Source organism: Collimonas sp. NPDC087041, from assembly GCF_044745265.1.
Taxonomy (GTDB): domain Bacteria; phylum Pseudomonadota; class Gammaproteobacteria; order Burkholderiales; family Burkholderiaceae_D; genus Collimonas.
On the sequence record NZ_JBIUZX010000001.1, the window covers coordinates 115,343 to 171,313 of the forward strand.

Below are 55,971 nucleotides of genomic sequence, written 5' to 3' on the forward strand. Positions count from 1 at the left end.
CCAGCACCATTGCCAGCTTCAACGGCACCACCAATGCATCCGCCAGCAGCCAGAACGATCCGGTGCAGGCAGAGAGTTCGGATTATTTCGACCTTGGCGTCAATCACCAGCTGACCCAGCATTTGACGCTGGGCCTCGATGGCTACTACAAGAAGGTCAAGAACATGCTGGACGAAGGCCAGTTCGGTTCCGCCTTGTTGTATACGCCGTTCAACTACGCGCAGGGCAAGGTCTACGGCCTGGAGCTGACGCTGAACTATCGCAATGGCAACCTGGCTTCCTACCTGAACGTGGCGCGTTCGACTGCACTTGGCAAGAACATCGTCTCGAGCCAGTACAACTTCAGCCAGGATGAACTGAACTACATCGCCAACAACTGGGTGCACCTGGACCACGACCAGAGCATTACAGCTTCAACCGGCGTCTCCTATCTGTGGCAGGGCACGACCTGGACCGCCGATGCACTGTTCGGTAGCGGCTTGCGCAGCGGCTTCGCCAATACCGATCACCTGCCGGCGTACACCGAAGTCAACCTTGGGGCCAGCCATGTGTTCAGCGACAGCCCGATCGGCAAGTTCACCACGCGCTTGAGTGTGATCAACGTGTTGGACAAGGTCTACGAGATCCGCGACGGTTCCGGCATCGGCGTCGGTGCGCCGCAGTACGGGCAGCGCCGCGGCTTCTATCTGTCCATGAGCAAGTCGTTCTAAACGCAGCTTACTATTAACGAGCACTAAAACGGGAAGCATGCTTCCCGTTTTTTTTTTGACTCGGATTTTGCGTATCTCTCACATCGTTTTTCTGGATATTTCGTTTCGTCGAACGCTATCCCCACGATATTTCAACATGCGGAAAGAGCGTTTCACAATGTGGAATATACAAATGCGGGGCAGCATTTCCATATTTCATTCTCAGAAATTTTATTCCGTATCGCGAAAAATGAAAGTTAAGTCGTTGAGTTTAAACGAATTAAAAATACTTATATGTCTTATATAAGACATTGTTGCCCCGCACAGATAGGTCTACTATTTAGTCATCGGATTTGATTTTACTTTTGTCTTTTAACAGGAGAACGACGATGACTACACGTGAACAGCAAGTAGCAGCATTGGCCAAGGACTGGGCTGAGAATCCACGCTGGAAAGGCGTTAACCGCAATTACTCCGCGGAAGACGTGGTCCGTTTGCGCGGTTCGGTCCAGATCGAACACTCGCTGGCAAAGCGCGGCGCCAACAAGTTGTGGACGCTACTGCACGAAGAACCATTCGTCAATGCCCTCGGCGCGTTGACCGGCAATCAGGCCATGCAGCAAGTCAAGGCTGGCTTGAAAGCGATCTACCTGTCCGGCTGGCAAGTTGCCGGCGACGCCAACCTGGCCGGTGAAATGTATCCAGACCAATCGCTGTATCCAGCCAACTCGGTGCCGCTGGTGGTCAAGCGCATCAACAACACGTTCCAGCGCGCCGACCAGATCCAATGGTCGGAAGGCAAAAACGATATCGACTTTTTCGCGCCTATCGTAGCCGATGCGGAAGCCGGTTTCGGCGGCGTGTTGAATGCCTATGAATTGATGAAGTCGATGATCGATGCAGGCGCTGCCGGTGTTCACTTCGAAGATCAACTGGCGTCGGTCAAGAAATGCGGCCACATGGGCGGTAAAGTGCTGGTGCCAAGCCGTGAAGCAGTCGAGAAGCTGAACGCAGCGCGTCTGGCTGCCGATGTCTCCGGTACTTCTACTTTGGTGATCGCTCGTACCGACGCTGAAGCGGCTGACCTGCTGACTTCCGACGTCGACGAAAACGACAAGCCGTTCCTGACTGGCGAGCGTACCGTCGAAGGTTTCTACAAGACCCGTCCAGGTATCGATCAGGCTATCTCGCGCGCGCTGGCTTACTCGCCATACGCCGATCTGGTGTGGTGCGAAACCGGCAAGCCGGACCTGGCTTTCGCCAAGAAATTCGCAGAAGCGGTGCATGCCAAGTTCCCAGGCAAGATGCTGGCGTATAACTGCTCGCCATCGTTCAACTGGAAGAAGAACCTGGACGACGCCACCATTGCCAAGTTCCAGAAGGAGCTGGGTGCGATGGGCTACAAGTTCCAGTTCATCACGCTGGCCGGTTTCCATGCATTGAACTACTCGATGTTCAACCTGGCGCATGGCTATGCACGCAACCAGATGTCGGCTTTCGTCGAACTGCAGGAAGCCGAATTCGCCGCCGCCGACAAGGGCTTTACCGCAGTCAAGCATCAGCGCGAAGTCGGCACCGGTTATTTCGATGCAGTCACCCAGGCAATTCAGCAAGGCCAGTCGTCGACCACCGCGTTGCACGGCTCGACAGAAGACGAGCAATTCTTCGAAGCCAAGGTTGCGTGATTATTGTATAAAAAATAAAACAATTCCGTTGTACGGCAATGAGATCGCCGTACACAAACGGGAAGTGGTTGGTGTTATCGCAACGGCCGCCCAGGAAGCCGCATCCCACAAGGATGCGGTTTTTTTTTGCTTCTCTTTTTACCAGGCACGGGATAAGCAGAGGAGATCGAGATTAGTCAAGTCCCCGATCGGCGCTAAAAACAACATATGAATATACTGCTTTTGATGATTTCGTTGTTTTAAGAAAAGTTGTTCTGATATTATTTCCTGCCGACTGAGCTCCCGCCCGTGCCGAATCGAGTGCGCAAGGAGCCATCAACTAGTCGTAAGGCGACAGTGGCGGTATTGCATTCAATGTTGCCGTCACGCTGTCGCACAAAATCTAAAAAGCTTTATTCCTTGGAGGAGTGCATGAAAAAATATTCTTTATTACTCGTAGCGGCGGGCTTGGCCAGCAGCGGTGCAATGGCGCAGACCAATGTCACGATCTACGGTATTGTCGATACCAGCATCCGCTACCTCAGCAGCGACAACGCAGCGGGACAAAAGAATTTCATCGTTACGAATGGCGCAATCTCCAACAGCCGTATCGGTTTCAAGGGTACTGAAGACCTGGGCGGTGGCCTGAAAGCGATTTTCCGCCTGGAGAATGGCTTCAATTCTGATACTGGCGGCATGTCCAGCCCCGGCACCTTGTTCAGCCGTCAATCGTATGTCGGTCTGACCGGTTCTTTCGGTCAAATCACATTGGGTCGCCAACAGACTCCGCTGTTTGACCTGATGGCTGACCACTTCGATCCGCTCACCGTTGGCAATTACGACCAGAATGCATGGATGCCAGCCGGCGCCACGCTGGTCCGCAATTCCAACATGATCAAGTACTACGGCACATTCGGCGGCCTCTCCGCTGGTGTCAGCTATGCAGCGGGCGAGCAGGCTGGTTCGGTTCGCCGCGGTAGCCAGTTTGGCGGCACCTTGCAGTACACCACCGGCCCATTGTCGTTCGGCGGCGGCTATCAGCAAACTGTCAGCGCCGTCAATTCGGACTGGAAAGACACTACCTATAACCTGAGCGCTTCATACTCGTTCGGCGCGGCCAAGCTGTTCGGTGGCTACTATCAGATCAAGGACAGCACCGGCACCACGCCAGCGTATTTCGGCGTCTCTAATAGTGTCGCAGCCATCAATGGCGGCATCGGCGGTGTTGAACGCAAGGACAATGCCTACTTCCTGGGCGCGACTTTCCAAGCCACTCCGGCATGGAGCCTGACTGCAGCCGGTTACTATGACAAGAGCAAGAATGTCACCGTGGCTACGATCGGCAACCTGGGCGATGGCAGCCGATATGCGCTGGTTGGCGTAGCGGAATATGCGTTGTCCAAACGTACCCAAGTCTACGGTACCGTGGATTACAACAAGGCCAAGGACGCAGCCGTGTCGGAACTGGTGGGCAAGGATAGCGTGACTGGTGTTGCCGTGGGTATCCGCCACATTTTCTAAGCAGCGTGATGCTGTAATTGAAAAGCGCAGAACCGCAAGGTCTGCGCTTTTTTTATATCCGGCTTTATATCCGGCTGTGTATTTGGTCGGGCGTCGCGATCATGCCATCGCGGATTTCAAAGATGGCGTCGCCCAACAGCGCCAGGTCTGCCGGATCGTGGGTGATCACCATCATCGGCACATCGAGGCGCTGCTGCAACTCGGAGAGTTCGCGCCGCATGCGTTCCCGCAAGCCGAGGTCGAGCGCCGAAAACGGTTCGTCGAGCAGCAGGATGTCCGGCTCCAACACCAATGCCCGCGCCAATGCCACGCGTTGCCGCTGGCCGCCGGACAGTTGATGCGGGTAGCTGTTGGCGGTGACGGTCAGTTCGAACAACGCCAGCCATTTCTGTACCGCTGGATGCTGTTGCGGGCGGCGCATGTTGAAGCAGCCGGTACGCAGGCCGAAGGCAACGTTCTGCGCCACGGTCAGGTGCGGAAACAATGCGTAATCCTGGAACAGGTATGCCACCTTGCGCCGTTGCGGCGGCAGGCAAATGCCGGCGGTGCTGTCGAACAGCGTGTTTTGCTTGAGCCGTATCAGGCCCTCGTCAGGAGTCAGCAAACCGGCAAGCGCTTGCAGCGTCAGGCTTTTGCCGGCGCCGGATGGGCCATACAGTACGACGCGATTGCTGTCGGTGCGCAAGGCGATGTCCAGGTTGAAGCCACGTTCTTCAGCTTGCAGATGCTTGCGGATATTGATTTCGATGGTCATCGGTCAGCTTTCACGATGGCCGGCGCTGCTGGTTTTTAGGCATCAGCCAGCCAGCAATGAGCAGCACCACGATACAGGTCACCGAGGTGATCAATACCAGCACATTGGCGGTATTGTCGTCGCCGGCCTGGACCGCTTCATAGATGGCGATCGACAAGGTCTGGGTGCGCCCCGGCAGATTGCCGGCGATCATCAGCGTTGCGCCGAATTCGCCGAGTGCGCGCGCAAATGCCAGCAACACGCCGGCGGTGATGCCTTTGGAGGCCAATGGCAGCGTTACGCGGAAGAACACGCCGGCTTCAGATACGCCCATGACGCGCGCGGCGTTTTCCAATTGCGGGTTGACGTTGTCGAATGCGGCGCGCGCCGATTTAAGGACCAGTGGAAAGGCGACGATGGTGGCGGCAATCACCGCTCCCTGCCAGGTGAATACCAGCTCGATGCCCCATTTTTCCAGCCAGGCGCCGAACACGCCGCGGCGCCCCAGCAGCACCAGCAGGTAATAGCCGAGCACGGTCGGCGGCAGTACCAGCGGCAGGGTCAGGATGGCGTCGACCAGGTCGCGCGCAGAAGAGCGCCAGCGCGATAGCCCATAGGCAGCAGCAACGCCGAGCAGCAGGTTGAGCACGGTGGCCCAGCCTGCGACTTTCAGCGAAAGCCAGAGTGCGACCCAAACGCCGCTCTCGATGTTCATTGATTCTGCTTTCTACTCACCTTGGACGCTGCTCCCGAATGTCCGAATACACCCGAATGACTTGACGATCATACCGCCCAATCAGGGTTTCAGGAAACCGTAGCGCGCCAGCGTGGCTTGGCCAGTCGGCGACAGCACATAGTCGACGAATTTGGCGGCGATATCTGCCTGTTTGCTATTGGAGGTGACGGCGATCGGGTAGGTGACTGCTGTCTGCGACGGTACGCGCAAGGCGACCTTGACCTTGTCCGGCATGATCGCGGCATCGGTTGAAAAGACAAAGCCGGCCTCGACTTCGCCACGCGCGACATAGTCCAGGCTCTGGCGCACGTTCTGCGCCGGTACGCCCTTGGCGGATACCGCATCCCACAATTTTGCGTTCTCCAACGCCGCCTTGGTGTAGCGGCCGACCGGCACCGAGGCCGGATTGCCGTAGGCGATGCGTTTGATCGCCGGCTGGGTCAGGTCTTGCAGCTGTGTGATATGCAATTGGCTGTCGGTTGGCACGATCAGTACGATCTGGTTATTGGCGAAGTTCTTGCGAGTCGCCGGCAACACCGCCTTTTCCGTTTCTGCCTTGTTCATGGCGTCCTGGTCGGCTGAGGCAAATACATCTGCCGGCGCGCCCTTGACGATTTGCTGCAACAGCACATCGGAAGCGGCGAAGTTGAGAATGACCTTGGTGTCCGGATGCTGCGCCTCGAAAGACTGGCCGAGTTCCTTGAAGGCGTTGGTCAGGCTGGCTGCCGCGGAAACGATCAGGTCGGCGGCATGGACTGCCGGGGTCGACAGCAGCAGTGGAATGGCGCAGGCAAGGACTAGGCGTTTAAAACGAGGCGGCATCAAATTATCTCCTGGGCAGCAACGGACAAAAGCGAAATATATGGCAGGATACAGCGAGAGTCAACTCGAAACTGTCCGCTATTCTTATTGCGGCAACCTGTAGGGTGGGCACAAGTGCCCACGCGGAACGTCGCTCAATCGATGAGTGAATTCAACATGGACAGAAAATCTACCCACGCTTCGGACTGTCGGCAGCGAAGCAGCAAACCTGAGAAAGCCCTCCGGTTCTCAATAAAATAGCTGAGTTGCAGCGGCCTCCTTGCTACAATCCCGCTCATGGTAAATTCCAAATCAGTTCGACTCAGGGTGATGCAGGGCGACGCGATTGCGTTCGGTCCGGGCAAGGCGGCATTGTTGCAGGCGATTGCGCAGAACGGTTCGATTTCCGCTGCAGCCCGGGCGCTCGGCATGTCGTATCGCCGCGCCTGGTTGTTGGTGGAAGAGATGAACCACTGCTTTACGCTACCGTTGGTGGCGACCGCGACCGGCGGCGCCAAGGGCGGCGGTGCGCACGTCACCGAGCAAGGACACGACATCGTCAAGCGCTATCTGGCGATGGAGCGCCGCGCGCAAACTGCCGTGGCGGCGGACATGGCCTATTTCGATTCGCTGATGACGGCGCCGGAGGAATCGGCAAGCAACTAACTCTGCCACCGAAAGCGCACTACACACCATACAAACCACGTTTCACTGGCCATCACACACCCATGCTTTTACGTAGCACGCTCCTCCGCTATCGCATCCGCCTACAGCGCATGTTCGGTTTTTCCGAAAGTAACTCGATGCTGCTGTGGGCTGCAGTCGTCGGTTTTCTGGGAGCGTTGGCGACCATTTTTTTCCGCGAATGCATCTACGGCCTGCAAATGCTGCTGACTGGCCATAGCGGCAGCTTTGTCGCGATGGCCAAAAGTTTGCCGTGGTGGTGGCGGCTGTTGCTGCCTGCCGCCGGCGGGCTGGTTGCTGGGGCGATCCTGCTGCTGGCCAAGCGGGTGCCGGCTGCCGCCACTTCCGATTACATGGAAGCGGTGGCGATCGGCGATGGCAACATTCCGGTGCGGCACAGCTTGCTGCGCAGCCTGTCGTCGCTGGCAACCATTGTCTCTGGCGGTTCGATCGGGCGCGAAGGGTCGATGGTGCAGTTGTCGGCGCTGGCGGCTTCGCTGGTCGGCCGCATCACCCATTTCAATCCGGCTCGCTTGCGCCTGCTGGTAGCTTGCGGCGCGGCGGCGGGGATTACCTCGGCCTACAACGCGCCGATTGCCGGCGCCTTCTTTGTCACTGAAATCGTGCTGGGCGCGATCGTGATGGAAAGCTTCGGGCCGGTGGTGGTGGCTTCAGTGGTCGCCAACATCACGATGCGCGAGTTGCCAGGTTACCGGCCGGCCTACGAGATGCCGCCATTCCCGCCGATTGCCGGCATCGAGATCTTGTGGTTCGTACTGCTCGGCATCATGGCCGGCGCGGCGGCGCCGCAGTTCCTGCGTCTGCTCGGTTTTTCCAAAGATCTGTTCAAAAAAACCGGTTTGCCGCTGCCGCTGCGGCTGGGCCTGGGCGGTTTACTCGTCGGCCTGATTTCAATCTGGATGCCGGAAGTGTGGGGCAATGGTTACAGCGTGGTCAATTCGCTGCTGCACACGCCCTGGCTCTGGTGGAGCGTGCTGGTGGTGTTGGTCCTGAAAGTCGTGGCGACTGCGATTACGACCGGTTCCGGCGCCATCGGCGGTATTTTCACGCCGACGCTGTTTGTCGGCGCCGCCATCGGTTACCTGTTCGGCCAGGCGTTGCATGTGCTGCTGCCGGGGACGACTTCGGCGCCGTTTGCTTTCGCCATGGTCGGCATGGGAGCCTTCCTGGCGGCGGCCACCAGTGCGCCGCTGATGGCGATCCTGATGATTTTCGAGATGACGCTGAGTTACCAGGTGGTGCTGCCGCTGATGTTGTCCTGTGTGGTGGCTTACTTTATCTCGCGCAGCATCAATGGCGCTTCGATGTACGACATCACCATCAAGCGCAATCGCGATGCGCAGGAGCGCGTCAAGCTGCGCGGCATTCACATGAGCGAGTTGATCCGGCCGGCGCAGACGGTGCTGCCGATGGATGCATCGTTCGCCGAGATCAGCGGCATGTTCCTGAAGTATCCGGTCAAGTACATTTATATCGTCGACCAGAAAAATCGCTATTGCGGCGTGGTTGCTTTGCAGGACATCACCTCCTGCCTGCTGGACAAGAGTGATACCGAGCAGCGCCGGGCGGCGGATTTCCTGCGGCGCGAATTCCTGCACGTGGTGACGCCAGAAATGTCGCTGGGGGAAGCGTTGCAATCCTTCCTCGATCATCAGGGCGAACGCCTGCCGGTGGTGCGCAGCAAGAACGACCCGGAATTGCTCGGCGCCGTCTACAAAACCTCGCTGCTGGATGCTTACTTCCGCCTGGATCGCTCGCAGGAATTGCACGCCTAGCGGCAAGTGCACGGAGTTATTGTTCTTTCGTCATTTCATTTGACGATTCCACGAGAATAATTTACAAAAAATTACTTATCGAGTGCGCCGTATCTGCGAGGATTGCACTATATTGGTCGGCGGGCCTTCCTGTTTTCAAGCGGCAAATGATTGGCCTATTGATAATAGTCAAAATCAACTCAGAGGAGCGGCAATGGATATTCTGTGGACAATCATCGTGGGTTTTATTGTCGGTGTGATCGCTAAATTCCTGCATCCGGGGCGCGAGAACATGGGCTTTATCGTGACGACTTTGCTGGGTATTGCGGGTTCTTTCCTGGCTGGCTATGTCGGCCAGGCTCTCGGTTGGTATCACGCAGGGCAGGGCGCAGGCTTCATCGGTTCCATCGTTGGTGCTTTCGTGCTGCTGCTGATTTACGGGTTTGTCAAAGGCAAGGCGGCTAGCTGATGTTGGAGCGCATGCGCGGGAAGAAAAATCAACGCAGCACCGAGGTGCTGCTGCCGGAGACTGAGCATGCGCTGCAGGCGGTGCGCCAGCGCTGTCGGCAGATGGTGGCGCGCAAGGCGCTGCTGTCGGCCGGCGCCTCGGCGTTGCCGATCATGGGAGTCGACATTGCGGTCGATATTCATTTGCTGTCGCGGCTGATCGAAGACATCAATGCCGAATTCGGCCTGACCCCAGAGCAAATCGAAAAACTCCATCCCAAACTCAAGGTGGCGACCTACAGCACCATCGTCGGCCTCGGCAGTACGCTGGTCGGGCGGGTAGTGACGCGCGAAGTCCTGCTGAAGCTGCTGACGCGCAGCGGCGTCAAGCTGGTTTCCAAGAACGCCACCCGGCTGGTGCCGATTGCCGGCCAGATGGTGTCGGCGGCGATCGGCTTCTCGGCCTTCCGGGCCGTCGGCAACCGGCATATCGACGCCTGCGTCAAGGTTGCGGAAGAGATGCTCAAAGTGCAAGCTGCGGCTGAATAGTCTTGCTCGCCAGTCATCAAAACTCTGCGGCGATGGCTGCAATGATAGAATGCGGGTCGTTTGCAGGTGCCAGCACCGCGCACGACCATCTCACCCCGTTCCTGCATCGACCACGCCAGCGCCCCTAATCTGCGCGCTTGCCGCTGCGGTCTTTGATGTAGAGTGGGGCAAAACCACTTCACCACGATAGAGTTTCTTATGTTGAGTTACCGCCATGCCTTCCATGCGGGCAATCATGCCGATGTGCTCAAGCACCTGGTTACCATCCAGCTATTGCGTTACCTGGGCCAGAAGGATACGTCCTACATGGTCATCGATACCCATGCCGGCGCTGGCGTCTACGCGCTGGATGGCGGCTATGCATCGAAAAACGCCGAGTACGAAACCGGCATCAGCCGTCTCTGGGACCGCAAGGACCTGCCGCCGGCAGTCGCCGAATACGTGGACGTGGTGCGCCAGCTCAATCCGGACGGCAAGCTGCGCTACTATCCCGGCTCGCCATATTGCGCCGATGCAGTGATGCGCGAGCAGGACCGTCTGCGCCTGTTTGAACTGCACCCGAGCGATGGCAAGATCCTGACCGACAATTTCCGCCGTCTCGAAGCCGAACGCGAGCGTGGCAGTGGTCGCGGCAAGCGCGTGATGATCACGCAAGGTGACGGCTTTCTCGGCCTGAAAGCCCTGTTGCCGCCGCCATCGCGCCGTGGCCTGGTATTGATCGATCCGCCTTATGAGGTGAAGGAAGACTACCGGCACGTCAAGAACACGATTGAAGATGCGCTGATCCGTTTCTCGACCGGTACCTACGCTGTCTGGTATCCGTTGCTGAACCGCATGGAATCGCGCCAGATGCCGGACAAGCTCAAACGCATGAAAGCCAATGGCTGGCTCAACGTGACGCTGACGGTACGCACACCGTCGCCGGACGGCTTCGGCTTGCACAGCAGCGGCATGTTCGTGATCAATCCGCCGTGGACGCTGGAGCCGATGCTCAAAGAGTTGATGCCGTACCTGGTGAAAACCCTGGGAACGGACTCCGGCGCCGGCTTTACGCTGGAGTCGGGACAAACCAGGGCGGTCGATACCGGCACCCGGCGCGTGTAGAAAGGCGAGTAACGGGCCCTAGACTTCGGGCCTGAATTTCAGCACCGCCCCATTCATGCAATAGCGCAAGCCGGTGGGTTTCGGACCATCGTCAAACACGTGGCCCAGATGGCCGCCGCAGCGGTGGCAATGCACTTCGGTGCGGGACATGCCGAATGTGCTGTCGCTCCTGGTGGCGATTGCATTGGGCAACGGCTGCCAGAAGCTGGGCCAGCCGGTGCCGCTGTCGTACTTGGTCTTGGACGAAAAATTCGTCAGATCGCAACCGGCGCAGGAGAATGTGCCTGGACGTTTTTCATGGTCAAGCGGACTGCTGAAAGGGCGCTCGGTGCCTTCCTGGCGCAGGATCGCATACTGGATTGCGGTCAGGCGTCGCTTCCATTCCGCGTCGGTGTACACGACTTCAAACACTTCGGCAGCAGCGCTGCGCCGGCCCAGGCCCTGCAACAACCCGCCCGTCAGCAGCGCCGCGCCAGCCCTCAAGATTGCATTGCGTCGGGTAACCATGGCAGCACTCCTTTCGTTTTAAACCGGCATTACTGAGTTATACGGCCAGGAATGTCGTCCGGATGCAAAAGGGCGGTATGGCCTGTGCTTTATTACAATCTAATCAAAAAGACGGATAATGCGAATCCTTGTTGCGAATCCTTGTTGAATTACATCCGCATTTTCAGGCTCATCAATGTGCATATTGATTGTTTGATATGCCATTAACCGCATCAAAATAATGATAAATACAAAAGATTTTTTCCCCGCAAGCAATGGCGGGTTGCCCGTGCATACCAAACGAAAATTGCTGATCACGCTGATAGCGGCGGCCACCGCCCACATGGCGCAGGCACAGAGCGTTGACGATCAAAAAGAGTCGAAAACAGCGGTCGATGCGACCATGCCGACCATTACCGTCACCGGTTCCGGCCCGGCTCCCGACAGTTATCGCAGGAACACGGCGTCGATTGCCACCTTCGGCGACGCATCCTTGCTTGATACGCCGTCATCGATTTCGGTCATTACCCGCGCTCAACTCGATGACCAGCAATCGCGGCTGCTGAGCGAAGTGGTGCGCAACGACGCCTCGGTCGGGGATAACTACGCGCCGGTCGGCTACTACGAAAATTTCATGATCCGCGGTTTTTCGCTGGACCTGGCTTCCAGTTACCAGATCAATGGCATGAGCATCGCGGGTGAGCAAAACGTGGCGCTGGAAAACAAGGAAAGCGTTGAAATCCTGAAGGGGTTGGCGGGCTTGCAGAGCGGCATGGCAGCGCCCGGCGGGCTGGTCAACTACGTAACCAAGCGGCCAGCCGATGTGCGCTCAGTGACGCTGGAAACCGATTCGCGCGGTTCGCGCTATCTGGCGGCCGATATCGGCACCTTGTTCGGTGAGCAGAAGCAGTTCGGCATCCGCATCAATGCCGCGCACGAAGACTTGCATTCCTATGTCAATAACGCCGATGGCGAGCGCAGCTTCGCTTCGCTGGCGGCCGACTGGAAAATCTCGTCGCAGGCGCGCCTGCAATTCGATGCCGAATACCAGCATCGCGAGCAGCGCTCGGCGCCTGGCTATCAACTGTTGGGCGGCACCGTTGTGCCGACCAATGTGTCGCCCAGCACGCTGCTCGGCGCGCAGCCTTGGGCCAAGCCGGTCACCATCAATTCCGTCAATATGAATCTGCGCCTCGATCTCGACCTGACACCGGACTGGCGGGCCTCTGTGGCTGCCAGCCGCAGCCGGGTTGTGATCGACGACAATTCGGCCTTTCCATACGGTTGCGGCTACGGCACGACCTGCGGCGAGGGTGGAACGCCGGCGCGCTATTTCAGCGCCAACGGCGATTTCGATATCTATGATTACCGCTTCCCCGACGATACGCGGCGCAATGACCAGTTGCAGGCAACCCTGCAAGGCAAAGTGGCTACTGGAAAAATCAGCCATGACCTGACTTTCGGCGCCAGCATGTTCCGCCGCACCGTGTCGCAAAGCGATGGCGTCAATGAATATGTCGGCAGCGACAATATCTACAACCCGAACCCGATCGTCTATGCACCGTCGCCGCTGACGCCTGACGCATCCTACCTGCGCCTGGACAGCCGGCAAAAGGCACTGTTTGCCGTCGATCGCATCAGTTTGACGCCGCAATGGCAATTGATCGCCGGCGCACGCCAGGTGTGGGTCAACGAGCGCGCACTTGATAACACCGGCGCGGCGACGCGCACTACCGACAAGACCTTGCTGCTGCCGCAAGTGGCGCTGGTCTACAAGCCGCAAGCGGATCTGTCGCTGTACACCAGCTACAGCAAGGGCCTGACGATGGGCGGGCAGGCGCCATGGTGGACCGAGAACGCCTATGCGTTCCTGCCGCCGACCGTTTCGCGTCAGATCGAAGCCGGTGTCAAATACGACTGGCGCGACCAGCTCAGTCTGAGCGCGGCGGTTTTCCAGATGACCAAGCCCTATGAATATCCGAAGCCGGACGAGAATGGTTTCACCTATACCCAGCAAGGCACGGAAACCCACAAGGGCATCGAATTGAGCGCCGCCGGCCAGGTCAGCAAGCAATTGCGGCTGACCGCCAGCCTGGCCTTCATCCAGGCGCAGGCAAACGATACTGGTACGCCAGCCTATGATGGCCACCAGGTAATCAATGTGCCGCGCTGGCGCGCCGCCGTGTACGCCGCCTATGCGTTGCCGAATGTCACCGGCCTGAGCCTGCTCGGCGGCTGGCAATACAGCGCCAGCAAGGCAGCGACCCGCGAAGGCGACGTCAGCGTGCCAGCGTATTCGCTGTTCAATGCCGGGTTGCGCTACAAGACCAGCTGGTCGGGACATCCAACCACTATCCGCCTGAGCGTGGATAATCTGTTCGACAAGCGTTACTGGAAGGATGTCGGCGAATACATCGGCGACGGTTACCTGCACCTTGGCGCGCCGCGCACTGCGCGATTGTCGCTCCAGTACGACTTCTAATCCGCATGGGGATGCAGGCATGAGCGAGGAAAACCGAGACCCCGGCGCGACGCCGCCTGTCCTGAGCCATGGGATGGGCCTGGAGGTGGTCGCGCCGAGCTGGCCGTCGCTGACCTTGGAAGAGGTGGCGCAGCTGTTGCGCCACTATCCGCAGGTTGGCGCGGTGACGCGGCTGACGTGGCATAGCCCGCGGCCGTTTTCCAGCGCCTGTGTCGTCGATACCGCATCCGGCCCGCTGTTCGTCAAGCGCCTGCTGCGCGAGATCCGGACTGCCGACGAGCTGGCGGAAGAGCATCGCTTCATGGCGCACCTGCGGCAGCGCGGGTTTGCTGCCAGCATCGTGTTGCATACCGCCGATGGCCGCAGTGCACATGCCGAAGGCGAATGGACCTATGAGGTGCATCGTCTCGGCCAGGGCATCGACCGCTATCGCGACGCCACCTCATGGACGCCGTTTGCCAATTGCGCCGATGCGGCCGCGGCAGGCGCCGCCTTGGCGCGCTTGCATCTCGCTGCACGCGGTTACGATGCGCCGGCGCGCGGCGTAAAACTGCTGGCATCCGGCTTTACCTTGTTCCATGCGGACGAACCGCAGGAAGTGCTGTCGCGCATGCAGCGCTACATCGAACAGCGCCCAGCGCTGACCGATTACCTGGCGACACGCGATTGGCGCCGTGACGTGACGCAGGCATTGCTGCCGTTCCATGCGCAGTTGCGTCCGCTGTTGCACGGCTTGCAACCACTCTGGACGCATAACGACTGGCACGCCTCCAACTTGCTGTGGCAAGGCACGGAAGCGGCGCCGGCGGTGGCGACGGTAGTCGATTTCGGGTTGTCCGACCGTACCTGCGCGGTCTATGACCTGGCCATTGCAATCGAACGCAACATCATCGAATGGCTGGCGCTGCCGCAGCAACCGGACAATCAAAGGCCGCTGGTGCATATCGACCAGCTGGATGCGATGCTGGACGCCTACCAGGCGCTGGCACCATTGTCGGCACTTGAGGCGCAAGCCTTGCCGGCCTTGCTGCCGCTGGTGCACGCCGAATTCGCGCTGTCCGAGCTGGCGTATTTCCACGGCGTGCAGCAATCCGCGGAGAATGCAGCGCTCGCCTACGATACGTATTTTCTCGGACACGCCGAGTGGTTCAACAGCGACGCCGGGCATTATCTACTGGCGCATTTGCGGCAATGGGCCGCCGGTCTTGCCAATCCCAAGGAATCTTGATGTCAGCTCTGGAAATCGTCGCCGTTATCGTCAGCGCACTGGCCGTCTGGCTGACTGCGCGCCGCCATTTGTGGTGCTGGCCGATCGGCCTGGTGTCGGTGCTGCTGTATGCGCGCATCTTTTTCGAAGCCAAGCTGTATTCGGACCTGCTGCTGCAGTTGATCTTTGCCGTCATGCAGTTGTACGGCTGGTGGCAATGGCACAAGGCGAACACTGAGCAGCATGAAATCCTGCCGCAACGGCTGCCGCTATCTGGCTGGATCAGCGGCATGCTGATCGGCGCCGCAGGCAGCGTCTTGCTCGGTTATGTGATGGCACGGTTTACCGATGCCCACATCCCGTGGCTCGACTCGGCACTGACGGGTTTCAGCCTGGTGGCGCAATTCTGGATGGCGCGCAAGTACGTCGCCAACTGGTGGTTGTGGATTGCCGTCGATATCATCTATGTCGGCGTGTATATCTACAAGGATCTGTACCTGACAGCGGGTTTGTACGCCGGATTCATTGTGCTGGCGATCATCGGCCTGCGCAACTGGCAGCGCCAGCTGGCGCTGTACGAGCGTGCCGCCGGCGAGCGGCACGCGTTGGATAGTCAACAGCCCGGCACCGTCTAGGGCGACGGCGAAAGCTTCTTTACATACCCAGGTTCTGGGCCCAGGCCAGCGCCGAAAGATGGGCGGCGTTGACTTCGGTCGGGCTGATCTTCAACGACGAAGACAACGGCCCGATCAACGGTGAATTCAGCTCGCAAGCCTCGGCCAGCGCCACATAAGGGCCGTACGGTCCGCTGCGCGTCAGCAAGGCTGCGGCCACATCATCCGACAGCTTGATGCTGGCCAGCACCTCATCCATGCTGACGCCAAGCAGGCGATCCAGCAATGAAAAAATCCCCGCCACGAACAGGTTCTCCGATTCGCCTTTGGGCAGGTGCTGCTGGCCGAGCAATTCGGAGAAGCGGCCACGGATGATCGCTGTTTCCATCAGCACCGGCGAGTAGCCACTGCTGCTGGCGGTAGCCAACAACAGCGACAGCCACTGGAACAAGGCCTCATACCCGAGCAGCGCCAGCGCCGAGCGCAACGACTGCACCTCGGTTTTTAATCCGAATGCGGCCGAATTGATGAAGCGCAGTAATTCATACGACAAACCGGGATCGCGCTTGAAGACTTCTTCGATTTTTTGAATGCTCTCGTTTTGGCCGACCATGTTCATGATCTGCACGATGATCTGTTGCGCCGGGTTCAATCCTTTGGGCCGATTTCCCGCGCGCGGCGTCAGGTGCAGCTTGCCGACAAACGCATCCAGGCCGAGCATGGCGCAGGCGTCGTAATCCTGCCAGGTGGTGACCGGCCGTCCCAGCATGCGTACCGACGATTTCTTGAAAGCCGCGTAGCGCCTGGCTTGTGCCGCAAAATCCCCGGCCGAAAAGCGCACTTCGACGTGCGATATCTCGGGCAGCAACTGTTCTTTCACCACATCGGCGCCGCGCAGCGAAACGCCATAGCCCTCAGCGCGCAATGCCTTGAGCGCACTTAACGTATCGGGATCAGCCAGGTCGGCGCTGTGAAGCGTCAGCACGGTGCTCGCGGCTGGAATCCGCTTGATCGCATCGCCCCGGAGCAGGGCTGGCGACGCTTCCAGAAACAAAATCTTGTCGCCCAACAGCCAGCCATCTCTTTTGCTGGTCAGTTGATCTGCGACGAAGGCCAGCAGAGCATTCAGCTCGGCCTCGCTGGCTTGCACGCCGTCGCTGCCGCCTTGTTGCCAGGCCAGGTCATAACCGACAACGCGCTGTTTCGGATCAAGCAGTGGTTCTCGAACAATGAAGTTTTCGTTACTCATCTTGGATTTTTTGTGGGTGATGGTTGGATAGGGCAGCTCAGGCTGTCTCAGGCAGGGGAGTTGAGCGCCGCGTTTGGGAAACCGGAAATGCAAAGCGATAACGCTTGCCGCGAGCATATTGAGGCGGCTGCTTCAATTGACATGGTCGTTTCCCTCCGCGTTGCAAGATCAAAATCCCCTGATCCGTGTTAACGGCGATTTGGCTGAAAAGTTAAGGGCAATTGATGTACTGATCTTGCGATGACGGTCTGGCGAACATTGGTTGTTGTTTGTTTGTTACAAAACGTAACCATATTTTTGTTTTTTGCGGGAAATATTCTTTGGGTCAATATTTCGTTGCAATGGTTGTTTTTTCTTTTCTTTTTTCTGGAGACTGGCCGGAAAGCCAAGCTGGCATTGGAGTTTTTGATTGTTATTAAACGTTTTTAAATGAGCGAAACGAGGTAAAAATGCCCGAATTCGCCCTCATATTTTTGTTAATGAGAAATTAATAACAATTGGCAATTGTCAAACATTGTTATAACTGTATTTTTGTAAATTTATACCCTTAGAATGTGTCTCGCCGTGTTGGCAATTCATTAACTTGAATAAAACCTTCAACTTTATAACTAAGGGTAAAAATGAAACAAATGACTATCGCTAAACTGGTTGCAGTTGCTGCTGCAGGTCTGTTGTCCCAAGCGGCTTTCGCTGACGGCGGCACGGTCAACTTCAACGGCCAGATCGTTGATTCCCCATGCTCGATCGATCCATCCAGCCAAAACATCACAGTGCCGATGGGTACTGTTTCGCGCGCAGTATTGAACGGCGCAGCAGGCAAGAAGGCAACGCCATCGAAGTTTCAGATCCTGTTGACCAACTGCGGCGCTACTGCCAAAGGCGCAACCGTGACTTTCACCGGCACAACCGATGCCAACGTGACTGACGACCTGGCTCTGGCAAACGCCGGCCAAGTTGGCGTGACTACAGCGACTGGCGTGGCCATCGAACTGGGTGACTCCGCCGGCACCAAGGTTCCTGTCGGTTCGGCATCGGGCACCTACGTTCTGGGCCTGGGCAACAACCCGCTGAATTTCCAAGCTACTTACGTGTCGACCGGTCCTGCAGTCACTGTCGGTCCAGCCAACTCCACAGCGCAGTTCGTTGTTACCTACCTGTAATCAACGCGCTTCCGCACACATCCTGAATCGGCATTAAGCGGTTTCGCCTTGTTTGGCGGGATGTGCACCTGGCGCGCGTTACTGCCAGGTTTTAAGGATGTGCCGGCATGCCGAAACGCAAGCGCATGCCGGCCGTCATTTTCCCCTTGCCAATGCATCAATTTGTGAGCACGCGCTGCTTGCTTAGAAATTTGTGCATAGGACATTTTGATAGACGAGGTTTTCCATGTTGAACAAACGACTCATTATTTCCGCCGTCTTCGGCTGCGTGTTGGCCGCATGCGCACTGGCGGCAAGCGCCAGCGTGATGCTGGGCGGCACCCGCGTGATCATTGGCGAGAAAGACCGGCAGGCGTCGATCCCACTCAAAAACACCGGCAGCTCGCCCTATGTGGTGCAGACCTGGATTGATGCTGGCGAAGGCAAAAACAAGGCGCCGCTGCTGGTGACGCCGCCTTTATCGCGGCTCGATCCGGGAGCGGAAAACATCCTGCGCATCGTGCGCATCTCCAACGATTTGCCGAGCGACCGTGAATCGGTGTTCTGGCTCAACGTCAAGGAAATCCCGGAAAAATCGGACCAGCCGAATGTGCTGCAAATCGCGGTGCGTACCCGTATCAAGGTGTTCTACCGGCCGGCGGGCCTGGCCGGCAAGCCGGATGAGGCGCGCAGCTTGATCACGCTGGCCGTGGTGCCGGGTGAGGACGGCAAAGGCGCTGCGCTGCGCGTCAACAATCCGAGCGCATACAACATCACCTTTACCGGCTTCAAGATCAACGGCGGCAAGGAACAGACCAAGGCCGGCATGGTGCCGGCATTCGGCGCAATGGATTTCCCGCTGACGGCGATCAGCAGCCTGCAGCCGGTCGATGTCAGCTACACCACCATCAATGACTACGGCGGAGAAACGCCGGAAGTTGTGACCAAGGCTGCGGTGGCAAGCGCCACGCCGGCAGTCGTCGGTAAATAAGCGCGCTGTTGCTACGGGCAGCAGCCGGCAACACCTACTCCTGTCATGGCAAAAGAATCTGTCGCGCAAGGCAGAAATAACGGAAGGAACGCAGTGATCAGATCGTCACATCAACGCAAGCCGGTACGACTGGCATTGTCCGCGATTACGCTGGCTGTGCTGGCGCAACTAGCTCAATCGGCGCATGCGCAGGGGCCGTCGGGTTCGGTATTCAACGAGGAGTTCTTGAATATCGGCGGCGAGCAAAGCCGTGCCGACTTGTCATTGTTCGCGTTCGGCAATCGTGTCCTGCCTGGCAATTATCTGGTTGACGTCAACCTGAATGAAAGCGGCATCGGCCAAAGCCAGGTCGATTTTGTCGACAAGGGCGACGGCAAGAATGCGCAGCCTTGCCTGACGCGCGCCATGCTGGACGGATGGGGCGTCAAGGTCGAAGTGTTTCCGGCGCTGATGGCGGCCGGCGATCAATGTGTCGACCTGGCGCAAGCGATTCCCGGTTCCAGCGTCTCTTTCGATGGCGAAAAACTACGCCTGTTCGTCAGCATTCCACAGGCCGCCATGAAGCGCCAGGCGCGCGGCGCCATCAGTCCTGACAAATGGGACAAGGGCATCAATGTCGCGATGCTGGATTATCAGATTTCGGCGGCGCGCTATGACGGCGGCAACAATGCCTCCAGCACGATGAACAACAGCATTACCGAATTCAACGCTAACCCTAGCGCTACCACGCCAGCGCGCAACACCTTGTATGCCGGCCTGCGCGGCGGCTTTAACCTGGGCGACTGGCGCTTCCGCAATTTTTCGACCTATAACCGCGGCGTCGACGGCGAAGGCCATTGGCAGTCGGTGACTTCCTATTTGCAGCGCGATATCGCTTCGCTCGGCGGCCAGTTGACCATCGGCGACAGCACCACGCCAGGCAATTTCTTTGATGCTTTCCAGTTCCGCGGCGTGCAACTGGCATCTGATGACGGCATGCTGCCCGATAGCCAGCAAGGCTATGCGCCGACCATCCGCGGCGTGGCGCAAACCAACGCGCGCGTCACCGTGCGCCAGAACGGTTTCGTGGTGTACAGCACTTATGTCGCACCTGGTCCGTTTGTACTGGATGACTTGTACCCGACCTCTACCAGCGGCGATCTGGAAGTTACGATTACTGAAGCCGACGGCCGTGAAACCAAGTTTCGGCAGGCATTCTCCGCTGTGCCGACCTTGTTGCGCGATGGCGCCTGGCGCTACAGCGTGACCGGCGGCCAGTATCGCAACGGTTATTCCACCGTAAGCACAGGTTCCGGCAACGCCAAGCCGAATTTCGTGCAGGGCACGCTAGCGCGCGGCCTCGGCCGGGAGTATTCGGTGTACGGCGGCATGATCGCTTCCGATGTCTATCAGTCCATATTGTTCGGTGCCGGCAAGAACTTGCGCGACTTCGGCGCGATTTCTGCGGACTTGTCGCAAGCGCACACCAAGGGGCAATTCAACCAGAGTTATGACGGTCAGTCATTGCGCTTCCTGTACGCCAAATCGTTTGAGAATTACGGCACCAGCGTGCGCATGGCTGGTTATCGCTATTCCACCGGAGGCTTCCGCACTTTCCAGGAAGCGGCGCAGATGCAGGACCTGCAGAATGGCCAGACGCTCAACAACCGGCGCAATCAGGTGCGCCTGGAGCTGGCGCAGCAATTGGGCAGCAGGGGCGGCACCGCCTATGCATCGATCCAGCAGCAAAGCTATTGGGGCACCGATCAGAAAGACCGCTTGATGCAGATCGGTTACTCCAATTTCTACAAGCAGTTCAGCTACAGCATCTTTTATAACTACAGCACCAACCTGAACGGTCCTTCGAACCGCCAGTTGATGGCGACGCTGTCGATTCCGCTGGGCGATACCCGCTCCTATGCGCGTTACACGGTGGCCAAGGGCAACAACGGCGAACTGACCCAGCAAGCCAGCGTCTATGGCTCGGCACTGGACGATGGCCGCCTGACCTACAACGTCACGGCCGCGCATTCGAATCAGAGCGACAACAGCGGCAGCGCCTCTGCCAGCTACCTGGCGCAATACGGTCGGGTCGATTTCGGCCGCGCGCAGGGCTCCGGCTATGGCCAGACTACGTTGGGTCTGGCAGGCGGATTGGTGGCGCATGGCGGTGGCGTGACCTTGTCGCAGCCTTTGGGAGAAACCATGGCGCTGGTGGAAGCGCCGGACGCCGCCAATGTTGGTTTCGAAGTCTATCCGGGTGTTCGCACCGATAGCCATGGCAACGCTGTCCTGGCCAATCTGAGCCCATATCGCGTCAACCGTCTGGCTGTGCGCACCGAGGATCTGGGCGACAGCATCGAGATCAAGAATGCCGCGCTGGACGTGGTGCCAACTCGCGGCGCAGTGGTGCTGGCGAAATTCGAAACCTCGATCGGCTTGCGCATCATGCTGAACCTGAGCGACAAGGGCGGCAGGCCGTTGCCGTTCGGCGCCAAGGTCGATAACGAGCAGGGACAGGAAATGGGCATCGTTGGCAGCGAGGGCCAGACCTTCATTACCGGCGCCAAGGAAAGCGGCGTATTGAACGTCAAGTGGGGGCAGGGCGCCGCAGAACAGTGCAGCGTCAAGTACCAACTGCCGCTCGAGAAGAGTCCGGCGCCGATTCGCGAACTTAACGCACAGTGTGAGTAAACATGGAAATGCTATTTAATAAAATCATCGGCATCAGAGGCTGTCTGACATGGATTGCATTGTCGGCAGCGGCGTTGCTGAGCGCATCCGCCGCGCAGGCGGCTTGTGTGCGGCCAGCCGGTGCAGTCGAGAAAATCATCCAGATGGATATGGGTACGGTGGTCATTCCGAACAATGCTGCCGTCGGCGCGGTATTTGCCAGCAAGAGTTTCACTATCCCAATCGCGGGCGCGTCGGAAACGGCATGGAACTGCAACGGTGGCGGTTATGTAACAGGCAGTATTCTGCAAGGTTCGCCGGTAGCCGGTATGCCGAATGTTTATACGACCGCCGTGACCGGTGTCGGCATCAGGCTGTCGCGCTTGATTACCGGTATTGGACCTACCTATTATCCGCACGTGCTGAGCTGGCCATCTAGCACCACCGTAAATTTTTTAAGCCCCTCCTATTTCACCGTCGAGCTGATCAAGACCGCCACCAAGACCGGCAACGGCCCACTGGCAGCCGGTACATATACTACCTATGTAGGCAATGGCGACAACAAGTCCGCCATCACTTCCATCCTGTCTGGCAACGGTATCACCATCATCACGCCGTCATGTACGGTCGACGCCGGCTCCCAAAATGTGGTGGTGAATTTCGGTTCGATTTCCCGGGGTAGTTTCAAAGGCATCGGTTCAACTGCCGGCGACCGTGCTTTCAACATCAAGTTGAATTGCCAACGTGGCGAAAACGCCCAGAACACCATTTTGCTGAACATGCAGGCTACGGCCGATCTGTCGAAGAGTCCCGGGGTTACGCAGTTGACGCAGAGCGTCGGTGTGGCAACCGGGGTTGGCATCCAGATCCTGGACAAGAACAGCCAACCGGTCGTATTCGGTACCGCAGCGCCGGTCGGCCCTTCGGCGGATATCCAGTATGTGGTGCCGTACACGGCGCGCTATTACCAGACTGGCGGTACGGTCACCACCGGCAGCGCCAACGGCACTGCCACCTTCACCGTCGAATATCAGTGAAGGCAAGCGCTATTGTTTAGGATTTGATGAGCGCCGCGCGTTGCTGCAGCAAGGTGAGCCAGCGTTCGCCGCATTGCGCGTCGCTGATGCACAGTGCGTAGTCGGTAACGGTACGGGCCGCGCGTTCCAGCAGCTGGATATCGGCTTCATGTTGACGTGCGACGTGCGGGTCTTCCAGGAACAATACGCGGCGGCATTGCTGGCGGTCGAGAATCAATTCGGCAATCTGCGCATCGCCGCCCAGCGGGCCGCTGAGGAAGGGGCGAACCCAGTTGCGGCCAGCTTCTTCCCCTTTGATTTTTTGCGCCAGCTTGTTGAGCAGGCTGCCGGTGGTGCCGGTAGCGCAGCGAAATGCGAACTGGTCCAGCAATGCAAAATGGCGTTCCGCAATATCCAGCATCCGTTCTTTCATCGCATCGTGGGCAATCAGCGCGATGCCTTCGTTGCCAAGGTCGAAGGTCGGATCGAGCGCCGGGTTTGGCGCGGCGCCTGTTGCCATCGCTTCCAGCTCCAGCCACTCGCGGGCGCCGGCCAGCGTCGACAGGAAGGGCTTGCCGTGGATGACGCATTGCCGCTTCAAGGCAACCGCTTCAGGAAAGGTCGACGACGGATCGACCGGATCCATGATGTAGATCACGGCATCCAGCGTGCGCGCCGGATCGGCGTCGACCACGCGCGACACCAGTTTCATCAGGCCACCCTGGCGGCCGTACGGAAAGCGTTCGATATGCGGGTACTGATCGAGCAAGCCCAACTGCTGCATCGCATCGAGCGTGCGGCCGACCACGATCAATTGCGGCTTCAAGTGCTGTTCGATGCTGTTGCGGCTGCCGTTGAGCAGCTGCGCCAGCGCCGAATCGGGACCGTGTTGATGACTGCGGCTGGTGGCCAAGCCGATCCGGAAGGCAGGCGATTTGAGGACGGCGGCTGGAGAAGAATTGGCAGTCATAGGATGGAATCAGGAGTCGACAAGGGCAACATTGCGCGATTCCGACTTTACCATATCGCCATGCGTTTTCGACCAGCGTTTGGGACATGATCGCAATCATCGCCGGTGGCGCAGATTGGCAACGCCAGGTCAAATGGCACTACAATGCCAGTATGAATAAGGCATTTGTTAAAGAATCTGAGGGCGATGACGACGATCTGGAATTCGGATTGCCGCCGATCCCGCCAGGCACCAAGAATTACATGACGCCGGCCGGTTACCAGCGCATGAAGGATGAGCTGTTGCACCTGATCGACGTCGACCGGCCCGAAGTGGTGAAGATTGTTTCCTGGGCGGCATCGAACGGCGACCGTTCCGAGAATGGCGATTACATTTATGGCAAGCGCCGCTTGCGTGAAATCGACCGCCGTATCCGTTTCCTGACCAAGCGTCTGGATTTGGCCGAGGTGGTCGACCCCAGCGTGCATCACGGCCGCGACCAGGTGTTTTTCGGAGCGACCGTGACTTACCAGAATTCCGCCGGCGAGGAACATACCGTGACGATCGTCGGTATCGACGAACTCGATCCTCTGCACGGAAAAATCAGCTGGATTTCACCTGTCGCTCGCGCGCTGACCAAGGCCCATGAGGGCGAAACAGTCACCTTCATGACGCCCGCCGGTCTGGATGAACTGGAAATACTGACGGTCAGTTACCCGCAACCCTAGGTGGTGAAGCGCTCGCTACACCTGTCAATATCATTCTCTGCGTCATTCCCGCGTTCGCGGGAATGACGACCTATCACCGGGTGCGAGTAGGCAGGGCGCGTCCAATTTACCGTTTCTGATACTGCTGATTACCGAACAAGATATCGCGTGCCTTGTCGTCGGTCAGCGGCTTGCGCGCCCCCGCCAGCACTTCAACGCCACGCTTGACCGCAGGCCGCTCGGCGATCCCATCAAACCAGGTTTTCAGGTTTGGGAAATCGCTCAATTCGATACCCTGGTTTTTCCACGAACGGATCCACGGGAAAGTGGCGATGTCGGCAATCGTGTATTCATTCCCCGCCAGGAAGCGATGCTGCGACAACTGCTTGTCGATCACGCCGTAGAGGCGCTTGGCTTCATTGGTATAGCGGTTGACCGCGTACTCGATCTTTTCCGGTGCATAGATGCGGAAATGGTGCGCCTGGCCCAGCATTGGGCCGACGCCGCCCATCTGGAACATCAACCATTGCAGCGTGTTGAATTTCTCGCGATCGGTATTGCCGAGGAACTTGCCGCTCTTGCCGGCCAGGTACACCAGGATCGCGCCCGATTCAAATAGTGAAATCGGCTTGCCGTCAGGGCCATGCGCATCGACGATGGCGGGAATCTTGTTGTTCGGCGAGATCGACAGAAAATCCGGATTGAACTGGTCGCCGGCGCCGATATCGACGCCATGCACGCGATACGGCAAGCCGCATTCTTCCAGCATGATATGAACCTTGTGACCGTTTGGCGTGGGCCAGCTGTAGACGTCGATCATGATGTTTCCTTTTTTTGTGCTTATTTAGCGATTAATTACGATTAATTAAGCCGGCCGCCGCAAGATGCGTGGCCGACGGTTCAGATTTTTGCCAGGCGCTGCAACGCTTGCTGCAAGGTCTGGTCTTGCTTGGCGAAGCAGAAGCGGACGATCCCGGATTCGCGCGGCGAGCCGTAAAACGCCGACACCGGAATCGCCGCAACGCCAATCTCCGAAGTCAGCCAGACTGCAAAATCAGCCTCGCTCATCGCTGAAATGGCAGAGTAGTCGACGCATAGGAAATAGGTGCCGTCGGCTGGCAGCAGCTTGAAACGGGTGTTTTTCAAACCGTCGCGGAACAGGTCACGCTTGCGCTGGTAGAACGCCGCCAGTTCCAGGTAGGGCGCCGGATTCTGCATGTAAGTTGCAATGCCGTGCTGCACCGGCGTATTGACGGTGAATATATTGTATTGGTGCACCTTGCGGAATTCCGCCGACAGCGCCGGCGGCGCCGCGACGTAGCCGATCTTCCAGCCGGTCACGTGATAGGTCTTGCCGAAGCTGGAGACGATGAAGGCGCGCGCCGCCAGTTCCGGATGGCGGCAGATGGATTCGTGGCGCAGGCCGTCATACACCATGTGTTCATATACCTCGTCCGACAAGATCAGGATGTCGGTGCCGCGCACGATCTCTTTCAACGCTTCGATATCGGTCAGGTTCAGTACGCTGCCGGTCGGGTTGTGCGGCGAGTTGATCATGATCATCCGGGTGCGCGGGCTGACTGCCGCCGCAATCTGGTCCCACGGAATCGCGTAGCCGTTAGCGCCGAGCGTCATCTGCACCAGGACCGGCTTGCCGCCGGCCAGTTCGATCGCCGGCACATAGCTGTCATAGGCTGGCTCGATCACGATCACTTCATCGCCGGGATGCACTGCGCACATGATGGCGGTCAGCAGGCCCTGGGTGGCGCCGGCGGTCACCGTGATATCGGTCGCCGGGTCGTAGCTGTGGCCGTAGAGTTTTTCAATCTTGGCGGCGATCGCCTGGCGCAAGGCCGGCACGCCGGTCATTGGCGGATATTGGTTGAAGCCGTTCTTCATGGCGTCGCTGACGGCATTGACCAGCGCTGGGTCGCAATCGAAATCGGGGAAGCCCTGGCCCAGGTTGACCGCCGATTTTTCGCTGGCAAGCGTCGACATCACGGTAAAAATGGTGGTGCCGACGCGCGGCAGTTTGGATTTGAGCGGGCTGGCGCCGCCGTCGCTGGTCGCTGCTGTGGAATCGCGTTTCATCTGCTATCAATCTCTGCTTATGTCTGGATTTCGCATTTTAGCGGTTTGTTGCAGACTGCACAGGACGGCGCAAATTAATCGCCTGCAGCTTGCGGCGGCAGCCACGCCTGCGGCGCGACGATCGTGAACAGGCCGGCCTTGGCGGTCTTGCGCGCCAGCTTCAGCAGTGCCTTGTCCTTGGTGATCAGGGTGGCGGCATGCGCGCCGAGCGCCAGCTCCAGGAATTTCTGGTCGTCGCGGTCGGTGCACAGCGGCAGGCGGATGTCGGTGCGCGGCGTCAGCGCTTCCGGCGCCAGGCAAGTGATCAGGGCGTCATATTCGGCGTTGAAGCCGGGCCGGGTGGCGTCGGTGATAGGCAAATGCGTGTAATGCAGCACCATCTGCCACTCCAGGCGGCAATCGCCGCGGGTCACCGCTTCCACCGTGCCATCTTGCAATGCTGTCATCAAGGCGGCCCAGCGCGGGTCGCGAAATACAAATAGATCGAGGCAGACATTGGTGTCGATCACGACGCGCGGTTTCTGTATGGCTGGCGCTGCTGGCAATTCTTGGTTCATGCGGCTTTTCATCGATCGGAAGGGCGCATTTTACCTTGATCGGGATGGTCGCCGGTAGCTTCCAGCAGTTGCGCGAAAGTGCTGGCGAAATGATGTACATCCCCTGGCCAGCGGGCCGAGACGTAATTGCCGTCGGCGACCACAAAAGCCGGCCGGCCATCGGCCACGCTATCGCGAAACAGGCCGCTGCTTTTACGAAAGAAATGCGGTGAGTCCGGGGTGACGTCGATAAAATCTTCCGGCCGCGCCAAGGCCCGGGTGACCTCGGCCTGGACGCTGCGATAACCAGCTGCTTCGCCGGCTTGCTCGCCGTATGTGCGGTAGTAGGCCGGATCCCAGAAGCGGCCAAGGAATGTCATCAGATGCCAGGCGCTGCGTTCCAGCTTCCATGTCAGTGCGGTGGTTTTGCGGCCATGCAACGCCGACTTGCCGCTTTGCGCCGAGCGGCTGCGTGCCGCCAGTACGACGCCATGGCAAATCGCGGCGACTGGCTTGCCGCTGTCGAAGAAGGCGCCGACGAATTGCTGCAAGGTCGCGTCCTCAAGGTAGGCGCGCATGCCGCGCGCGCGGTGCCCACCGGGCAGCAGCAAGCCATCAAAATCGGCGACTCGCAGATCGGCATAACGCAGCGGCGCCTGGAATGCCGGCGTGGCTTGCAATTCGGCATAGGCGGCGCGCGCGGTGGCATTGGCGCGCAATGCCAGGCCCAGCAACTTGATTTTTTTCAGCAGCGGAATGAATCCCCAGGCATCCAATCCTTCGCCAGACAGCATCAGTGGATCGGCTGCGGCGCAGGCGCCATTCGGGGTGGCGAACAGCACGCGATGGCCGCGATCGCTCAACACACGCCAGGGGATGGCCACTTCGCTCGGATCGAAGTCCAGGTTCGGGATCGGAATCAGGACGGTTTTTTGCGCTGCGCTCATGGCTGAGGGGCCTTGGATTAGAGGGAGTAATGCATTTGCCAACGTAGTTGATGGACAAGCTATGCGGCTATGTTTATCCTCTAATGCTACAGGGAAATGTTCAACAGCAAGGGAATATCAAACCGATGAAAATTCTTGAAACGGAACGTCTCGTTTTACGTACGCTGGAAGTCGATGACGCTGAATTCTATCTGCGGCAGGTGAATGAACCATCGTGGCATCAGTTTATCGGCGACAAGGGGATCAGGACGGTGGAGGCGGCGCGCGCCGCCATTCTGAGTGGTCCAGTGGCGATGTACGAACGCGAGGGCTTCAGCCTCTATCTGACCGCATTGAAAGACAGTGGCCTGCCGATCGGTATCTGCGGCTTGATCAAGCGGGATACTCTGCCGGATGTCGATATCGGCTACGCCTTCCTGCCGGAGCACTGGGGCAAAGGCTACGCCCAAGAGGCCGCCGCCGCAGTGCTGGCCTATGGCAATCGGGCTTTTGGCCTGCAGCGGATCGTGGCAATCACTGCGCCGGACAATCAGCAATCGATCAAATTGCTGGAAAAGATCGGCCTGAAATTTGAAACCAGGCTGCGCCTGACCAGCGACGGCGCGGAAACCAATTTGTTTGCTTACCACTTCTAGCCAGGCGCACTGCGTGCCGTTGCCGCATTCCCCAGTGCGCAGCGGCAGAATGGTCATGTTATGGTGGCTATGGTGGCTATGGTGGCAGTCCGTGATCTCACTTCAGGAGGTGCACATGAAACTGATCGAGCCAGACGAAAAGGCCGATTTTCACGCAGCGTTGCGTGACCGGCATCTTGCCGTTGACGATTTCGAACTGCACGAGATCGACACCACCGATCCCAAGACCGATGAAATCTTTGCATTGACCGGCTTCGTGACCGTGACCAGGAAATCCACCGGACATAAGCGGCAATACCCGATCGGCGACGGTTCTCACTGGGTTGAGGAATTCCGGCGCGATCTGCAGGAAGGAGCTTTCGACTGAATCGGATGGCCTTTGGGCGAGGCAATCGGGCGGGCGCCGATGCGATTGTCGATGTTTCGGTATCATTGCGGACATTGTTCGGTTTATTTGGATGTTCACATGCTGATTGTTTTATCGCCCGCAAAATCCCTTGATTACACTACTCCCAGTACTACCGACAGCCACACCACGCCGGATTTTGTCGATCATTCCGCCGAGTTGATCGAAGTCCTGAAGCAACTGTCGCCGGCCCAGATCGGCAGCATGATGAAAATCTCCGATCCGCTGGCGCAATTGAATACCGCCCGTTTCGCCTCATGGTCCAAGACCTTCACCAGCGATAATTCCAAGCAGGCTATCATGGCCTTCAATGGCGATGTCTACGAAGGCTTGAATGCGGCAACGCTGAACAGCACGCAGCTGACCTATACCCAGAACCACGTACGGATTTTATCGGGCCTGTATGGCGTATTGCGCCCGCTCGACCGCATGCAGCCGTACCGGCTCGAAATGGGCACCAGCCTGGCCAATCCGCGCGGCCGGAATCTCTACGCATTCTGGGGCGACACGGTAACGCAGGCCCTGAACCAGCATCTGGCCAAGCAGAAGAAGAGGGCGCTGGTCAATCTGGCATCGGAAGAGTATTTCAAGGTGGTCAGGCCGGCGGTGCTGGATGCGCCGATTATTTCCCCGGTTTTTGAAGACTGGAAGAATGGCAAGTACAAGATCATTTCGTTCTACGCCAAGCGGGCGCGCGGCCTGATGGCGCGCTACGCGGCATTGAACAAGATCACCGATCCGGAAAAGCTCAAGGGCTTCGATCTCGATGGTTATCAATATGTTCCGCAGGATTCCGACGCCGAGCGCTGGATGTTCCGTCGGCGCCTGGCCGAGTAGGCAAAGGCAAAAGCAAAAGCCGTTTTACGCATCGTACTGAATACTGAGTATCGACACTGGACAAAGGATAAATAATGAGCACTGCCAACCTCGCTGTAACTTACCAGGACGTCGCTGCCGCTGCCAAGCGCCTGGAAGGGATTGCCCGGAAAACACCTGTGCTGACTTCCGGCCAGGCCGACAAGCAGGCCAACGCCACGGTCTTTTTCAAGTGCGAGAATTTCCAGCGGGTCGGCGCCTTCAAGTTTCGCGGCGCCTACAACGCCATCAGCAGTCTCAGCGAAGAGCAGAAGCAGCAGGGCGTAGTGGCGTTCTCATCTGGCAACCATGCGCAAGGCATTGCACTGGCAGCGCGCATGCTTGGCGTGCACGCCACCATCGTCATGCCGAGCAATGCGCCGGCGATGAAACTGGCGGCTACGCGTGAATACGGCGCCGAAGTGATTCTTTACGACCGCGAGCGCGAAGACCGTGAAGTGATCGCGGCGCGCCTTTCCAGCGAGCGCGGCTGCGCCACCATTCCCGCCTACGACCATCCGGATGTGATTGCCGGCCAAGGTACGGCGGCCAAAGAATTGTTCGATGAAGTCGGGCCGCTCGATTACCTGTTCGTTTGCACCGGTGGTGGCGGTTTGCTGTCCGGCTGCGGGATTGCCGCAGCGCATTTGTCGCCGGGTTGCATCGTCATCGGCGTTGAACCGGAGGCCGGCAACGATGCGCAGCGGTCGTTGCGCAGCGGTGAAATCGTGCATATCGACGTGCCGGACACGATTGCCGACGGCGCGCAAACGCAGCATATCGGTAAGCTGGTGCTGCCTATTTTGCAAGCTTATGTGAAGGACATCATTACCGTCAGCGACGACCAGTTGCGTACGCAAATGCGGTTTTTCGCCGAACGCATGAAGATCGTGGTCGAGCCGGCCGGTTGCCTGGCCGCTGCTGCCGTGATGCACCGGGCTTTTGAGTTCGATGGCGCCAAGGTCGGCGTGATTGTCAGTGGCGGCAATGTCGATATGGAATCTTTTGGCCGCAATATTGCCCTTGCTAAAGCATTTTCTTAAATATTTCGTGTAACCGGTTTGGCCCTTATAAGCGGATTTGGTTGCCTGTAGGGAATGGGGAGTCCTGATTTTGCGGGGGATTTCCGGCATAAAAGCAGCTTGCAGCGATTGTTAAACATTTTATTGCCGGTTTGACCGCTTTCGCTGCAGCGCGTTAGAATGCCGGGTTATTAAAAACCTGGGCCTTGGTAAATATGCGTCGCAAACTTGTAGCGGGTAACTGGAAAATGAATGGCAGTCTGGTTGCCAATGCGGCTTTGCTGGCGGAAATCAAGGCCGGCGCAGCAGCTCCAGCTTGCGATGTTGCGTTGTGCGTACCGGCGCCTTACCTGGCGCAGTGCCAGGCTGCACTTGCCGGATCGGCAATAGCATGGGGTGGGCAGGATGTGTCGGCGCATGCAGCAGGCGCATATACCGGTGAAGTTTCGGTATCGATGCTGAAGGATTTTTCTTGCAGATACGTCATCGTTGGTCATTCCGAACGACGCGCCTATCATGCAGAGAGCGACGCTGTCGTGGCGCAGAAGGCATTGCGCGCGCTGGAAGCCGGCGTGACGCCAATCGTCTGTGTCGGCGAAACCCTGGCTGAGCGTGAGGCCGGTCAGACCGAGGCAGTGGTCGGTCGCCAGCTTGATGCGGTATTGAGTGTGCTGGCCGATGCTGACCTGGCAAGAATCGTGGTGGCGTATGAGCCGGTATGGGCGATCGGCAGCGGCAAGACAGCGACGCCGCAAATGGCGCAAGATGTGCATCTGGCGTTGCGCGCCCAGCTGGCAAAAAAGAATGCCGCGGCAGCGCTTGAAGTAAAGATTTTGTATGGCGGCAGCATGAAGCCAGACAATGCTGTTGAACTGCTGGCCATGCCGGATATCGACGGCGGCCTGATTGGCGGCGCAGCATTGAAATCAGCGGATTTCCTGGCGATCGTTGCCGCAGCGTGATTGGAAGTGTCCGCATCGATGTAGTCGCTTGATTAAATCGATGCAGTAAGTGAAAAGATTGATAGGGCGCAGATGCCATCGCGGCTCGGCAGTTCGGATCAAGTAAATATAGAATCAACTCTCATTGGAAGTCATTAAATGAACACAGTATTTAACATCATTGTCATCCTTCAGGTTCTGTCGGCACTGACGATCATCGGTCTCGTGCTGCTGCAGCATGGCAAGGGCGCCGATATGGGAGCCGCGTTCGGTTCGGGCGCTTCGGGCAGCCTGTTCGGCGCTAGCGGTTCGTCGAACTTCCTGTCGAAGTCGACCGGCCTGGCCGCAGCGATTTTCTTCATCGCGACATTGGCTCTGGTGTACCTGGGTAATCATCGCGGCGCTGTCACCGGCGGCGTGATGGATAACCTGCCGCCGGTCTCGGCTCCGGCAGCTGCAATTCCTGCTACGCCGGCAGCGCCTGTTGCCCCAGCTGCTGATGCAGCCGGATCGGCAAGTGCGGCAGCAGCTTCGGTGCCTGCACCGTCGACCGGCAGCGCGCAATCGAACCAGATTCCAAAGTAATTATTTGCGGGGCGCAGCGGGTAAATTGCCGAGGTTTGGCGAATTACTCTGTCCCCGGCAAATTAAATGCAATTACTGAGTGAAATTGCTGACTTTTAACCCTTTTGTGCATTGAACAAAAGTACTAAATCAGGTTAAAATAAGCCCTTATGCCGACGTGGTGAAATTGGTAGACACGCTATCTTGAGGGGGTAGTGGCGAAAGCTGTGCGAGTTCGAGTCTCGCCGTCGGCACCAAAGAATACAAGGCCAGCAACGGTTGCCCCTGCGCTGGCTTTTTGTCGAGGAACTGTAGGTTGGTTTGCTGGATTGGGGGCGTCAGGTCTGATGAAACAGATCGGCAAATCACTCTACTGACCGTTCAAACTACTGGCGCATAATCGTGAACCTCGAAAATTATTTTCCTGTCCTGCTGTTTATCCTGATTGGCATTGCGGTCGGTATCGCACCGCAACTGATTGGTCGTATCCTTGGGCCGCATCGGCCTGATCCCCAAAAAACATCTCCTTACGAATGCGGCTTTGAAGCATTCGAAGATGCGCGCATGAAGTTCGATGTGCGTTATTACCTTGTCGCCATTTTGTTCATCTTGTTCGATCTGGAAACCGCTTTCTTCTTCCCGTGGGGCGTCGCGATGCGTGACCTCGGTTGGCAGGGCTTTATCACGATGATGGTGTTTATCGCTGAATTCGTGGTGGGCTTCTGGTACATCTGGAAGCGCGGCGCGCTGGATTGGGAGTAAGTCATGTCTATTGAAGGTGTTTTGAACGAAGGCTTTGTCACCACTACGGCTGACAAACTGATCAACTGGACCCGTACCGGTTCGTTGTGGCCGATGACCTTTGGTCTGGCCTGCTGTGCGGTCGAAATGATGCATGCCGGCGCCTCGCGCTACGACATGGACCGTTTTGGTGTAATCTTTCGCCCGTCGCCGCGTCAGTCCGACGTGATGATTGTGGCAGGCACGCTGTGCAACAAGATGGCGCCAGCCTTGCGCAAGGTTTATGACCAGATGCCGGAGCCGCGCTGGGTGATTTCGATGGGTTCCTGCGCCAATGGCGGCGGGTACTATCACTATTCGTATTCGGTGGTGCGCGGTTGCGATCGCATCGTGCCGGTCGATATCTATGTCCCAGGCTGCCCACCGACCGCTGAAGCGCTGCTGTATGGCATCATCCAGCTGCAAAACAAGATTCGCCGCACCAATACGATTGCGCGCTAAGAGAGCACAATGACGACCAAACTGGAAACCCTTGAAGCCGCCGTGCGCAATGCGCTTGGCGACGATCTTCAAAGCTTGACCGTTGCCTTGGGCGAGATCACGATCGTAGTCAAGGCTTCGAATTACCTGTCCGCGATGCGCGTCCTGCGCGACCATGCCGATACCCGTTTTGAAGAATTGATCGACCTCTGTGGCGTCGACTATTCAACCTATGGCGATGGCAGCTGGGAAGGCGCCCGCTTCGCGGCAGTGTCGCACCTGCTGTCGATCGAGCATAACTGGCGTTTGCGCGTGCGCGTATTCGCCCCTGACGACGAACAGCCGATTCTGGCTTCGGTGACCGATATCTGGGCATCGGCCAACTGGTACGAACGCGAAGCGTTCGACTTCTTCGGCATCCTGTTCGAAGGCCACAACGACTTGCGCCGCATCCTGACCGACTACGGTTTCATCGGCCATCCGTTCCGCAAGGACTTCCCGGTCTCGGGCTATGTCGAGATGCGCTACGACGCAGAGCAGAAGCGCGTAATTTATCAACCCGTAACGATTGATCCGCGCGAAATCACGCCGCGGGTGATTCGTGAAGAACACTACGGGATCAAATAATGGCAGAAATCAAGAACTACACGCTGAACTTCGGCCCGCAGCATCCGGCCGCACACGGCGTTTTGCGCCTGGTGCTGGAGCTGGACGGTGAAGTGATCCAGCGTGCTGACCCGCATATCGGCCTGCTGCATCGCGGCACCGAAAAGCTGGCGGAACAGAAAACCTACCTGCAATCCGTGCCGTACATGGATCGTCTCGACTACGTGTCGATGATGTGCAATGAGCACGGCTATGTGATGGCAATCGAGCGTCTGCTGGGCCTGGAAGTGCCGCTGCGTGCGCAATACATCCGCGTCATGTTCGACGAAATCACGCGTCTGCTGAACCACCTGATGTGGATCGGCGCGCATGCGCTGGACGTCGGCGCGATGGCGGTGCTGCTGTATGCATTCCGTGAGCGCGAAGACCTGATGGATTGCTACGAAGCCGTTTCCGGCGCCCGTATGCATGCGGCTTATTACCGTCCAGGCGGCGTTTATCGCGACCTGCCGGACACCATGCCGCAGCACAAGGCATCGCTGGTGCGCAATGCCAAGGCAATCAAGGCGCTGAACGAAAACCGCCAAGGTTCGCTGCTCGACTTCATTGAAGACTTCACTGTCCGTTTCCCGAAATACGTCGACGAATACGAAACACTGCTGACCGATAACCGTATCTGGAAACAGCGTCTGGTCGGTATCGGTGTAGTCTCGCCGGAGCGCGCCAAGGCAATGGGCTTTACCGGTCCGATGCTGCGCGGTTCAGGCGTCGAATGGGATCTGCGCAAGAAGCAGCCTTACGAAGTTTACGACTTGCTCGATTTCGATATCCCGGTCGGCAAGAACGGCGACTGCTATGACCGTTACCTGGTGCGCGTGGAAGAAATGCGCCAGTCCAACCGGATCATCAAGCAATGCGTAGAATGGCTGCGCAACAACGGCGGCCCAGTCATGACCGACAACCACAAGGTTGCGCCGTCGTCGCGGGTCAACATGAAATCGAACATGGAAGAGCTGATTCACCATTTCAAGCTCTTCACTGAAGGTTTCCATGTGCCGCCAGGTGAGGCGTATGCCTCGGTTGAGCATCCGAAGGGTGAGTTCGGCGTCTACATCGTCTCCGATGGCGCCAACAAGCCTTACCGCCTGAAGATCCGTGCACCTGGCTTCCCGCATCTGCAAGGGTTGAACGAAATGGCCAAGGGCCACATGATCGCCGATGCCGTCACCATCATCGGTACGCAAGACATTGTTTTCGGTGAAATCGACCGCTAAGGAGATTCTGATAACCTACTGCGCGACTTAATCTCTGGCCTGCGATGCTCACTGTACCTTCGTGCAGTTGCGCTTCTCGATCAGACCTTAAGCCGCTCGCTACGGTTCTCAGAGCCTCCTGATGGCAGCTGCTGAGAGCTACGGAATTTGTTACTAACTACTCGCGCAAAGTATCGCGCACGAATGGCCAACACATGTTGTTAAGTCAAGATACATACAAAAAGATCGATCGCGAAGTAGCGAAATTTCCCGCCGACCAGAAGCAGTCGGCGGTGATGGCTGCATTGGCGATCGCACAGGACGAAAAGGGCTGGCTGGCGCCGGAAACCATGCAGGATGTCGCGGATTACCTCGGCATGCCGGCTATCGCGGTGCAGGAAGTCGCGACCTTTTACAATATGTACAACACCAAGCCGGTCGGCAAGCACAAGATCAGCATCTGCACCAATCTGCCTTGCCAGTTGTCCGGCGGCGTGCGCGCGGCGGAGCATCTGAAGCACAAGCTCGGCATCGGTTTCCGTGAAACTACCGCTGATGGTCAGTTCACGCTGGTCGAGGGCGAATGCATGGGAGCTTGCGGCGATGCGCCGGTGCTGCTGGTTAATAACAAACGCATGTGTAGCTGGATGTCGAATGAAAAGATTGACGGCTTGCTGGAGGAACTGAAGAAATGACCAGTCTGCACAATCGCCACATCAATCCGCTGATCCTGGCTGACCTGGACGGCAACAACTGGCACTACGCCGATTACGTCAAGCGCGGCGGCTATACCGCCCTCAAGCGCATCCTGTCCGAAGGCATCACCCCTGAGCAAGTCATCGCCGAACTGAAGGCTGGTTCGCTGCGCGGCCGCGGCGGTGCAGGCTTCCCGACAGGTCTGAAGTGGAGTTTCATGCCACGTCAATTTCCAGGCCAGAAATACCTGGTTTGCAATACCGACGAAGGCGAGCCGGGCACATTCAAAGACCGCGACATCATTCGCTACAACCCGCATGCGTTGATCGAAGGCATGGCCATCGGCGCTTACGCCATGGGCATCACGGTCGGCTACAACTACATCCACGGCGAAATCTGGTCCGGCTACGAACGCTTTGAAGAAGCACTGGAAGAGGCGCGTGCCGCCGGTGCGTTGGGCGACAAGATTTTCGGCAGCACCTTCAACTTCCAGTTGCATGCGTTCCATGGTTATGGCGCTTACATCTGCGGCGAAGAAACCGCGTTGCTGGAATCGCTGGAAGGCAAGAAGGGGCAACCACGCTTCAAGCCGCCTTTCCCTGCCAGCTTTGGTTTGTACGGCAAGCCGACCACGATCAACAACACCGAGACTTTCGCTGCGGTGCCTTTCCTGCTGAACATGGGCGGCGAAGCCTATGCGGCGCTGGGCAAGCCGAACAATGGCGGCACCAAGATTTTCTCGATTTCCGGCGACGTCGAACGGCCGGGCAATTACGAAGTGCCACTGGGTACGCCGTTTGCCAAGTTGATGGAACTGGCTGGCGGCATGCGCGGCGGCAAGAAGATCAAGGCTGTGATTCCTGGCGGCTCGTCCGCTCCGGTGATTCGCGGCGAGGTCATGATGGACACCGATCTCGATTACGATTCGATCGCCAAGGCCGGCTCGATGCTGGGTTCGGGCGCCGTGATCGTGATGGATGAAACGCGTTGCATGGTGAAGTCGCTGCTGCGCCTGTCGTACTTCTATTTTGAAGAATCCTGCGGCCAGTGCACGCCATGCCGCGAAGGCACTGGCTGGCTATATCGCCTGGTGCATCGCATTGAAACCGGTCATGGTCGTCCGGAAGACATGGATCTGCTGGATACGGTAGCGGGCAACATCATGGGCCGCACCATCTGCGCGCTCGGCGATGCGGCGGCGATGCCGGTACGCGGGTTCCTGAAGAATTATCGCGAAGAATTTGAATATCACATCGAGCATAAGCATTGCTTGGTGCCTAGTTATCAATAATTGCGGAACTGAGGCTGCAGCGTAGCGAATTACACGCTGTGCGACTCAGTACCCAACTGACTAGATAAGACGGTTGAATAGCAAAGAAAAGTGGCAGGACAGATTTGTCCTCAACTAATCAAAACATAGGCAAGAAAAGCAAAAGCCATGGTTGAAATCGAAATAGACGGCAAGAAAGTGGAAGTCCAAGAGGGCAGCATGGTAATGGATGCTGCCAACAAGATTGGTACTTACATTCCGCATTTCTGCTATCACAAAAAACTCTCCATCGCGGCCAACTGCCGCATGTGCCTGGTCGAGGTGGAAAAAGCGCCTAAGGCCCTGCCTGCCTGCGCCACTCCGGTGACTGCGGGCATGATCGTGCGTACCGCCAGCGACAAGGCTACTACCGCGCAAAAGAGCGTGATGGAATTCCTGCTGATCAATCACCCGCTGGATTGCCCGATCTGCGATCAGGGCGGCGAGTGCCAGTTGCAGGATTTGGCGGTTGGCTACGGCAAATCGTCGTCCCGTTACGAAGAAGAAAAGCGTGTGGTCGCGCCGAAAGACGCTGGCCCGCTGATCTCGATGCAGGAAATGAGCCGTTGCATCCAGTGCACCCGCTGCGTCCGCTTCGGCCAGGAAATCGCCGGCGTGATGGAATTCGGCATGGTCGGTCGCGGTGAACACTCCGAGATCACGACTTTCGTCGGCAAGACCGTCAATTCGGAACTGTCCGGCAACATGATTGATCTGTGCCCGGTCGGCGCACTGACCTCGAAGCCGTTCCGCTACAGCGCCCGTACCTGGGAATTGTCGCGCCGCAAATCGGTCAGCCCGCATGATGGCCTGGGCGCCAACCTGGTGGTGCAAGTCAAGGCCGGCAAGGTGATGCGCGTGCTGCCGCTGGAAAACAACGACGTCAACGAATGCTGGTTGTCGGACAAGGATCGCTTCGCCTATGAAGGCTTGAACAGCGCCGAACGTCTGACCAAGCCGATGCTCAAGCAAGACGGCAAATGGCAAGAAGTCGAATGGCAAACCGCGCTGGAATATGTCGCGCACGGCTTGCGTAACATCCGTCACGAGCATGGCGCCGATGCGATTGCAGCACTGGGTACGCCTTACTCGACGCTGGAAGAACTGTCGCTGCTGCAAAAAGTGGTGCGCGGCCTGGGTTCCGAAAACATCGATTTCCGCCTGCGCCAGTCCGATTTCGCACTGGATGGCAAAGTCACACCATGGCTGGGCATGTCGATCAACGAATTCGCGCAATTGAATCGCGCCTTCGTCATCGGTTCTTTCCTGCGCAAGGATCATCCTCTGCTGTCCGCACGTTTGCGCCTGAGCGTCAAGCGTGGCGCCCAGCTGAGCATCCTGCATGCGACCGACGACGAGCTGCTGATGCCGGTTGCAAACAAGATTATCGCGGCGCCATCGGCGTGGCTGGCATCGCTGGCAGAAGTCGCTGTCGCCGTGGCGCAAGCCAAGAGCGTTGCAGCGCCAGCTGGCTTCGACAATGTCGAGCCGTCAGCTGCCGCCAAGCAAACTGCAGCGAGCCTGTTGTCCGGCGATGCCAAGGGCGTATTCCTCGGCAACGCAGCGGCGCAACATCCGCAAGCGTCGCAATTGCACGCATTGGCGCAATGGATTGCACAGCAAACCGGTGCCAAGTTGGGCTACCTGACAGAAGCCGGCAATACTGTCGGCGGTTATTGGGCCAACGCGTTGCCGGCAGCCGGCAAAGGCCGCAATGCACAACAGATTTTCGCGCAGCCGCACAAGGCATACGTGTTGTTGAACGCCGAACCGGAGCTGGATAGTTTCGATCCGCAAGCCGCTCGTGCTGCACTCGACAAGGCTGAAATGGTGGTGGCATTGTCCGCCTACAAGCATGGCGTCGATTTCGCCGACGTGCTGCTGCCGATTTCGCCTTTCACCGAAACCTCCGGCACCTTCGTCAACTGCGAAGGCCGTGCACAAAGCTTCAACGGTACCGTCAAGCCGCTCGGCGATGCACGTCCGGCATGGAAGGTATTGCGCGTATTGGGCAACTTGCTGGGCCTGTCCGGTTTCGATTACGACACTTCCGAAGCGATTCGCGATGAAGTGCTGGGCACCGGCGAAGTCGCCGAAGCGAACCTGCAGGCACGCCTGAACAACCTGACTGATCTGCAGCCGCAAGCTGCTGCTCAAACGGCCAATGGCGCGCTGGAGCGGATTGCCGATGTGCCGATTTACTTCGGCGATGCCGTCGTGCGTCGTGCCTCGTCGCTGCAGGAAACCGTCGACGGCCAGGCGCCGCAGGCATGGTTGTCGGCAGCACTGGCTGCAAAATTGGGTATCGCCACTGGCGATCGCGTCAACCTCAAACAAGGGCAGGGCGCTGCTGCGTTGCTGGCGGCGATTGACTCGACGCTGCCGGAAAACGTGGTGCGGGTAGCTGCATCGCATGCTTCGACCGCAGCTTTGGGCGCGATGTTTGGTTCTATCGTAGTGGAGAAAGCATGATGGATCATTTCATCGCCGCCATCAATGCCACCGGCTCCGACTTGCTCGGCGGCCTCTGGCCCCTGATCTGGAACCTGATCAAGATCATCGTCGTGCTGGTGCCGCTGCTGCTGTGCGTGGCCTACATGACTTACTGGGAACGTAAACTGATCGGCTGGATGCATATCCGCCTCGGCCCAAATCGTGTCGGTCCTGCCGGTTTGCTGCAACCGATCGCTGACGCCCTCAAGCTGTTGTTGAAGGAAGTCACCTTGCCGGCCCGCGCCAACAAGGTGTTGTTCTTCATTGCCCCGATCATGACCATCATGCCGGCCCTGGCCGCCTGGGCTGTGGTGCCGTTTGGTCCGGAAACCGTACTGGCCAACGTCAACGCCGGCCTGCTGTTCGTGATGGCGATTACTTCGATGGAAGTCTACGGCGTGATCATCGCCGGCTGGGCATCCAACTCCAAGTATGCGTTCCTCGGCGCCATGCGTGCTTCGGCGCAAATGGTTTCCTACGAAATATCGATGGGTTTTGCGCTGGTCATCGTGCTGATGGTTTCCGGCAGCCTGAACCTGACCGATATCGTGATGGCGCAAAGCAAAGGTTACTTCTACGATCACGGCGTAGCCTTCCTGTCATGGAACTGGCTGTCGTTGTTCCCTGTATTCCTGATTTATTTTATTTCCGGCATTGCCGAAACCAATCGCCACCCGTTCGACGTGGTGGAAGGCGAATCGGAAATTGTTGCCGGTCACATGATCGAATACTCGGGCATGTCGTTCGCGATGTTCTTCCTGGCTGAATACGCCAACATGATCCTGGTGTCGATCCTGACAGCGTTGCTGTTCATGGGCGGCTGGGCTTCGCCGCTGGCGATCCTGGACTGGATCCCAGGCTGGATCTGGCTCGGCATGAAGACCTTTTTCATGTTGTCGGTGTTTATCTGGGTGCGTGCCTCGTTCCCGCGCTATCGCTATGACCAGATCATGCGCTTGGGTTGGAAAGTGTTTATCCCGCTGGTTCTCGCCTATCTGGTGATTGTCGCCGCCTGGATTCAAAGTCCATGGAATATCTGGAAGTAATGGAAGGTTTATAGCAAATGGAAGCGATCAAGGATTTTTTCGGTAGCTTAATGCTGCTGGAGCTGCTAAAGGGACTGCGGTTGACTGGCCGCTACCTGTTCGCACGCAAGATTACGGTGCTGTTCCCGGAAGAGAAGACGCCGCAGTCGCCGCGTTTCCGTGGCCTGCATGCGTTGCGTCGCTACCCGAACGGGGAAGAGCGCTGCATCGCCTGCAAATTGTGCGAAGCAGTGTGCCCGGCAATGGCGATCACGATCGAGTCAGACCAGCGTGCAGACGGTTCGCGCCGTACCACTCGCTACGATATCGATCTGACCAAATGTATTTTCTGCGGTTTCTGCGAAGAGTCTTGCCCGGTCGATTCGATCGTCGAGACCCACATCCTGGAATACCACGGTGAAAAACGGGGCGATCTGTACTACACCAAGGAAATGCTGTTGGCGGTAGGTGATCGTTACGAACCAGAGATTGCTGCGGCACGTGCTGCGGATGCTGCATATCGCTAATTCAGCAACAACGATTGCGGGAAGCTTGCATAGCTATGAAAGACTCTCGCAATTTAACCGTTTTATCTGATTAGTTGGAAACAGAGTAATTCGCCGCGTTGCGGCGACTCTCAAAGTCTGTTTCGCAAATTGTTTATAGGCCATTATGGAATTTAAGACATTCTTGTTCTACGCGTTTTCGGTGGTGCTGGTGATCGCCGCCTTGCGCGTAATCACCGCACGCAATCCAGTGCATTCCGCGCTGTTCCTGGTATTGTCGTTCTTCTCCGCGGCCGGCATCTGGATGCTGCTCAAGGCCGAATTCCTGTCGATCGTTCTGGTGCTGGTCTACGTCGGCGCCGTCATGGTGCTGTTCCTGTTCGTGGTGATGATGCTGGACATTAATCTCGACAAGATGCGAGAGGGCTTCTGGGGGTATTTCCCGCTGGCGGCAACGGTCGGCACCATTATCGTGGTCGAAATGGCTGCAGTCATTTTTCACGGTTTCCAAGGTACGGATGCGGATGTGCCGGCTATATCGGCCAACATCGGCAACACCAAGGAACTGGGTAAGCTGATCTACACCGAATACGTTTACGCGTTTGAAATCGCAGCGGTTATCCTGCTGGTGGCAATTGTCGCTGCTGTCGCGCTGACACTGCGCCGCCGCAAGGACAGCAAGTATTTCTCGCCTTCCGCTGCAGTCAAGGTCAAGAGCACCGACCGGATTCGCGTGGTCAAGATGAAGTCGGAGGCCAAGGTAGAGCCGGTGGCGCCAGTGAATCCTGCCAACCCGGCCGCACCAGCGGCTCCACAAAAATAACAAGGACGCAATATGGTACTTTCGCTCGCTCACTACCTGATTCTCGGTGCGATCCTGTTTGCGATCGGGATCGTCGGTATATTCCTGAACCGCAAGAACCTCATCGTATTGCTGATGGCAATCGAATTGATGCTGTTGGCCGTGAATATGAACTTCATCGCCTTTTCGTATTACCTGGGCGATGCAGCGGGGCAGATCTTCGTTTTCTTTATCCTTACTGTAGCGGCTGCCGAATCGGCGATTGGCCTGGCCATCCTGGTGGCGTTGTTCCGTAACCTGGACACCATCAACGTCGAAGATCTGGACAGCCTGAAGGGCTGACGATGTTTGTTTCCGCAGGCTCTGGCAGGCGGAAACGAGCAGGCAAAGAATGAGTAAACAGCGCGCAGACAACGCGCAGACAACAAACAACGAATAAAGATAAGGTTCATCATGGCGGGGCAACTTAACCCACAACTACTTCTTGCCGTACCGTTGGCGCCACTGGCTGGCGCTGCGATTGCGGGCTTATTCGGTACCAAGTTCTTCGGCAACCTGATCGGTCGCAAGACTTCGCATACGGTCACCATCCTTGGTGTGCTGATTGCGCTGATCATTTCGGTACAGACTTTGCTGCAGGTGATCGATGGGGCCACGTTCAATGGCACCTTGTATACCTGGATGACGGTCGGCGGCATCAAGCTGGAGATCGGTTTCCTGGTCGACAGCCTGACTGCGATGATGATGTGCGTGGTGACATTCGTGTCATTGATGGTGCACATCTACACCATCGGCTACATGAAGGACGACGAGGGTTATAACCGCTTCTTCGCCTATATCTCGCTGTTCACGTTCTCGATGCTGATGCTGGTCATGAGCAACAACTTCCTGCAGCTGTTCTTCGGTTGGGAAGCAGTGGGCCTGGTGTCGTATCTGCTGATCGGTTTCTGGTACACCCGTCCGACCGCGATTTTCGCGAACATGAAAGCCTTCCTGGTCAACCGTGTCGGCGACTTTGGTTTCATCCTCGGTATCGGCCTGCTGCTGGCTTACTCGGGTTCGATGAACTACACCGAAGTCTTCGCGCAAAAGGGCATGCTGGCGACCTTGACCTTGCCTGGCAGCGACTGGATGCTGTTGACCGTGGCCTGTATCTGCCTGTTCATCGGCGCCATGGGTAAGTCGGCGCAGTTCCCGTTGCACGTCTGGCTGCCTGATTCGATGGAAGGCCCAACGCCGATTTCCGCACTGATCCACGCGGCGACCATGGTGACTGCCGGCATTTTCATGGTGACCCGCATGTCGCCATTGTTCGAACTGTCCGATACCGCGTTGTCGTTCATCCTGATCATCGGTTCGATTACTGCACTGTTCATGGGTTTCCTCGGCGTCATCCAGACTGACATCAAGCGCGTGGTCGCTTACTCGACCCTGTCGCAGCTCGGTTACATGACTGTCGCGCTGGGTGCTTCGGCCTACTCGGTAGCAGTGTTCCACCTGATGACCCACGCGTTCTTCAAGGCCTTGCTGTTCCTTGGCGCCGGTTCGGTGATCATGGGTCTGCATCACGATCAAGACATGCGTAACATGGGCGGCCTGCGCAAGTACATGCCGATTACCTGGATCACTTCGCTGATCGGTTCGCTGGCGTTGATCGGCACACCGTTCTTCTCCGGTTTCTATTCGAAGGACAGCATCATCGAAGCGGCCCACGCATCGACGCTGTTCGGCTCCGGCTTTGCGTATTTCGCAGTGCTGGCCAGCGTTTTCGTGACTGCTTTCTATTCGTTCCGCATGTATTTCATGGTGTTCCATGGCGAAGAACGTTTCGGCAAGGCGCATGACGGCCACGATGCGCACGCACACGCTGCCAACGATGCGCATGCTGCACATGACGCGCACGGTGCCCATGACGATCATCATGACGACGAAGAAGATGAGCATGAGCATCATGGCCTGGCTCCTGGCCAGAAGCCGCATGAGTCGCCTTGGGTGGTGACTGTGCCATTGATCCTGCTGGCGATTCCTTCTGCCATCATCGGTTTCCTGGCGATCGAACCTATGCTGTTCGGCAGCTTCTTCAAGGACGTGATTTTCGTCAACGAAGCGCATCATGCGATGGAAGAACTGCGTAACGATTTCCATGGCCCGATCGGCATGGTTGCTCACGCATTCAGCTCTGCGCCGCTGTGGCTGGCGATAGCCGGTGTGGCATCGGCTTACTACTGCTATATGGTCAATCCGCGCTTGCCTGCGGCCATCAAGCAGAAAGCTGGCCCGATCTTCACCTTGCTCGACAATAAATACTATATGGACAAGTTCAACGACGTGGTGTTTGCAGGCGGTGCCCGCTTGCTGGGCCGCGGTTTGTGGAACGCCGGCGACCGTGGTTTGATCGATGGTCTGATAGTCAACGGCAGCGCCAAGGCCGTCAACTGGTTCTCGAAGATTACCCGTCTCTGGCAGTCCGGATATATCTATCACTATGCGTTCGTGATGATTATCGGGGTGCTGGGTTTCCTGGTTTGGTTCATGCCGTTCCCGTTTGCCAAGTAAGCTGGCGAAGCAAACTCAGTAAAGTAGATCGATAATAAAATATGATGCAGTCAACTTTTCCTCTTCTAAGCCTCGCGATCTGGTGTCCGGTCGCGTTCGGTATCCTCGTCCTGGCAGTGGGTCGCGACGACAATCCTACTTTGGTGCGCTGGCTGTCGCTGCTGGGTGCAGCGGTCAGCTTCGTGGTGACCTTGCCGATCGTGCGGCAGTTCGACAACGGTTTCCATGGCATGCAGTTCGTCGAGAAGGCGGCCTGGATCGATCGCTTCAACATCAATTACCACCTCGGTATCGATGGCCTGTCGCTGTGGTTCGTGCCACTGACGGCATTCATCACCGTGCTGGTGGTGGTCGCGGCCTGGCAGGTGATCGAGAAGAAGGTTGCGCAATACATGGGCGCCTTCCTGATCCTCTCGGGTCTGATGATCGGCGTGTTCTGCGCACTGGACGGCATGCTGTTCTATGTATTCTTTGAAGCGACGCTGATCCCGATGTTCATCATCGTCGGTGTCTGGGGTGGCGCCAACCGCGTGTATGCAGCGATCAAGTTCTTCCTGTACACGCTGATGGGTTCGCTGCTGATGCTGGTTGCCTTGCTGTACCTGTACTTCCAGTCGGGCGGTAGCTTCGACATCCTGACATGGCATGAACTGCCGTTGGGCATGACTGCACAGATCCTGATTTTCCTGGCGTTCCTGATGGCGTTTGCGGTCAAGGTGCCAATGTGGCCAGTGCATACCTGGTTGCCGGATGCTCACGTGGAAGCGCCTACTGGTGGTTCCGTGGTGCTGGCGGCGATCATGTTGAAGCTGGGCGGCTACGGCTTCCTGCGTTTCTCGCTTCCGATTACGCCTGATGCGAGCCATTACCTGGCCGGTTTCATCATCACTTTGTCGCTGATCGCCGTGATCTATATCGGCCTGGTGGCGCTGGTGCAGAACGACATGAAGAAGCTGATTGCTTATTCGTCGATTGCCCACATGGGTTTCGTGACCCTCGGTTTCTTCATTTTCAACGATATCGGCCTGCAGGGCGGCATCGTGCAAATGATCTCGCACGGCTTTGTGTCCGGCGCGATGTTCCTGTGTATCGGCGTGCTGTATGACCGCATGCATACTCGTCAGATCGCCGAATACGGCGGTGTGGTCAACGTCATGCCACGTTTCGCTGCGTTGTTCGTGTTGTTCTCGCTGGCCAACTCGGGCCTGCCAGGAACTTCCGGCTTCGTTGGTGAATTCATGGTGATCCTGGGTGCAGTCAAGTTCAATTTCTGGATTGGCCTGTTGGCGGCAACCGCCTTGATCCTGGGTGCGGCTTATTCGCTGTGGCTGGTCAAGCGCGTGGTGTTCGGCAAGATCACGAATCATCATGTGAAAGAAATGCTGGACCTGAACAAGCGTGAATTCGTCATGTTGGGCGTGTTGGCGATTGCCGTGATTGCGATGGGTGTGTACCCGGCGCCATTCACCGACGCGATGCAAGTTTCGGTGGCCGACCTGCTCAAGCATGTCGCCATCACAAAATTGAATTGATGAATTGCGGAACTGATAGATTGCGGGACAGAGTTTAAGAGCCGCCGTAGCGTGGCAAATGACTCTCTCCCCAACTAACTAGATAGAAGTGCAGTGCACAAAAATAAGCGGCAAATAAATGAATAACATGAACCTGATCCCTGTTTATCCGGAAATCTTTCTGCTGATTGCGACGTCCGCAGTCCTGCTGATCGATATGTTCGTTTCGGATGCCAAGCGTTACATCACCTATTACCTGACGCTTGCCGTACTGGCGGTGTGTTTCGTATTGACGCTCGGCGCTTTCCAAAGCGGGGAGACGGTCTATACCTTCCACAACATGTTTGTCTCCGATCCGCTGAGCAGCCTGTTGAAGATGGTTTCCTATGTCGCCGTGGCGATGACCCTGGTGTATTCGCGCCGCTATATTGAAGAGCGTGGCATGGTGAGCGGCCATCTCGGCGGTGAGTTCTATCCATTGGCGCTGTTCACCCTGCTGGGCCAGATGGTGATGATCTCCGGCAGCAATTTCCTCAGCATCTACCTTGGCCTGGAATTGATGTCCTTGTCCCTGTATGCATTGGTGGCGCTGCGTCGCGACAACACCTCGGCGACTGAAGCTGCGATGAAGTATTTCGTGCTGGGTGCGATGGCCTCCGGTTTCCTGTTGTACGGTATGTCGATGCTGTACGGCGCTACCGGCTCGCTCGACCTGATCGAAGTCACCCGCGCTGCGGCTTCCGGCAATGTCAACCAGATGGTGCTGGTGTTCGGCGTCGTGTTCGTGGTCGCTGGCCTGGCGTTCAAATTGGGCGCAGTGCCGTTCCATATGTGGGTGCCTGACGTTTATCAAGGCGCGCCGACTGCCGTCACACTGTTGCTGGGCGCCGCACCGAAGCTGGCCGCATTTGCAATTTGCTTCCGCTTGTTGGTCCAGGGATTGTTGCCGCTGGCGTTCGATTGGCAGCAGATGCTGACAGTGCTGGCTGTGCTGTCGATGGCGATCGGTAATATCACCGCGATTGCCCAGACGAATATCAAGCGCATGCTGGCCTATTCGACGATTTCGCACATGGGCTTCATGTTGCTCGGTTTGTTGGCTGGCGTGGTCAACGGCAATCTGTTCTCTGCCGCCAACGCCTATAGCTCGGCGCTGTTCTATGCAATCACCTATGTGATGACAACGCTGGGCACGTTCGGCGTGATCATGCTGTTGGCGCGCTCCGGCTTCGAAGCGGAAAGCATGGATGATTTCAAGGGCCTGAACCAACGTAGCCCATGGTTTGCTGCCGTGATGCTGGTGTTGATGCTGTCGCTGGCCGGTATCCCGCCGTTCATGGGTTTCTACGCCAAATTGTCAGTGCTGCAAGCAGTGCTGGGTAGCGGCCAGGTCTGGCTGGCTGTTGTGGCTGTGCTGTTCTCGCTGATCGGCGCTTTCTACTATCTGCGCGTCATCAAGCTGATGTATTTCGATGAGCCGCAGGATAGCTCGAAGATCGTCGCGCATGCCGATGTTCGTGTATTGCTGAGCTTGAACGGGCTGGCAGTTCTGGTACTCGGTCTGTGGCCAGGCTTGCTGATGGATGCGACCACCACCGCGATCGTACGCACACTGACTGCTTTCCTCGGCAGAGTGGTATCGTAACGTTGTGAACGTTTCCCTTTCCAGCCTGTTTGTCATCCTGTTGGCGCTGATTGCCGCCAACCTGCCATTCTTTAATGAGCGGGTGTTTGCATTGGTTCCACTCAAGTCGGGCGCCCAGGCTGCAATCAAGCCGGTCTGGGTACGTCTGCTGGAACTGTTGGCGCTGTATGCGCTGGTTGGCCTGTTTGCTCATCTGCTCGAGGCCAATATCGGAAACACGTTCGCCCAAGGCTGGGAATTTTATGCGGTAACCGGGTGCATGTTCCTGGTCCTGGCATATCCCGGTTATGTATTACGCTATTTGAAGAAACACCGCTGAACAGCGGGCATTTGTTTTAATCCGCGCGGGATCGGCATCCTTGCGCGGACGCTTGAAAACCTCCCGCATCGATCCTCCCTTATCCCTCACATAGCCTCACACTCACCCCTCGGAGCGCTCGCATGGACAGTCATCTGAAAGAAACCCGGATTACCAGCAGCCTGGCCTACGATGGTCACTTCCTGAAGGTGCAGCGCGATGCTGTACGACTGCCGGATGGCAAGGAAACCAGCCGTGAATACATCAAGCATCCGGGTGCGGTAGTTATCCTGCCGTTGTTTGAAGATGGTACGGTGCTGCTGGAGCGGCAATATCGTTACCCGTTGGAGCGCGTGTTTATCGAATATCCGGCCGGTAAAATCGACGCCGGGGAAGATCATCTCAGCTGCGCCAAGCGTGAGCTGCACGAAGAAACCGGCTACACCGCCAGTGAATGGCAGCACGTCTGCACGATTCACAATGCGATTGCCTATTCCGACGAGCACCTGGAACTGTACCTGGCGCGCGGCCTGGTCGCCGGCGAGCGCAAGCTTGACGATGGCGAGTTCCTCGACGTGTTCCGGGCGCCGCTGACCGATATGCTGGAGTGGGTGAGGGAAGGCAAGGTGACCGACGTCAAGACGGTTATCGGCACCTTCTGGCTGGAAAAGATCGTGTCCGGGAACTGGCAGTTACCTGAATAATCCTGTCGACAGGATTTCTATTGCCGCAAAAAAAGCCCACGCTGCGTTAATCGCAGCGTGGGCTTTTTTGTCGTAGGGTGGGCAAGAAGTTTTGCCCACGTGTTGTCTGAGTATGTTGTCCGGGTAAGCGGAATACGTAACCCGGCGTTCACGCGTGGGCACGGGGTGCCCACCCTACGGTGTGGTCTCTTACATATTTGGATAGTTCGGCCCGCCGCCGCCTTCCGGTGTCACCCACACGATGTTCTGCGTCGGATCCTTGATGTCGCAGGTCTTGCAATGCACGCAGTTCTGCGCATTGATCTGCAGGCGCTCGGTCTTGTCTTCGTTGGTGACGAATTCGTAGACGCCGGCAGGGCAGTAGCGCGCTTCCGGGCCGGCATAATCGCGCAGATTGACGTTGACCGGGACGTTCGGATCCTTGAGGGTCAGGTGGATCGGCTGGTCTTCGGCATGGTTGGTGTTGGAGATGAACACCGATGAGAGGCGGTCGAAGGTCAGCTTGCCATCCGGCTTCGGATACTTGATCGGCGTGTAGTTGGCAGCCGGCTTCAGGCACTCGTGATCAGCGTGCGTGTGACGCAGGGTCCAAGGCGCCTTGCCGCCGAATACCACCTGGTCGATGCCAACCATCAGTGTGCCGACGTACAAGCCCTTGCTCATCCACGGCTTGAAGTTGCGCGCCTTGTGCAATTCTTCATGCAACCAGGATTGCTCGAAGGCGGTGCTGTAGGCAGTCAGTTCGTCGAACTGGCGGTTGTTACCCAGCGCTTCAAAGGCGGCATTGGCGGCCAGCATGCCGGTCTTGATGGCGGCGTGGCTGCCTTTGATGCGGCTGGCGTTGAGGAAGCCGGCGTCGCAGCCGATCAGGGCGCCGCCCGGGAAGGTCAGCTTGGGCAGCGATTGCAGGCCGCCGGCGGTGATCGCGCGGGCGCCGTAGGAAATGCGCTTGCCGCCCTGGAAGAACTTGCTGATTTCCGGATGGGTCTTGTAGCGCTGGAATTCCTCGTAGGGCGACAAGTAGGGGTTTTCGTAAGCCAGTCCAACTACGTAGCCGACCGCGACCTGGTTGTTTTCCAGGTGATACAGGAAGGAGCCGCCATAGGTCTGGGTATCCAGCGGCCAGCCGGCGGTATGCACCACCAGGCCCGGCTGATGCAGCTTGGGATCGATTTCCCACAATTCCTTGATGCCGATGGCGTAGGTTTGCGGGTCTTTGCCTTTGTTCAAGTCAAATTTCGCCATCAACTGCTTGCCCAGGTGGCCGCGTGCGCCTTCGGCAAAGAAGGTGTATTTGGCGTGCAGCTCCATACCGAGCTGGAAGGCGTCGGTAGGTTGGCCGTGACGATCCACACCCATGTTGCCGGTGGCGACACCCTTGACCGAGCCATCCTCGTTGTACAGCACTTCGGCAGCCGGGAAGCCGGGGAAAATTTCCACGCCCAGCAGTTCCGCCTGCTGGCCGAGCCAGCGTACGACATTGGCCAGCGAAATGACATAGTTGCCATGGTTCTGGAAGCAGGCCGGCAACAACCAGTTAGGTGTCTTGTAGGCTTTTTTCTCGCTCAGGAACAGGAAGCGGTCTTCGCTGACTTCGGTTGTCAGCGGTGCGCCCAGTTCTTTCCAGTTTGGCAGCAGTTCGGTCAGTGCCTGCGGGTCCATCACCGCGCCGGACAGGATGTGGGCGCCGATTTCGCTGCCTTTTTCCAGCACACACACCGAAACTTCGCTGCCTTTTTCGGCGGCTTGCTGCTTCAGGCGGATCGCCGCTGCCAGGCCTGCTGGCCCGCCACCGACCACCACCACATCATATTCCATCGCCTCTCTTGGGCCGTATTGCTCAAGAAGACTTTGCTGGTTCTGCCCTGGGGTTGGAGTCATTGTCTCTTTACCTATAATTAATTTTTCGAACGGATGTGCTAATTGTCAGGGATTTTGCTGCAGAATGCTAGGCTTCCTGGGCGGTTAGTGTTGTTCCTCGCATGTCGGATAGGGTGCCGAATCGGACTTCCTTGTGGCCGCCTGAAGGCAGATCACTGCAATATTCATGAAAGTTGAAATAATGGAAACCAGAAAACACGTTCACACTACCAAGATCGCCATGCGCTGGGGCGACATGGATGCGCTTGGTCACGTCAACAACACGATTTATTTCCGTTATATGGAGCAGGCGCGCATCGAATGGCTGCAACAGATCGGCAGCGACTTCGACTCCCGCCACGGGCCGGTACTGGTCAATGCGCAGTGCAGTTTCTTGCGTCAATTGAAATATCCCTGCGATGTTGAAGTCAAATCCTATATCGGCGCCATCGGTCGCTCCAGCTTTGAGGCAAGCTACGAAATTCGCCGTGCCGACATGCCGGATGTGGTGTTCGCCGAAGGCGCAGCAAAAATCGTCTGGGTCGATTTTGACCTGGAAAAATCGATGCCTTTGCCGGACGATTTGCGTCAACTGCTAACCAATCCGCCCATCCCGGTCTGAACGTTCGTTAAATCCGCTCGGCCTGCGTAATCCCCAGCAAGCGGTGCACCAGCTCGCTGGACGTGGATGCGGCAAATTTCTTCATCAGATTGGCGCGGTGCATTTCCACCGTGCGCGGGCTGAGGCCGATCTGCTTGCCGATCAGTTTGCTGGTTTTCCCTTCCACCAGCAGCGCAGCGATTTCCCGCTCACGTGGCGACAGTTCGGCTGATGCCTTGCGCTTTTCGCTCAGGTCTTCAAAGGTCCAGATGCCGGCGGCGTGAGTGTCTTCCGGAACCAGTGCATGGCCGGTGACGTGGCACCAGAACAATTCGCCGTTGGCGCGGCGCATGATCCTTTCGTCGGAATACATGCCCTTGGCGTTCATGATCGGCACGATGCGGGCGCCGGTGCGCTCGAACTCGTCCTGGGTCGGGTACAGCACCTGGAAAGACTGACCATTCAATTCTGTCGGCTGGTAGCCGAACATGCGCGTCAATGCCAGGTTGCATACCTGCATGACGCGGCGTTCGGAGACGCACATGCCAATCGGCGCGTGGGCAAAAATGGTTTGGTAGTTGATCAAGGAATTAGGCAATGGCACTGGGCGATTCAATCTTGCTTCGGTATCTGGTGAGTCGGCATGTCCGGCAGGCGCGCTGCAGGCTTGGTTGATGTTCGTATTTTTACGGTATTGTTAGATATATCTCTTCGTCATATGCTAACAGACGGCTTTCAAAGCAATAATAATCTGAGTTTACACAAACAGGAGGCATTGGTATGAACAAAGTTTATCCTGACGCGGCAAGCGCGTTGGCTGGCATCGTCAAGGACGGCCAGACCATCGCGGTCGGCGGTTTTGGACTGTGCGGCATCCCGGAGGCGCTGATCCTGGCGCTGCGCAACTCGGGGGTACAGAACCTGACTGCGATTTCGAACAATGCGGGCGTTGACGGCTTCGGCCTCGGACAGTTGTTGTCAACCCGTCAAATCAAGAAAATGATCGCCTCCTACGTAGGCGAGAACAAGGAATTCGAGCGTCAGTACCTGGCCGGCGAGCTGGAACTGGAATTCACGCCACAGGGCACGCTGGCGGAAAAGCTGCGCGCCGGCGGCGCTGGCATTCCAGCTTTCTTCACCAAGACCGGTGTCGGCACGTTGGTTGCTGAAGGCAAGGAAATTCGTGAATTCGATGGCGTCAAGTATGTGATGGAGCGCTCGCTCGTGGCCGATGTGTCGCTGGTCAAGGCCTACAAGGCCGATCGCAGCGGCAACCTGGTGTTCAACAAGACTGCCCGCAACTTCAATCCGAATGTGGCGATGGCCGGCAAGATCACTGTGGTGGAGGTCGAGCATCTGGTCGAAGTCGGCGAGATCGATCCGGACCAGGTGCATACGCCTGGCATCTTCGTGCACCGCATCGTGGTCAATGCGACACCGGAAAAGCGGATCGAACAGCGCACTGTTCGTACGGCATAACACAGGATACGGAGAACGACATGGCATGGACTCGTGATGAAATGGCCGCGCGGGCGGCAAAGGAATTGCAGGATGGTTTTTACGTCAACCTCGGTATCGGCTTGCCGACCCTGGTGGCGAACCATGTACCGAAGGAAATTGAGGTCTGGCTGCAATCGGAAAACGGCTTGCTGGGCATCGGCCCGTTTCCGACCGATGACGCAGTGGACCCGGATCTGATCAACGCCGGCAAGCAGACCGTCACGTCGCTGCCGGGATCGTCGTATTTCAGCTCGGCCGATTCGTTCGCGATGATCCGCGGCGGCAAGATCAACATCGCCATCCTCGGCGCGATGCAGGTCTCCAAAAATGGCGACCTGGCCAACTGGATGATTCCCGGCAAGATGGTCAAGGGCATGGGCGGCGCGATGGATCTGGTGGCTGGTGTCGGCAGGGTTGTGGTGCTGATGGAGCATGTGGCCAAGGCCAAGGATGGTTCCACCTCGCACAAGATCCTCGATGCCTGCAGCCTGCCGCTGACCGGCGTTGGCGTGGTCAACCGGATCATTACCGACCTCGGTGTACTGGACGTCACGCCACAAGGTTTGAAAGTGGTTGAGCTGGCGCCAGGCGTCAGCCAGCAGGACATCATCGAGCAAACCGGTGCACCGTTGGATGTGAGCGCATTGCACTGATGCATTGAGATTGCCATAAGCAGGCAAGAGGCGAGGCCCGGCGCATGATTGCGCCGGGCTTTTTTTTCGTCTGCTGGAACGCGGCGGGTACGGCACGGTCCGAGGTTTTGCATCGATTCTGTCGCCGGATAGTGCAAGGTAGGCGGCATATGCGATAAGATGTTGCATATACGCAAAGCAAAACGCGACAGTTTCTTCGTTGCCGTTGATTGCAGCATTCACCAAGCCTCTGCGCAGCAGGACGAAATAGGACTCTCATGACCATACCTACGCACAAAACTGTTCAGTGTATTTCGCCCGCCGGTTTGCATAAAATGGCATACCAGGAGTGGGGCGATCCTCACAATCCCAATGTCTTGTTGTGCATACATGGCGTGACCCGCGTCTCGGACGATTTTGACCAGCTGGCGCGCGCCTTGTGCGACACCTACCGGGTGGTGTGCCCGGATGTGGTGGGCCGCGGCCGTTCCGACTGGCTGCGCGATCCGCAGTATTACGTTGTGCCCCAGTATTTGAGCGACATGGTGACCTTGCTGGCGCGCCTGAACGCGGAGACAGTGGATCTGGTCGGCACCTCGATGGGCGGCCTGATCGGCATGGCGCTGGCGTCGTTGCCGGAAAATCCGGTGCGCAAGCTGGTGTTGAACGATGTCGGTCCGAAACTGGACCTGGAAGCCATGGCGCGCATCGGCGAATATATCGGCGCCGACATGCGCTTCAATACTTTCGATGAAGCGGCTGCCTATATCCGCGCGATCTCGGCATCCTTCGGCGAACACACCGACGCCGAGTGGCACAAGCTGGCTGCAGACGTGCTGCGCCAGGACCAGGACGGTAAATGGATACGTCACTACGACCTGAAGTTGTCGGTGCCGTTCACGATGACCACCGGCGAGGCGTTCAAGGCGTCGGAAGCGTTGCTGTGGGCCGCGTATAACGCGATCAAATGTCCTACCTTGCTGCTGCGTGGCGCCCACTCCGATTTGTTGTCGCCTGAAGTGGCGCAAATCATGACGCAAACCGGCCCCAAGGCCAAGCTGGTTGAACTGCCTGGCGCCGGCCATGCGCCGACCTTGCTGCATATCGACCAGATCGAAGTTGTCAGCGATTTCCTGGTCGGCTGATTCATTACTGCATAAATTTAATTCAAGAGGAGATATAGCCATGACAATCCAACGCTTGCATGTCGGGAAAAGACTGTCGGAAGCCGCCATTCATAACGGCACCGTCTATCTGGCTGGCCAATTGGCCGAAGACACCACCCAGAATATCGAAGGGCAGACGCGCGAAACCCTGGGCCATATCGACCGCCTGCTGGCCGAAGCCGGCAGCGACAAGCACCACATCCTGTCGTGCCAGATCTATCTGGCCGACGTCAAGGATTTCGATGGCATGAATGCCGTGTGGGACGAGTGGGTTGCGGCCGGCAATTCGCCGCCGCGGGCGACCGTCGAGGCGAAACTGGCGCGCTCCGAAATCCTGATCGAAATCGTTGTGGTCGCCGCACAAAAATAAAGAAGACGCAGATATCGCATGGTTTCGCTCACTGCAACACAACGCGCTACGCAGACCCAGCTCTGCACCGCCGGCCTGAGCGCCGAGGATAGCGCGCGCGTACTGGATGCATTGGCGTTCGTCGAGCCGCTGTATGCCGACAACGTCATCACTACCGGCCAGAGTACGCTCGATTTTTCGCAGGGCGTGACCAGCATACTGGCGCTGCTCAATACCGATGTCGAAACCCGCATCGCCGCGCTGTTGTTTGAGTTGCCGCTGATTGACGCCAGCTATTCCGACGCCATCGAACAACGCTTCGGCAAGGAAATCTCGGATCTGGTCGGCGGCATCCGGCAACTGATGCGATTGCACGGTTTTACCTTCGGTTTACCGCAGGAAGTCATGCGCGGCAAGAACGCTGCGCAACAAGCCGCCAGCCAGGTCGAGACCTTGCGCAAGATGCTGCTGGCGATGGCTACCGATATGCGTGTGGTGCTGGTGCGGCTGGCGTCGCGGGTGACTGCATTGCGCTATTTTGCCGAAAACAAGATGGAGAATCCGCGCACCAGCCAGTACGCGCGCGAGACGCTCGATCTGTATGCGCCGCTGGCCAATCGGCTTGGGATTTGGCAGTTGAAGTGGGAACTGGAAGACTTGTCGTTCCGCTTTATCGATCCGGTTGCCTACAAGCGCATCGCCAAGATGCTGGAAGAGCGGCGCATCGAGCGCGAGAGTTTTGTCGACGCCGCCATCACACGCTTGCGCAGCGAGCTGGCGGCAGCCGGCATCAAGGCTGAAGTCTCGGGTCGGCCCAAGCACATCTTCAGCATCTGGAACAAGATGAAGGGCAAGGAAATCGATTTTTCCGAGCTGTATGACGTCCGTGCATTCCGCGTGATTGTCGACGACGTCAAGACTTGCTACACGGTGCTCGGCATCGTTCACAACATCTGGGTGCCGATCCCCAAAGAATTCGACGACTATATTTCACGCCCGAAGCAGAACGGTTACCAGTCGCTGCACACGGTGGTGCTGGCGGATGA

At 57.6% G+C, this 55,971-nt stretch carries 56 protein-coding genes and 1 tRNA gene (2 of these 57 only partly in view); 45 read left to right on the forward strand and 12 right to left on the reverse strand.

Annotation, left to right across the window (positions count from 1 at the left end):
- The 3 genes from ACIPF8_RS00525 to ACIPF8_RS00535 all read left to right on the forward strand — a co-directional run.
- Positions 1-710, forward strand: the end of a protein-coding gene (locus tag ACIPF8_RS00525) for a TonB-dependent receptor (RefSeq protein WP_400416468.1). The gene continues 1,660 nt to the left of window position 1, outside the view; only the last 710 of its 2,370 coding nucleotides appear in the window; the start codon falls outside the window, past its left edge; it ends in the stop codon at positions 708-710.
- Positions 711-1,078: 368 nt separating this feature from the next.
- Positions 1,079-2,374 (forward strand): isocitrate lyase, encoded by a 1,296-nt coding sequence (gene aceA / locus ACIPF8_RS00530; protein WP_400416470.1) that lies wholly within the window; start codon positions 1,079-1,081, stop codon positions 2,372-2,374.
- 411 nt (positions 2,375-2,785) lie between these two features.
- Entirely contained in the window at positions 2,786-3,874 is a 1,089-nt protein-coding gene (locus tag ACIPF8_RS00535) for a porin (protein ID WP_400416471.1), read from the forward strand.
- A 64-nt stretch (positions 3,875-3,938) separates the two neighbouring features.
- Here the strand turns inward: ACIPF8_RS00535 and ACIPF8_RS00540 are convergent, their stop codons facing one another.
- The 3 genes from ACIPF8_RS00540 to modA all read right to left on the reverse strand — a co-directional run bounded on the left by ACIPF8_RS00540 (position 3,939) and on the right by modA (position 6,165).
- Positions 3,939-4,628 (reverse strand): ABC transporter ATP-binding protein, encoded by a 690-nt coding sequence (locus tag ACIPF8_RS00540; protein ID WP_400416473.1) that lies wholly within the window; start codon positions 4,626-4,628, stop codon positions 3,939-3,941.
- Between the two features lie 10 nt (positions 4,629-4,638).
- Positions 4,639-5,322: a molybdate ABC transporter permease subunit gene (gene modB / locus ACIPF8_RS00545; protein ID WP_400416474.1), complete on the reverse strand. Its 684-nt coding sequence runs from the start codon at positions 5,320-5,322 to the stop codon at positions 4,639-4,641.
- An 81-nt stretch (positions 5,323-5,403) separates the two neighbouring features.
- On the reverse strand, positions 5,404-6,165 hold the full coding sequence (gene modA / locus ACIPF8_RS00550) for a molybdate ABC transporter substrate-binding protein (protein ID WP_400416476.1): 762 nt from the start codon (positions 6,163-6,165) through the stop codon (positions 5,404-5,406).
- A gap of 276 nt (positions 6,166-6,441) precedes the next feature.
- Between modA and ACIPF8_RS00555 the strand changes: the two genes are divergently transcribed.
- The 5 genes from ACIPF8_RS00555 (at position 6,442) to ACIPF8_RS00575 (ending at position 10,703) form a co-directional block, all read left to right on the forward strand.
- On the forward strand, positions 6,442-6,810 hold the full coding sequence (locus ACIPF8_RS00555; protein WP_400416477.1) for a winged helix-turn-helix domain-containing protein: 369 nt from the start codon (positions 6,442-6,444) through the stop codon (positions 6,808-6,810).
- A gap of 62 nt (positions 6,811-6,872) precedes the next feature.
- A complete protein-coding gene (locus ACIPF8_RS00560) occupies positions 6,873-8,624 on the forward strand; it encodes a ClcB-like voltage-gated chloride channel protein (RefSeq protein ID WP_400416478.1) in 1,752 nt (583 codons plus the stop codon).
- A 193-nt stretch (positions 8,625-8,817) separates the two neighbouring features.
- Positions 8,818-9,072, forward strand: a complete 255-nt coding sequence (locus tag ACIPF8_RS00565) for a GlsB/YeaQ/YmgE family stress response membrane protein (RefSeq protein ID WP_400416479.1) — start codon at positions 8,818-8,820, stop codon at positions 9,070-9,072.
- Positions 9,073-9,083: 11 nt separating this feature from the next.
- Complete coding sequence (locus ACIPF8_RS00570; protein ID WP_400416480.1) at positions 9,084-9,599, forward strand: hypothetical protein; 516 nt, start codon at positions 9,084-9,086, stop codon at positions 9,597-9,599.
- 198 nt (positions 9,600-9,797) lie between these two features.
- Entirely contained in the window at positions 9,798-10,703 is a 906-nt protein-coding gene (locus tag ACIPF8_RS00575; protein WP_400416482.1) for a 23S rRNA (adenine(2030)-N(6))-methyltransferase RlmJ, read from the forward strand.
- Between the two features lie 18 nt (positions 10,704-10,721).
- Here the strand turns inward: ACIPF8_RS00575 and msrB are convergent, their stop codons facing one another.
- Positions 10,722-11,210, reverse strand: a complete 489-nt coding sequence (msrB, locus tag ACIPF8_RS00580) for a peptide-methionine (R)-S-oxide reductase MsrB (protein WP_400416483.1) — start codon at positions 11,208-11,210, stop codon at positions 10,722-10,724.
- Positions 11,211-11,430: 220 nt separating this feature from the next.
- Here msrB and ACIPF8_RS00585 point away from each other — a divergent pair, with 220 nt between their 5' ends.
- Genes ACIPF8_RS00585 through pnuC form a run of 3 tightly spaced genes read left to right on the forward strand, consistent with a single transcriptional unit; the run spans position 11,431 to position 15,513 of the window.
- A complete protein-coding gene (locus tag ACIPF8_RS00585) occupies positions 11,431-13,671 on the forward strand; it encodes a TonB-dependent siderophore receptor (protein ID WP_400416484.1) in 2,241 nt (746 codons plus the stop codon).
- Between the two features lie 19 nt (positions 13,672-13,690).
- The gene (locus tag ACIPF8_RS00590) at positions 13,691-14,899 is read left to right on the forward strand and encodes a phosphotransferase enzyme family protein (RefSeq protein WP_400416485.1); all 1,209 of its coding nucleotides are present in this window, start codon (positions 13,691-13,693) and stop codon (positions 14,897-14,899) included.
- Positions 14,899-15,513, forward strand: a complete 615-nt coding sequence (gene pnuC / locus ACIPF8_RS00595) for a nicotinamide riboside transporter PnuC (protein WP_400416486.1) — start codon at positions 14,899-14,901, stop codon at positions 15,511-15,513. Before ACIPF8_RS00590 ends, pnuC begins: the two co-directional genes overlap by 1 nt.
- A 19-nt stretch (positions 15,514-15,532) precedes the next feature.
- On the opposite strand, the gene ACIPF8_RS00600 is transcribed toward pnuC, so the two are convergent.
- Positions 15,533-16,741, reverse strand: a complete 1,209-nt coding sequence (locus tag ACIPF8_RS00600) for an EAL and HDOD domain-containing protein (RefSeq protein WP_400416488.1) — start codon at positions 16,739-16,741, stop codon at positions 15,533-15,535.
- Positions 16,742-17,370: 629 nt separating this feature from the next.
- Between ACIPF8_RS00600 and ACIPF8_RS00605 the strand changes: the two genes are divergently transcribed.
- The 4 genes from ACIPF8_RS00605 to ACIPF8_RS00620 all read left to right on the forward strand — a co-directional run bounded on the left by ACIPF8_RS00605 (position 17,371) and on the right by ACIPF8_RS00620 (position 22,560).
- On the forward strand, positions 17,371-17,901 hold the full coding sequence (locus ACIPF8_RS00605) for a fimbrial protein (RefSeq protein WP_400416489.1): 531 nt from the start codon (positions 17,371-17,373) through the stop codon (positions 17,899-17,901).
- A gap of 226 nt (positions 17,902-18,127) precedes the next feature.
- Positions 18,128-18,871, forward strand: coding sequence for a molecular chaperone (locus ACIPF8_RS00610; RefSeq protein ID WP_400416490.1), 744 nt, complete (start codon positions 18,128-18,130; stop codon positions 18,869-18,871).
- A 93-nt stretch (positions 18,872-18,964) separates the two neighbouring features.
- Positions 18,965-21,544, forward strand: a complete 2,580-nt coding sequence (locus tag ACIPF8_RS00615) for a fimbria/pilus outer membrane usher protein (protein ID WP_400416492.1) — start codon at positions 18,965-18,967, stop codon at positions 21,542-21,544.
- A 2-nt stretch (positions 21,545-21,546) separates the two neighbouring features.
- Positions 21,547-22,560 carry a fimbrial protein gene (locus tag ACIPF8_RS00620; RefSeq protein WP_400416494.1) on the forward strand — a complete coding sequence of 338 codons (1,014 nt, stop codon included), beginning with the start codon at positions 21,547-21,549 and terminating at the stop codon, positions 22,558-22,560.
- Positions 22,561-22,576: 16 nt separating this feature from the next.
- Here ACIPF8_RS00620 and ACIPF8_RS00625 read toward each other — a convergent pair whose 3' ends face one another.
- Positions 22,577-23,509, reverse strand: a complete 933-nt coding sequence (locus ACIPF8_RS00625; RefSeq protein WP_400416495.1) for a methylglyoxal synthase — start codon at positions 23,507-23,509, stop codon at positions 22,577-22,579.
- 152 nt (positions 23,510-23,661) lie between these two features.
- Here ACIPF8_RS00625 and greB point away from each other — a divergent pair, with 152 nt between their 5' ends.
- Positions 23,662-24,216 carry a transcription elongation factor GreB gene (gene greB, locus ACIPF8_RS00630; RefSeq protein WP_061535348.1) on the forward strand — a complete coding sequence of 185 codons (555 nt, stop codon included), beginning with the start codon at positions 23,662-23,664 and terminating at the stop codon, positions 24,214-24,216.
- A gap of 106 nt (positions 24,217-24,322) precedes the next feature.
- On the opposite strand, the gene ACIPF8_RS00635 is transcribed toward greB, so the two are convergent.
- The 4 genes from ACIPF8_RS00635 to ACIPF8_RS00650 form a co-directional block, all read right to left on the reverse strand.
- Positions 24,323-25,015, reverse strand: coding sequence for a glutathione binding-like protein (locus tag ACIPF8_RS00635; protein ID WP_400416496.1), 693 nt, complete (start codon positions 25,013-25,015; stop codon positions 24,323-24,325).
- 80 nt (positions 25,016-25,095) lie between these two features.
- Positions 25,096-26,286 (reverse strand): pyridoxal phosphate-dependent aminotransferase, encoded by a 1,191-nt coding sequence (locus tag ACIPF8_RS00640; protein WP_400416497.1) that lies wholly within the window; start codon positions 26,284-26,286, stop codon positions 25,096-25,098.
- A 74-nt stretch (positions 26,287-26,360) separates the two neighbouring features.
- Positions 26,361-26,843 (reverse strand): putative toxin-antitoxin system toxin component, PIN family, encoded by a 483-nt coding sequence (locus ACIPF8_RS00645; protein ID WP_400416498.1) that lies wholly within the window; start codon positions 26,841-26,843, stop codon positions 26,361-26,363.
- An 8-nt stretch (positions 26,844-26,851) separates the two neighbouring features.
- Positions 26,852-27,769 (reverse strand): type 1 glutamine amidotransferase domain-containing protein, encoded by a 918-nt coding sequence (locus ACIPF8_RS00650; protein WP_400416500.1) that lies wholly within the window; start codon positions 27,767-27,769, stop codon positions 26,852-26,854.
- Between the two features lie 125 nt (positions 27,770-27,894).
- Between ACIPF8_RS00650 and ACIPF8_RS00655 the strand changes: the two genes are divergently transcribed.
- The 23 genes from ACIPF8_RS00655 to ACIPF8_RS00765 all read left to right on the forward strand — a co-directional run bounded on the left by ACIPF8_RS00655 (position 27,895) and on the right by ACIPF8_RS00765 (position 48,817).
- Entirely contained in the window at positions 27,895-28,404 is a 510-nt protein-coding gene (locus ACIPF8_RS00655) for a GNAT family N-acetyltransferase (RefSeq protein WP_400416501.1), read from the forward strand.
- 115 nt (positions 28,405-28,519) lie between these two features.
- A complete protein-coding gene (locus tag ACIPF8_RS00660) occupies positions 28,520-28,771 on the forward strand; it encodes a transcriptional regulator (protein ID WP_400416502.1) in 252 nt (83 codons plus the stop codon).
- 99 nt (positions 28,772-28,870) lie between these two features.
- The gene (yaaA, locus tag ACIPF8_RS00665; RefSeq protein ID WP_400416504.1) at positions 28,871-29,647 is read left to right on the forward strand and encodes a peroxide stress protein YaaA; all 777 of its coding nucleotides are present in this window, start codon (positions 28,871-28,873) and stop codon (positions 29,645-29,647) included.
- A gap of 74 nt (positions 29,648-29,721) precedes the next feature.
- Positions 29,722-30,708, forward strand: coding sequence for a threo-3-hydroxy-L-aspartate ammonia-lyase (locus ACIPF8_RS00670; protein WP_400416505.1), 987 nt, complete (start codon positions 29,722-29,724; stop codon positions 30,706-30,708).
- Positions 30,709-30,902: 194 nt separating this feature from the next.
- Positions 30,903-31,649: a triose-phosphate isomerase gene (gene tpiA / locus ACIPF8_RS00675; protein ID WP_400416506.1), complete on the forward strand. Its 747-nt coding sequence runs from the start codon at positions 30,903-30,905 to the stop codon at positions 31,647-31,649.
- Between the two features lie 138 nt (positions 31,650-31,787).
- Complete coding sequence (secG, locus tag ACIPF8_RS00680) at positions 31,788-32,213, forward strand: preprotein translocase subunit SecG (protein ID WP_400416507.1); 426 nt, start codon at positions 31,788-31,790, stop codon at positions 32,211-32,213.
- A 151-nt stretch (positions 32,214-32,364) separates the two neighbouring features.
- A tRNA-Leu gene (locus ACIPF8_RS00685) sits at positions 32,365-32,449 on the forward strand.
- A 145-nt stretch (positions 32,450-32,594) separates the two neighbouring features.
- Positions 32,595-32,954 (forward strand): NADH-quinone oxidoreductase subunit A, encoded by a 360-nt coding sequence (locus ACIPF8_RS00690; protein ID WP_061533775.1) that lies wholly within the window; start codon positions 32,595-32,597, stop codon positions 32,952-32,954.
- Positions 32,955-32,957: 3 nt separating this feature from the next.
- The gene (locus ACIPF8_RS00695; RefSeq protein ID WP_014005578.1) at positions 32,958-33,434 is read left to right on the forward strand and encodes an NADH-quinone oxidoreductase subunit B family protein; all 477 of its coding nucleotides are present in this window, start codon (positions 32,958-32,960) and stop codon (positions 33,432-33,434) included.
- 9 nt (positions 33,435-33,443) lie between these two features.
- Positions 33,444-34,040, forward strand: coding sequence for an NADH-quinone oxidoreductase subunit C (locus ACIPF8_RS00700; RefSeq protein ID WP_400416509.1), 597 nt, complete (start codon positions 33,444-33,446; stop codon positions 34,038-34,040).
- A complete protein-coding gene (locus ACIPF8_RS00705; RefSeq protein WP_400416510.1) occupies positions 34,040-35,293 on the forward strand; it encodes an NADH-quinone oxidoreductase subunit D in 1,254 nt (417 codons plus the stop codon). The genes ACIPF8_RS00700 and ACIPF8_RS00705 overlap by 1 nt, the downstream gene beginning before the upstream one ends.
- Positions 35,294-35,487: 194 nt before the next feature.
- On the forward strand, positions 35,488-35,967 hold the full coding sequence (nuoE, locus tag ACIPF8_RS00710) for an NADH-quinone oxidoreductase subunit NuoE (protein ID WP_400416511.1): 480 nt from the start codon (positions 35,488-35,490) through the stop codon (positions 35,965-35,967).
- Positions 35,964-37,259 (forward strand): NADH-quinone oxidoreductase subunit NuoF, encoded by a 1,296-nt coding sequence (nuoF, locus tag ACIPF8_RS00715; RefSeq protein WP_400416513.1) that lies wholly within the window; start codon positions 35,964-35,966, stop codon positions 37,257-37,259. The genes nuoE and nuoF overlap by 4 nt, the downstream gene beginning before the upstream one ends.
- A 147-nt stretch (positions 37,260-37,406) precedes the next feature.
- On the forward strand, positions 37,407-39,749 hold the full coding sequence (nuoG, locus tag ACIPF8_RS00720) for an NADH-quinone oxidoreductase subunit NuoG (protein ID WP_400416515.1): 2,343 nt from the start codon (positions 37,407-37,409) through the stop codon (positions 39,747-39,749).
- Complete coding sequence (gene nuoH, locus ACIPF8_RS00725; protein WP_400417000.1) at positions 39,749-40,816, forward strand: NADH-quinone oxidoreductase subunit NuoH; 1,068 nt, start codon at positions 39,749-39,751, stop codon at positions 40,814-40,816. Before nuoG ends, nuoH begins: the two co-directional genes overlap by 1 nt.
- Positions 40,817-40,833: 17 nt before the next feature.
- Entirely contained in the window at positions 40,834-41,322 is a 489-nt protein-coding gene (nuoI, locus tag ACIPF8_RS00730; RefSeq protein WP_061533769.1) for an NADH-quinone oxidoreductase subunit NuoI, read from the forward strand.
- A 145-nt stretch (positions 41,323-41,467) separates the two neighbouring features.
- Positions 41,468-42,124, forward strand: a complete 657-nt coding sequence (locus ACIPF8_RS00735; protein WP_400416517.1) for an NADH-quinone oxidoreductase subunit J — start codon at positions 41,468-41,470, stop codon at positions 42,122-42,124.
- Between the two features lie 12 nt (positions 42,125-42,136).
- Positions 42,137-42,445, forward strand: a complete 309-nt coding sequence (gene nuoK / locus ACIPF8_RS00740) for an NADH-quinone oxidoreductase subunit NuoK (RefSeq protein ID WP_061533767.1) — start codon at positions 42,137-42,139, stop codon at positions 42,443-42,445.
- 111 nt (positions 42,446-42,556) lie between these two features.
- Entirely contained in the window at positions 42,557-44,659 is a 2,103-nt protein-coding gene (gene nuoL / locus ACIPF8_RS00745; protein WP_400416518.1) for an NADH-quinone oxidoreductase subunit L, read from the forward strand.
- A gap of 41 nt (positions 44,660-44,700) precedes the next feature.
- On the forward strand, positions 44,701-46,191 hold the full coding sequence (locus tag ACIPF8_RS00750) for an NADH-quinone oxidoreductase subunit M (RefSeq protein WP_400416519.1): 1,491 nt from the start codon (positions 44,701-44,703) through the stop codon (positions 46,189-46,191).
- A gap of 118 nt (positions 46,192-46,309) precedes the next feature.
- Positions 46,310-47,815, forward strand: coding sequence for an NADH-quinone oxidoreductase subunit NuoN (gene nuoN, locus ACIPF8_RS00755; protein ID WP_400416521.1), 1,506 nt, complete (start codon positions 46,310-46,312; stop codon positions 47,813-47,815).
- Positions 47,816-47,819: 4 nt separating this feature from the next.
- Positions 47,820-48,134 (forward strand): DUF2818 family protein, encoded by a 315-nt coding sequence (locus tag ACIPF8_RS00760; protein WP_400416522.1) that lies wholly within the window; start codon positions 47,820-47,822, stop codon positions 48,132-48,134.
- A gap of 122 nt (positions 48,135-48,256) precedes the next feature.
- The gene (locus ACIPF8_RS00765; RefSeq protein ID WP_400416523.1) at positions 48,257-48,817 is read left to right on the forward strand and encodes an NUDIX domain-containing protein; all 561 of its coding nucleotides are present in this window, start codon (positions 48,257-48,259) and stop codon (positions 48,815-48,817) included.
- A gap of 189 nt (positions 48,818-49,006) precedes the next feature.
- Here ACIPF8_RS00765 and ACIPF8_RS00770 read toward each other — a convergent pair whose 3' ends face one another.
- A complete protein-coding gene (locus tag ACIPF8_RS00770) occupies positions 49,007-50,698 on the reverse strand; it encodes an electron transfer flavoprotein-ubiquinone oxidoreductase (RefSeq protein WP_400416524.1) in 1,692 nt (563 codons plus the stop codon).
- Between the two features lie 181 nt (positions 50,699-50,879).
- Here ACIPF8_RS00770 and ACIPF8_RS00775 point away from each other — a divergent pair, with 181 nt between their 5' ends.
- A complete protein-coding gene (locus ACIPF8_RS00775; protein ID WP_400416526.1) occupies positions 50,880-51,299 on the forward strand; it encodes an acyl-CoA thioesterase in 420 nt (139 codons plus the stop codon).
- A 7-nt stretch (positions 51,300-51,306) separates the two neighbouring features.
- Here ACIPF8_RS00775 and ACIPF8_RS00780 read toward each other — a convergent pair whose 3' ends face one another.
- On the reverse strand, positions 51,307-51,876 hold the full coding sequence (locus ACIPF8_RS00780) for a LuxR C-terminal-related transcriptional regulator (RefSeq protein WP_400417001.1): 570 nt from the start codon (positions 51,874-51,876) through the stop codon (positions 51,307-51,309).
- Between the two features lie 182 nt (positions 51,877-52,058).
- Here ACIPF8_RS00780 and ACIPF8_RS00785 point away from each other — a divergent pair, with 182 nt between their 5' ends.
- From ACIPF8_RS00785 to ACIPF8_RS00805, 5 genes are all read left to right on the forward strand, one after another.
- On the forward strand, positions 52,059-52,757 hold the full coding sequence (locus ACIPF8_RS00785) for a CoA transferase subunit A (protein WP_400416527.1): 699 nt from the start codon (positions 52,059-52,061) through the stop codon (positions 52,755-52,757).
- A 20-nt stretch (positions 52,758-52,777) separates the two neighbouring features.
- Positions 52,778-53,431 (forward strand): 3-oxoacid CoA-transferase subunit B, encoded by a 654-nt coding sequence (locus ACIPF8_RS00790; RefSeq protein WP_400416528.1) that lies wholly within the window; start codon positions 52,778-52,780, stop codon positions 53,429-53,431.
- 257 nt (positions 53,432-53,688) lie between these two features.
- Positions 53,689-54,555: an alpha/beta fold hydrolase gene (locus ACIPF8_RS00795; protein WP_400416529.1), complete on the forward strand. Its 867-nt coding sequence runs from the start codon at positions 53,689-53,691 to the stop codon at positions 54,553-54,555.
- A 40-nt stretch (positions 54,556-54,595) separates the two neighbouring features.
- Positions 54,596-54,946 (forward strand): RidA family protein, encoded by a 351-nt coding sequence (locus tag ACIPF8_RS00800; protein ID WP_400416530.1) that lies wholly within the window; start codon positions 54,596-54,598, stop codon positions 54,944-54,946.
- Positions 54,947-54,964: 18 nt separating this feature from the next.
- Positions 54,965-55,971 carry the beginning of a RelA/SpoT family protein gene (locus ACIPF8_RS00805; RefSeq protein WP_400416531.1) on the forward strand. 1,261 nt of this gene lie beyond the right edge of the window, so the window shows 1,007 of its 2,268 coding nt (coding positions 1-1,007); the start codon lies at positions 54,965-54,967; its stop codon lies beyond the right edge, outside the window.

What these genes read in the sequence shown, in the direction of transcription:
- ACIPF8_RS00585 (WP_400416484.1), top strand. Translation starts at nt 11,431, where the DNA reads ATGATAAATACAAAAGATTTTTTCCCCGCAAGCAATGGCGGGTTGCCC.
- ACIPF8_RS00640 (WP_400416497.1), bottom strand. Translation starts at nt 26,286, where the DNA reads ATGAAACGCGATTCCACAGCAGCGACCAGCGACGGCGGCGCCAGCCCG.
- ACIPF8_RS00785 (WP_400416527.1), top strand. Translation starts at nt 52,059, where the DNA reads ATGAACAAAGTTTATCCTGACGCGGCAAGCGCGTTGGCTGGCATCGTC.
- ACIPF8_RS00645 (WP_400416498.1), bottom strand. Translation starts at nt 26,843, where the DNA reads ATGAACCAAGAATTGCCAGCAGCGCCAGCCATACAGAAACCGCGCGTC.
- ACIPF8_RS00565 (WP_400416479.1), top strand. Translation starts at nt 8,818, where the DNA reads ATGGATATTCTGTGGACAATCATCGTGGGTTTTATTGTCGGTGTGATC.
- modB (WP_400416474.1), bottom strand. Translation starts at nt 5,322, where the DNA reads ATGAACATCGAGAGCGGCGTTTGGGTCGCACTCTGGCTTTCGCTGAAA.
- ACIPF8_RS00575 (WP_400416482.1), top strand. Translation starts at nt 9,798, where the DNA reads ATGTTGAGTTACCGCCATGCCTTCCATGCGGGCAATCATGCCGATGTG.
- msrB (WP_400416483.1), bottom strand. Translation starts at nt 11,210, where the DNA reads ATGGTTACCCGACGCAATGCAATCTTGAGGGCTGGCGCGGCGCTGCTG.
- nuoF (WP_400416513.1), top strand. Translation starts at nt 35,964, where the DNA reads ATGACCAGTCTGCACAATCGCCACATCAATCCGCTGATCCTGGCTGAC.
- ACIPF8_RS00750 (WP_400416519.1), top strand. Translation starts at nt 44,701, where the DNA reads ATGATGCAGTCAACTTTTCCTCTTCTAAGCCTCGCGATCTGGTGTCCG.
- nuoI (WP_061533769.1), top strand. Translation starts at nt 40,834, where the DNA reads ATGGAAGCGATCAAGGATTTTTTCGGTAGCTTAATGCTGCTGGAGCTG.
- nuoN (WP_400416521.1), top strand. Translation starts at nt 46,310, where the DNA reads ATGAATAACATGAACCTGATCCCTGTTTATCCGGAAATCTTTCTGCTG.
- secG (WP_400416507.1), top strand. Translation starts at nt 31,788, where the DNA reads ATGAACACAGTATTTAACATCATTGTCATCCTTCAGGTTCTGTCGGCA.
- ACIPF8_RS00570 (WP_400416480.1), top strand. Translation starts at nt 9,084, where the DNA reads ATGCGCGGGAAGAAAAATCAACGCAGCACCGAGGTGCTGCTGCCGGAG.
- ACIPF8_RS00650 (WP_400416500.1), bottom strand. Translation starts at nt 27,769, where the DNA reads ATGAGCGCAGCGCAAAAAACCGTCCTGATTCCGATCCCGAACCTGGAC.
- ACIPF8_RS00635 (WP_400416496.1), bottom strand. Translation starts at nt 25,015, where the DNA reads ATGATCGACGTCTACAGCTGGCCCACGCCAAACGGTCACAAGGTTCAT.
- ACIPF8_RS00775 (WP_400416526.1), top strand. Translation starts at nt 50,880, where the DNA reads ATGGAAACCAGAAAACACGTTCACACTACCAAGATCGCCATGCGCTGG.
- tpiA (WP_400416506.1), top strand. Translation starts at nt 30,903, where the DNA reads ATGCGTCGCAAACTTGTAGCGGGTAACTGGAAAATGAATGGCAGTCTG.
- aceA (WP_400416470.1), top strand. Translation starts at nt 1,079, where the DNA reads ATGACTACACGTGAACAGCAAGTAGCAGCATTGGCCAAGGACTGGGCT.
- ACIPF8_RS00695 (WP_014005578.1), top strand. Translation starts at nt 32,958, where the DNA reads ATGTCTATTGAAGGTGTTTTGAACGAAGGCTTTGTCACCACTACGGCT.
- ACIPF8_RS00660 (WP_400416502.1), top strand. Translation starts at nt 28,520, where the DNA reads ATGAAACTGATCGAGCCAGACGAAAAGGCCGATTTTCACGCAGCGTTG.
- ACIPF8_RS00560 (WP_400416478.1), top strand. Translation starts at nt 6,873, where the DNA reads ATGCTTTTACGTAGCACGCTCCTCCGCTATCGCATCCGCCTACAGCGC.
- ACIPF8_RS00800 (WP_400416530.1), top strand. Translation starts at nt 54,596, where the DNA reads ATGACAATCCAACGCTTGCATGTCGGGAAAAGACTGTCGGAAGCCGCC.
- greB (WP_061535348.1), top strand. Translation starts at nt 23,662, where the DNA reads ATGAATAAGGCATTTGTTAAAGAATCTGAGGGCGATGACGACGATCTG.
- ACIPF8_RS00605 (WP_400416489.1), top strand. Translation starts at nt 17,371, where the DNA reads ATGACTATCGCTAAACTGGTTGCAGTTGCTGCTGCAGGTCTGTTGTCC.
- ACIPF8_RS00735 (WP_400416517.1), top strand. Translation starts at nt 41,468, where the DNA reads ATGGAATTTAAGACATTCTTGTTCTACGCGTTTTCGGTGGTGCTGGTG.
- ACIPF8_RS00620 (WP_400416494.1), top strand. Translation starts at nt 21,547, where the DNA reads ATGGAAATGCTATTTAATAAAATCATCGGCATCAGAGGCTGTCTGACA.
- ACIPF8_RS00625 (WP_400416495.1), bottom strand. Translation starts at nt 23,509, where the DNA reads ATGACTGCCAATTCTTCTCCAGCCGCCGTCCTCAAATCGCCTGCCTTC.
- modA (WP_400416476.1), bottom strand. Translation starts at nt 6,165, where the DNA reads ATGCCGCCTCGTTTTAAACGCCTAGTCCTTGCCTGCGCCATTCCACTG.
- ACIPF8_RS00535 (WP_400416471.1), top strand. Translation starts at nt 2,786, where the DNA reads ATGAAAAAATATTCTTTATTACTCGTAGCGGCGGGCTTGGCCAGCAGC.
- nuoH (WP_400417000.1), top strand. Translation starts at nt 39,749, where the DNA reads ATGGATCATTTCATCGCCGCCATCAATGCCACCGGCTCCGACTTGCTC.
- ACIPF8_RS00770 (WP_400416524.1), bottom strand. Translation starts at nt 50,698, where the DNA reads ATGACTCCAACCCCAGGGCAGAACCAGCAAAGTCTTCTTGAGCAATAC.
- ACIPF8_RS00655 (WP_400416501.1), top strand. Translation starts at nt 27,895, where the DNA reads ATGAAAATTCTTGAAACGGAACGTCTCGTTTTACGTACGCTGGAAGTC.
- ACIPF8_RS00705 (WP_400416510.1), top strand. Translation starts at nt 34,040, where the DNA reads ATGGCAGAAATCAAGAACTACACGCTGAACTTCGGCCCGCAGCATCCG.
- nuoL (WP_400416518.1), top strand. Translation starts at nt 42,557, where the DNA reads ATGGCGGGGCAACTTAACCCACAACTACTTCTTGCCGTACCGTTGGCG.
- pnuC (WP_400416486.1), top strand. Translation starts at nt 14,899, where the DNA reads ATGTCAGCTCTGGAAATCGTCGCCGTTATCGTCAGCGCACTGGCCGTC.
- ACIPF8_RS00765 (WP_400416523.1), top strand. Translation starts at nt 48,257, where the DNA reads ATGGACAGTCATCTGAAAGAAACCCGGATTACCAGCAGCCTGGCCTAC.
- ACIPF8_RS00795 (WP_400416529.1), top strand. Translation starts at nt 53,689, where the DNA reads ATGACCATACCTACGCACAAAACTGTTCAGTGTATTTCGCCCGCCGGT.
- ACIPF8_RS00610 (WP_400416490.1), top strand. Translation starts at nt 18,128, where the DNA reads ATGTTGAACAAACGACTCATTATTTCCGCCGTCTTCGGCTGCGTGTTG.
- nuoE (WP_400416511.1), top strand. Translation starts at nt 35,488, where the DNA reads ATGTTGTTAAGTCAAGATACATACAAAAAGATCGATCGCGAAGTAGCG.
- ACIPF8_RS00540 (WP_400416473.1), bottom strand. Translation starts at nt 4,628, where the DNA reads ATGACCATCGAAATCAATATCCGCAAGCATCTGCAAGCTGAAGAACGT.
- yaaA (WP_400416504.1), top strand. Translation starts at nt 28,871, where the DNA reads ATGCTGATTGTTTTATCGCCCGCAAAATCCCTTGATTACACTACTCCC.
- ACIPF8_RS00600 (WP_400416488.1), bottom strand. Translation starts at nt 16,741, where the DNA reads ATGAGTAACGAAAACTTCATTGTTCGAGAACCACTGCTTGATCCGAAA.
- ACIPF8_RS00790 (WP_400416528.1), top strand. Translation starts at nt 52,778, where the DNA reads ATGGCATGGACTCGTGATGAAATGGCCGCGCGGGCGGCAAAGGAATTG.
- ACIPF8_RS00670 (WP_400416505.1), top strand. Translation starts at nt 29,722, where the DNA reads ATGAGCACTGCCAACCTCGCTGTAACTTACCAGGACGTCGCTGCCGCT.
- ACIPF8_RS00700 (WP_400416509.1), top strand. Translation starts at nt 33,444, where the DNA reads ATGACGACCAAACTGGAAACCCTTGAAGCCGCCGTGCGCAATGCGCTT.
- nuoK (WP_061533767.1), top strand. Translation starts at nt 42,137, where the DNA reads ATGGTACTTTCGCTCGCTCACTACCTGATTCTCGGTGCGATCCTGTTT.
- ACIPF8_RS00590 (WP_400416485.1), top strand. Translation starts at nt 13,691, where the DNA reads ATGAGCGAGGAAAACCGAGACCCCGGCGCGACGCCGCCTGTCCTGAGC.
- ACIPF8_RS00555 (WP_400416477.1), top strand. Translation starts at nt 6,442, where the DNA reads ATGGTAAATTCCAAATCAGTTCGACTCAGGGTGATGCAGGGCGACGCG.
- nuoG (WP_400416515.1), top strand. Translation starts at nt 37,407, where the DNA reads ATGGTTGAAATCGAAATAGACGGCAAGAAAGTGGAAGTCCAAGAGGGC.